Source organism: Pseudomonas sp. E45-MNA-CIBAN-0222 (genome assembly GCF_040310405.1).
GTDB classification, from domain to species: Bacteria; Pseudomonadota; Gammaproteobacteria; order Pseudomonadales; family Pseudomonadaceae; genus Stutzerimonas; species Stutzerimonas stutzeri_AC.
The window spans coordinates 515938-573608 of sequence record NZ_JBEOPU010000001.1 but is presented as its reverse complement, the minus strand read 5'-3'; the positions used below and the strand labels follow the sequence as shown (position 1 = coordinate 573608).

Genomic DNA, 57671 nt, shown 5'->3' with positions numbered 1-57671 from the left:
CGGGACAGGTGCTGAACGCCAAGATGAATCGCCATGGTCGCGCCGTGGCGGGCCAGGTCGTGCAGTTCTTCACCGGGGGGCATATCCGACTTGGTGGCGTAACGCGTCAGGATCAGCGTCTGGGAAACCTGCGGCAGCGTCAGTTCGACGTCCAGAAGCGCGGCGCAGGCGGCCGTCGCGGTGACGCCCGGAACGATCTGGAAGGCGATGCCAAGCCTCCGCAGGTGGCGGATCTGCTCACCGATGGCGCCATACAGAGACGGGTCGCCGGAATGCACCCGCGCTACGTCCTGACCCTTGGCATCGGCCTGCCGGATCAGCTCGATGATCTCGTCCAGATGCAGCTCGGCGGTGTTGATCACCTGCTCGGCGCCATGACCTTCGAGTACGGCGGCCGGGACCAGCGAGCCGGCGTAGAGGATGATCGGGCAACTGCGCACCAGACGCTGCCCTTTGACGGTGATCAGTTCCGGATCGCCCGGGCCGGCGCCGATGAAATAGACGGTCATGCAAACTCCAATCAGGAAAGGCGGGTGACGGCGATCGCGCACGTTGCGTTGGCGGAGCGCAGCTTTCCGCACAGCAACTTGGCTTTGCCGTCACTCAGGGATTCAGCCTGTGCCAGGGCGCTGGCCTCGGCGAGTCCGGCGCTGCCAGTCAGGCTCTTGCTGAGCGGCGAGGTCTCGCTGAGCGCCGCATCATACGGCGCGAGCTCTGCAGCTGACAGCAAGGCCAGGGGCAACTGCAGGTGCGCTGCCAGCTCGTGCAGGCCTGGCTCGTCCGTTTTGCGCTCACTGCTGGCAAGGCAGCTGAGCGCTGCGATCGCCAATCCATGCTCCCTCAATGCGCGATGCAGAAGCGCCTCGAGTTCGATCCGGCTGCAGCCCCTGCGGCACCCGAGGCCCGCGACGTACAACTGCGCACCCGACGCTGCAGAGGCATCGGGCGCGGACGAATCTTTGGCGGTTTGGAGGGGCATGGCGCTCAGTCGTAAGGACCGTAGCCGAACACGGTCAGGCATCAAGGGGGCGCAAGGACACCACGAAGCTTTTCCCGAGGTCAACCGTGGCGATTGACCCGCTCCAAGGCTCTGCGTAGCCTTCACGGGTCGAGGTTCTCTGGCGCTGCCAGAGCTAAGAGGGAACACGGAAAGCCGTGGCTGCCCCCGCAACTGTAAATGACTGACCCTTGGGTGCGCCGCGTAGCTGGCGCGCCAGCCACTGCAACTGACGCGGGAAGGCGAGGGTAATGGCAGGCGCGCCACGCGTTGCCCGGTCGTGAGCCAGGAGACCTGCCTCGCTACACATTGACAACCGGGCGGGGTGCTCCGGTGGTGCTTGTTGGCGCACGTCGCCAAGTAGTGTCCGCCTGCCTGCTCATCTATTTCTCGATGCTTGCAGGGCCACGATGAAAACCCTCTCCAAACTTCCCGTCACTATCGTTACCGGCTTTCTCGGCGCCGGCAAAACCACCTTGCTGCGCCACATGCTGGGCGATGCCGAAGGGCGTCGTATCGCCGTGATCGTCAACGAGTTCGGTGAGCTGGGCATCGATGGCGAAATTCTCAAGCAGTGCTCCATCGGCTGTAGCGAAGAGGAGGCCAACGGCCGCGTCTTCGAGCTGGCCAACGGCTGCCTCTGCTGCACGGTGCAGGAAGAGTTCTTCCCGGTGATGCGTGAACTGGTGGCGCGCCGTGGCGACCTTGACCATATCCTCATCGAAACCTCGGGCCTGGCGCTGCCCAAGCCGCTGGTGCAGGCCTTCAACTGGCCGGAAATCCGTAACGCCTGCACCGTGGATGCGGTGATCACCGTCGTCGACAGCCCGGCGGTGGCCGCCGGCACCTTTGCCGCATTTCCCGATCAGGTCGATGCCCAGCGCAAGCTCGATCCCAATCTCGATCACGAATCGCCTCTGCATGAGCTGTTCGCCGATCAGCTGGCCAGCGCCGATCTGGTCATCCTCAACAAGGCCGACCTGCTGTCGCCAGAGGCATTGGCAGCGGTCCGGGCCGAGGTGGCCGAGGAGCTGCCCGAGGGGGTCAAAGTCATCGAGGCGCACGGCGGCGAGCTGCCGCTGAACGTGCTGCTGGGCCTGGATTGCGAAACCGAACTGCACATCGAAGGGCGCAAGACCCATCACGATCAGGAAGACCATGAAGAGCACGATCACGAAGCCTTCGATTCTTTCTCGGTCGATTTGCCGGAGGCCGCTGACGACAGGCTGCTGCAGGCGTTGAAAGACGCGGTGGTCAAGCACGGCATCCTGCGCATCAAGGGCTTCGCTGCAATTCCAGGCAAGCCTATGCGCCTGCTGCTGCAAGGCGTGGGGCAGCGTTTCGACAAGCACTTCGACCGCCCCTGGCAGGCCGGTGAAGTGCGTACCACCCGGCTGGTCATCATCGGCCAGTCGCTTGACCCAGCAGCGATAGACGCCGAACTGAACGCGGCACTGGCGGGCTGACCGGCCGTGCATCTGCTGCGCACCCAGCCCGGCCAGCAATTGCCGGCCGACAGCATTGCCGACCTGGGCCAGACGCCTGGGGACATCGTCGTGCTGTGCACGGGTGATTCGCATCTGTCACTGCTGGCCGAGGTGGCCGGCCAGCTGCCTGAGGATTACCCCAGCCTGCGGCTGGCGAGCCCGGCCCAGTTGGGCAACAACGCGTCGATAGACTTCTATGTCGAGCAGGTCCTGCAGCACGCCAAGGTCATCCTGATTTCCGTTCACGGTGGCGTCAGTTACTGGCGCTACGGAATCGAACGGCTAGTGGAGCTGGGCCAGCGCGGCGCCAAGATCATCATGGTGCCGGGCGATGACAGCCCTGATCCTGAGTTGAGCGAGCTCGGCAACGTGCCGGCCGAGGATAGCCATCGGTTGTGGCAGTTCCTGCGCCAGGGTGGCATCGACAACGCGCGCCAGTTCTACCACTGCATCGCCAGTCGCTGGTTGGGCCGAAACTATGCCTGGCACGAACCCGAGGCGCTGGCGCGGGTGGCGATCTATCACCCCCATCAGTCATCCGCGTCCTTGGATGATTGGCAGCGCGACTGGCGAGCGGACGCACCGGTGGTTGGGCTGATCTTCTATCGCACGCAGGTTCAGGCGGCGAATACGGCCTTCATTGACACCTTCTGTGAGCGGCTGACGGCTCAGGGCCTTAACCCCCTGCCTATCGCCGTGGCCAGCCTGAAGGAGGCGGCTTGCCTCACGCAGGTCGAGGCCTGGCTGGAGCAGAGCGGCGCTGCGGTGATCATCAATACGACAGGCTTCGCCCAGTCCAGCCCGGACGCTCCAAACCTGCGGCCCTTCCGTCTGGACATCCCGGTGCTGCAAGCCATCTGCGCCCTGGATAACCACGAACAATGGCTGGCCAACGCTCAGGGCCTGGGGTCGCGAGACCTGGCGATGCATATCGTGCTGCCGGAGCTGGACGGCCGACTGATTACCCGGCCTATCAGTTTCAAGGGCCTGGCCTGGCGCAGCGAACGCAGCCAGAGCGACGTGATCTGCTACCAACCGCATCTGCCAGGCATGGACCATGTCGCCGAGCTTGCGCAGCGGTGGGCTTGCCTTGCGCGGTTACCTAACGGCGACAAGCGAGTCGCGCTCATCCTGGCCAACTATCCCACCCGTGACGGCCGCATCGGCAACGGGGTCGGGCTTGATACGCCGGCCGCTGCGCTGAACATCCTTCGCGCACTGCAGGCGCAGGGATACCCGGTGGCCGATCTGCCCGAGAGCGGCACGGCGCTGATCCATGAGCTACTCGGCGGCGTTACCAACGACCTCGATAACCTCGATTTGCGGCCCTGTGCCCAGAGCCTGACACTGCAGGAGTACCAGGCGTTCTTCGGTGGGCTACCAGTTGCCAACCAGCAGGCGGTGATCGATCGCTGGGGCACGCCCGAGCAGGACCCGATGTTTCGTTCTGGTCGGCTGATGATCGCCGGGCTGCGTTTCGGCTCGACCTTCGTTGGCATACAACCGGCGCGTGGTTATCAGCTCGACGCGGCCGCCATGTATCACGACCCCGATCTGGTACCGCCGCACGGCTACCTCGCGTTCTATGGCTGGCTGCGCATGCGCTACACCGCTGATGCGGTGATCCACGTCGGCAAGCACGGCAACCTCGAATGGTTGCCGGGCAAGAGCGTTGGGCTGTCCGACTGCTGCTGGCCGGACGTGGTGCTCGGCCCGCTGCCGAATATCTATCCCTTCATCGTCAACGATCCGGGCGAAGGGGCCCAGGCCAAGCGGCGTACCCAGGCGGTGATCATCGACCACCTGATGCCGCCACTCACGCGCGCCGAAAGTTATGGCCCGCTGCGTGACATCGAGCGCCTGGCCGACGAGTACTACGAAGCCAGTCAGCTCGACTTGCGGCGCGCGTCCGAGCTGCGCAGCGAGATCCTTGTGCTGGTGCGCGAGGCCAATCTGGACCGCGAGCTGGGGCTGCAACTGAGCGACGATCCCAACAGTTGGCTGCCGCAGCTCGATGCCTATCTCTGCGATCTGAAGGAATCCCAGATACGCGATGGTTTGCACGTGTTCGGCGAGTCTCCCAGCGGACAACTGCGGCGTGACACCCTGCTTGCGCTGCTGCGCATTCCCCGAGGCAACGGGATAGGGGCCAACGCCAGCCTGTTGCGGGCACTGGCCGATGATCTGGGATTGGATTTCGACCCCATCAACTGTGACATGGCTGCGCCCTGGCTGGGGCCGCGGCCCGAGGTGCTACAGCGTTGCGATGCCAGCCTCTGGCGCACCCATGGCGACACCCGGGAGCGGCTGGAGATGCTTGCGCTGGGGCTTATCGACGGCGAGTCGCAGGGCTTCGGACCGGCCAGCAGCGAAGTGATCGAGCAGCTGCGTGGGCAGGTCGCGCCAATGCTGGACAGTTGCGGCGAGGAAGAAATGGCGGGCCTGCTGGCGGCTTTGCAGGGCCGCTTCGTGCCGGCTGGCCCCAGCGGTGCGCCGAGCCGTGGTCGCCTCGATGTGCTGCCGACAGGCCGCAATTTTTTCACCGTCGACGTGCGCAACCTGCCCACGCCGACCGCCTGGCGCATTGGAGTGCAAGCCACCGAGCGCCTGCTCGAACGGCATATACAGGACCATGGCGACTACCTGCGGCAACTCGGACTGTCGATGTGGGGCACCGCGACCATGCGAACCGGCGGCGATGACATGGCGCAGGCCATGGCGTTGCTCGGCGTGCGGCCGGTCTGGCAGCCAGGGAGCGGCCGGCTGGAACGTTTTGAGATCGTGCCGCTGGAAGAACTGGGTCGGCCACGGGTGGACGTCACGTTGCGAGTGTCCGGCTTCTTCCGCGATGCCTTCGCCAACCTGATTCGCATCTTCGACGAAGCGGTGCAAGCGGTGGCCGATCTCGATGAGCCGGAGGACATGAATCCGCTGTCCGCGCGGGTCTGGCGTGAATCCCTCGAGCTTGAGGACGGCGGTCTGGACGAGGCACAAGCGCGGCGTCAGGCCGGTTGGCGCATCTTCGGGTCGATGCCCGGTGCCTACGGTGCGGGGGTGCAGAACGTCATCGAGGACAGCCGCTGGCAGAGCCGCGAGGACCTGGCCGAGGTCTACCTGAACTGGGGCGGCTATGCCTATGGCAAGGACGACGAAGGCGTGCCGGCGCGGGCGCGCTTCGCCGAGAGGCTGCAACAGGTACAGGCGGTGCTGCAGAATCAGGACAACCGCGAACACGACATTCTCGATTCCAACGACTACTACCAGTTTCAGGGCGGCATGCTGGCCGCCGCCGAAACCCTGCGCAGCAGATCGGTGGCGAGCTACCACGGCGACAACAGTCAGCCGGACAACCCGAAAATCCGCAGCCTGAAAGAAGAGTTGGGCAGGGTGGTGCGCTCCCGCGCGGCCAACCCCAAGTGGATCGCCGGCATGAAGCGGCACGGCTACAAGGGCGCCTTCGAACTGGCGGCCACGGTGGATTACCTGTTCGCCTTCGATGCCACCACCGGGCTGATCGATGATCACCAGTACGCGCTGCTGGCCGATGCCTATGCGCTGGACCGAGATACCCGGGAGTTCATCCAGCTACACAACCCCGAGGCCCTGCAGAACATCCTCGAACGCCTGCTGGAAGCCCAGCAACGTGGGCTCTGGGAGGAGCCCGGCGAGTATCAGGAAGCGCTGGAAAATCTGCTGATCGATAGCGAGGAGTCATGAGCGAGCGCCTTTCCTCCATCCCACCCTACGTACCGCTTTCTGCCTCTACGGATGCCTGCCATGCCCGATAGCCATTTCCCCCTCGCCGCCGTGGTCGGAGCCGATGACCTCAAGCTGGCCCTTTGTCTGGCAGCAATCGATCCCGCGATTGGCGGTGTGTTAATCGAAGGCCCTCGCGGCATGGCCAAATCGACCCTGGCGCGAGGGCTGGCGGACCTGCTGCCAAGCGGCCAGTTCGTCACCTTGCCGTTGGGTGCCAGTGAAGAACGCATCGTGGGCTCGTTGGATCTCGATGCAGCTCTGGGTGAAGGGCGCGCCGAGTTCTCGCCGGGCTTGTTGGCCAAGGCCGATGGCGGCGTGCTCTATGTCGACGAGGTCAACCTGCTGCCGGATCACCTGGTCGACCTGTTACTCGATGCGGCGGCCAGCGGCATCAACCATGTGGAGCGGGACGGCGTTTCCCATCGGCACCCATCGCGCTTCGTGCTCATCGGCACCATGAACAGCGAGGAGGGCGAACTGCGGCCGCAGTTGCTCGACCGTTTCGGCTTCAACGTTGCGCTGGACGCGCGGCCACAGCCTGCACAGCGGGCGGAAATCGTTCGCCGTCGGCTGAATTTCGATGCCGATCCGCAGCGCTTTCTGTCCTCTTGGTCGGAAGAGCAGGGGGCGCTGCGGGCGCGCTGCCAGCAAGCGCGCGCCCAGCTGAGCGATATTCCGTTGGACGAGGCAGCACTGGAGCAAATCAGTCAGCGTTGCTTTGCCGCCGAGGTCGATGGGTTGCGAGCTGATCTGGTCTGGTTGCGAGCTGCTCGCGCCCATGCGGCCTGGCGTGGCTCGGTACGCATCGAGGCCGAGGACATCGATGCGGTGGCCGATTTTGTTCTGCGTCATCGGCAGCAGCAGGCAACGCCGCCTTCACCGCCGCAGCAGCAGTCACCGCAGGCACAACCCAAGGAAGACGCCGGTACCTCCAGGGATGATCAGGGCGCTGGCGACTGGGGGCAGCTGCCGGCCCAGGTTCAACCTGTGGGTGCTCGGCGTGAACCGCCTCGCTGGTCAAAAAAGCCCTGAGCATCCGCCCACGCAGCGCCTCCGGCGCGGATGCACGAGCAGCACCGGGTAGCGTGAATGGAGGGCGGCACGGCGCCAGTCGCGGCGGCGTGTCTGGGCGGATCGACTGGGCCGCGACCTTTATGCTCAACGGCAGGCCGCAGCGCCGCGATGACCTCGTCATGAGGCCGCGCAGTCGGCGGGCGGGTGAAGTGTGGTTGGTGATCGTCGATGCCTCGGGCTCGACCCGTCGCCACGGTGCGCTGAGCAAGGCGAAAGGGCTGCTCGGCGAGGTGTTCGAGCAGGCCCGGCGGCAACGAGTGCGGCTGGCGCTTTTGCGGGCCAACGGCAAGCAAGCCGACTGGGTTTGGCCAGGTCACAAGGTGACCGGTGTGCAGCAACAATGGCTGGCTGATCTCGGCGCAGGTGGCGGCACGCCGCTATTGGATGCCTTGCAGCAGGCGGCAGCATGGCAGCGTCGTCGGCAGCAACTCAAGCCCGCCGAGCAGCATCGACTGCTGGTCCTCACGGACGGCCGCTTGCGTGAGTCGACAGCTCTGGAACCGAGTCTTTGCCCGGTCGTGCTGGTAGACATCGAGAGCGCCCCGATCCGCCTGGGCCGTGCACGGAAACTGGCCGAAGAACTGGGCGCGGAGTATCAGCACATCGACACGCTCGCGACCCTGAACAACCCTGTCTAAACGACCAACCTTTAGCGCAATGGAGCCAGAACCTGTGAAAACACTACTGATCATCGGCATTGGCGCAGGCGATCCCGATTTTCTGACGGTCCAGGCGATCAAGGCGTTGAACCGCGTCGACGTGTTTTTCCTGATGGACAAGGGCGCCTCGAAGGACTCGCTCATCCACCTGCGCAAGCACATCTGCGAGCGCTTCATCGACACGCCGGGGTATCGCTTCGTCGAGGCCGAATGCCCCGAGCGCGTGCGAGGTGTCGCCGACTACCGGGCCAGCGTTGTCGACCTCAATCAGGACAAGCAACGGGTGTTCGAGCAGATGGTCCACCATGAGCTGGCCGATGGTGAGGTGGGCGGCTTTCTGGTCTGGGGTGATCCTGCGCTGTATGACAGCACGCTGCGCATCGTCGAGGACATCGTGCAGGCGAGCCCGGAGCCCATCACCTACGAGGTGATCCCCGGCATCACCAGCCTGCAGGCGCTGGCGGCCCGGCACAAAGTCTGCTTCAACAGCATCGGTCAGGCCTTTCAGGTCATGCCGGCCCGGCGATTGGCCGAGGGCTTTCCTGACGGGCTGGATAGCGTACTGGTGATGCTCGATGCGCGGGATACCTACTGCCTGTTCGTCGATCAGGAGATGGACATCTATTGGGGCGCATACGTGGGCACCGCGGATGAGGTGCTGATTGCAGGAAAGGTCGGTGAGGTGGCGGAGCAGATCCGCGGCACCCGCGCCGAGTTGCGCGAGCGGCATGGTTGGATGATGGACAGCTACCTGTTGCGTCGCCGCAGCGCTGACGAAGACTGATCGTCAGCGCTGGCGTGGCCTGATCAGGCGGTCGCGAGGGTTTTGACGGTGGTGAACCGGCTGATCAGCGGGTTATCTGCAAAGCGTTTGAGCGTGCGGACAACCAGGCAGGTGAACAACGGCTCGAGCAGCACCAGCGGCAGGTAGGAAACGGCGAACATCGCCCAATTCTGCAGAGGCGTGGGTTCGTTACCCAGCGACAGCCAGAAGCCGACCATCAGCACCACGCCGCCGTAAAAGGCTGCGTCGAACTTGACCACTTCGGCCCAGCGAATCACGCGCCCGCCTTGGGCGAAGAAGTGCCGGCCGAGCAGGCCATGGGCGGCGATCAGCGGCAGGATCAGCGACAGCGAGTTGACCGCCAGGTGCACCAGATCGGACGGCTCGAACAGCAGCCCTTGCAGCAGCAGGCCAATAGCGAATCCGAACAGCGTCGGCACGAAGCCGAATATCACATAGACAGCCGACGCACCCACGAAATGCAGTTCCGAGGCGCCGACCGGCATGTGAAAGACCTCCATGAAGATGGAGAAGAACAACGCGGCGAGCAGGGTCTTGACCCAGATGTCGGGGCGCCACATCAGCTTGGGCAGGAACACGGCCAATGTTGAAACGGCTGCGGCGTTGGCAAAGACGATTTTTGCGGCGTTGAGTACGCCAGGTTCGATATGCATCGTTCTCCCTCCGAGGGATGCGGGTTGAAAGGCGCCGGGATCGGCACGCTGATGGCAGGTCTCCTGGCTCACGGGTCAATGTGCACCTGCGTCTTCCCAGCCGATCAGGCCAGTGACTTCATTTGCAGGTGAACTCGCCGTTCACAGTTGCGGGGGCAGCGCAGGAGTAGCCCGTGGGCGTACCTGCTTCCCTCTTGCCTCTGCCTTTGGGGCAGAACCATCAAGCGTCGCTAGGGTAGTGGGTTTATCGGCTTTCGGCACGTCTAAAACGAGGTTTCCGTTCAATCGGCAGGGTAACTTCTGGGGGTATAGACCCAGTCGCCACCGTCCGGCTTGGCAAACCGGCAGGTCTGCGACGAGCCGATGATGACCAGCGTGCGCATGTCCACCTGTTCGGGCGTGAGGTCGCCAAGCGTGGTGACAGTCAGGGCTTCGGCTGGGCGACCGATGTCGCGGCCAAGCACAACCAGTGTTTCCGGTTTGCGGTAATGGCGAAGTATTTCCAGCGCCCGCCCGAGCTGCCAGGGCCGCGCCTTGGAAATGGGATTGTAGAAGGCCATGACCAGATCGGCCGCAGCGGCGTGTTCCAGACGCTTCTCGATCAGCGTCCAGGGTTTGAGATTGTCCGATAGCGAGAGCATGCAGAAGTCGTGACCCAGCGGCGCGCCGGCTTTGGCGGCGGTGGCCAGCGCCGCCGATACGCCTGGCAGCACCTGCAGATCCACGGCGTGCCAGCGGGGGTCGCTTGATGCGTGCAGCGCTTCCAGTACCGCGGCGGCCATGGCAAACACACCGGGGTCGCCGGACGATATCACCACAACCCGGCGACCGCTGGCGGCCAGCTCGAAGGCATGGGCTGCACGCTGCAGCTCCTCGCGGTTGTCGCTGCTGTGGCTGACCTGGCCTGGCCTGAGCGGGCCGGCCATCTTTATGTATGTCTCGTAACCGAGCAGGTCTTGCGCCTCGTCCAGCGCTTGGCGCGCCGCAGGCACCATGAATTCGGGAGCGCCCGGTCCGAGGCCAATCACCGTCAGCGAGCCGCGGGGCTGACCGATCTGCTTGATGTCGATCGGCTCATCTGCGAGCAATAGCCGTGCGCGCTGGCTGCGACTGTGCTGCGCCGGCAATTGCGTGGTGTCGTCGCTGTAGCGGATCGGCAGGCCAAGCTGGCTGGCCACGTGTTGCAGCTCGGTGCTGGACATGAGGTGGAGCGGTGCGATCAGGCAGGCAAGGCTGTGCGGCGAAAAGCTGGATTCATCGATCAGCTGCTGAACTTCGGTATCCAGTTCCGGGCCAACGCGTTCGACATGAATCGCGATCAGCCTGGGGTGGATGCTCAACGTGCACGCATCGTCCTGCCGGAGCGGGCTGACGGACACCCGGTGTTGCGCTTGCGGGTCGAGCGGCAGGCTGAGTTCATCCAGCCAGGGCGCCGGACCTTCGACGCGCACCGGCGCGCCGGCCAGCAGGTCGCTGACGAATCGCTTGCCTTGTTCCAGATCCCCCAGCACATAACCGGACGGCGGGGAGAGCAGGCAAGCGCCGAAGCGCAGCTCGCCGCTGGTGGTGATGGCCGGGCTGACCTCCAGTGCGGCGCCGATCTCCCGGGCCATCCGATTTACGCCTGCCAGGCCGCCGAGCAAGGGCACCACTGCGCTGCCATCCTCACCAACCACCAGTACCGGGGGCTCGTTGTCCTTGTCGCCCAGTACTGGGGCCAGACTGCGGATCACAATCCCCGCCGCGCACAGCGCGATGATCGGCGTGTTGGCTCGATACAGATCGCGCAGATGCTCGCCAAAGTTATCGTACGGCCTGTCGGCTTCGACAGCGCGTCCGCTCAGCCCATAAACCTGTGCTCCTGGATAGACGCGCTGTATCCGTCTGGCGGTGTCGAGGGCAGAGGCGCCAAGTACGACGATGGCGGGTGCGGTAGTTGCGAGGCCGGGCATAGGGCATCCGAGAGTCGGGTGGGACAGGGGAATAATCGCAGCTTCAGCCGCGCCATTTCTCGCCGGGAACGAGGATCATCGAGAAGTAAGGAGATGACATCGGCTCCACCTCATCCAGCGGAACGATCTTCTGGTTGGCCATGGTGGCGCGTTCGACGTAGTGCGCGCGTTTCTCGAGTCCCAGCTCCTGCAGTACGCGGCGGACCTTTTCGAAGTTGCGCCCGAGCTTCATCACCACGGCCGCCTCTGCGTCACGCAGCCTTTGCTTGAGTTCCGCCTCCGGCAGCACGCCGGACAGCACGGACAGGCTCTGGTTGCGGTAAACCAAAGGCGTGCCGAGCACCGAGGTGCAGCCCAGCATCGAGCAGACGCCCGGCACGACCTCGACCGGGTAGTCCGCAGCCAGGCGGTCGTGCAGGTACATGTAGGAGCCGTAGAAGAACGGGTCGCCCTCGCATATCACGGCCACGTCTCGCCCGGCGTCGAGCTCAGCGGCAATCTGAACCGCGCAGGTGTCGTAGAAGTCGGCGATCACATCCTCGTAGGAGAGCGGCGGCGCGAGCTTTTCGGTGGTAACTGGATAAACCAGCGGCATGCGCTGCTGCTGGTCGGTCAAGTGCTGCTCGATGATGCCGAAGGCGTTGCCGCCGTGGCCCTTGCTGGCTTTCGCCTTGGCCACGAAATAGCCGACAACCGCCGCGCTTTGCAGCAGGCGCAGGGCCTTCAGGGTGATCAGTTCCGGATCACCCGGGCCTACACCCAGCCCGATCAGCCTCCCTTTGCCGTCCATCATTCCACCTCCGTGGCGAGGGCGTTGACCGCAGCCACCGCCATCGCACTGCCGCCGCGCCGGCCGCGAACCACTACATAGGGTACGCCGCGGCTGTCCGCTGCCAGCGCGTCCTTGGATTCCGCCGCGCCGATGAAGCCGACCGGCATGCCGATGATGAGCGCAGGTTTTGGCGCGCCGGCATCGAGCATTTCCAGCAGGTAGAACAGCGCGGTCGGCGCGTTGCCGATCACCACCACGCTGCCCTCCATATGCTCACGCCAGTGCTCCAGCGCTGCCGCAGAGCGTGTATTGCCGAGCGCCTGCGCCAGGTCCGGCACGCCATCGTCATGGAGGGTGCATATGACCCGGTTGTTCTTCGGCAAGCGTGGCCGGGTGATGCCTTCGGCCACCATCCGTGCATCGCAGAGGATCGGCGCGCCGGCGTGCAGGGCGGCACGGCCGGCCGCCCCGGCGCCTGGAGAAAAGGCGAGCTCACTGACGATGTCCACCATTCCGCAGGCGTGGATCACCCGTACGGCGAGCTTTTCCATGTCAGGCGGAATCGCGCTGAGATCGGCTTCTGCACGAATGGTGGCGAAGGAGCGCCGGTAGATCTCCTGACCGTCGCGGATGTAATCAAGCATGGATGCGTCCCGTTGCGTGGTGCTGGGCGAGCCAGGCGCCCGCTTGGTCGATGTTCATGGGGGGTGCCAGTGGTTGGCCGAAACCGGCCACATTCGCGGCGCGCTCGTAGAGCTGATAGAGGCCGTCACCGACTGCAAGCAGTGTGAACGGCGCGACATGCGCAGCCGCACAGGATCGCGAGCAGCCGCTGAGGTGAACCTGAGGGTGCGCGTCGTGTTGTTGCAGGCAGGCCGCCAACGCCAGAGCGTCGTGCTTGGTGTCGGCCAGCCCGCGCGCGCAGCCGGCAGAACCGGTGCAGGCAATCAGGTTGGGCAGGGGAGCGGCTCTGTTGGTGAGCAGCCCGACTTGCGTGAGGGCTGCGAGTACGTTGTCCGCCTCGTGGATCTGCACATTTGGAATCAGTAGACCCTGCCAGGGCGTAAGCCGCAGGCTGCCATCTGCATGCCGCTGCGCCAGTTCGGCAACGGCGCCAAGTTGTTCGGCGCTGATCCGCCCTAGCGGCGCGCTGGCCGCGACCATCGCGAGCTCTGCCTGGCGTTGCGCGATGATGCCAATCGGCGGGGCAGCGGCAGGGATTTGGCGTTGGCATTCAACCGCTACGGGTGAAATTGCGAATGGCAGGCGCGCCTGAACCCGTCGCACCAGTTCATCGGCCGGGATGCATTCGAGCAGCTGACGCATGCGGCTCTGCTCAGGGACGGCGCACTCCAGAAAGGTCAGCAGGATCGCTTCGACCAGCTGTACGGCGTTCGCAGCGGCAACCATGCCCAGCGGTTTGTCGGTCGGGCAGCCGGCCAGGCCGAATATCAACTGCGGGGCGCCGGGGAGGGCGCGTAACCAGAGGTCGTGAGGGTGTTCGAGCATGCATAGGCTCTCACCACCATCGAGCTGGATGGCGAACTTGGCGGACAGGACGTGCAGCGCGGAATTGTTTTGCAAGAGCGCCAGGAGTGCGTCGGCCAGTGGCCGGGTATCCATGTGCTGCTGAGGGTCCAGGCCGGCCGCGGGGCTGAGCATGAGATTGCGCACATCGTCGGCATCGAGCACCGACGGGCCGAGGTTCGCTTCCAGCAATGAGCGGATCAGCTCTTGCTCGGATTCGGCACGTACACCACGGATCTGCAGATTGCTGCGGTTGGTCAGCTCGAGCACGCCGCTCGCAAAGCGCTGCGCCGCCTCGGCGATCGCGCGCGCCTGACTCGCGGCCAGAGCGCCGCCAGGCAACTTGACTCGGCAGATGCCGCCGTCCAGCGCTTGCACGATGCGCAGCAGGCCAGGGCAAGCGCTTGGGCGAGGAAAGGGCAGTTCAGTCATGGGAGGCATGGTCGCGCACGGTGCACCTGTAACCAAAAGACGCGGCGACCAGACCGGGAGAGTTCGTTGAACTCAGTTGGCATCGGTACACCCCGCCCGATGTTGGCACTCGCGACCAGCGTCGTCGGCAGGTCTCCTGGCTGACAGGTCTTCATCGTCCGCGGCCTTCCCGGTTTCCCAGTGGCGTGTGTGCGGAGGATTCGCTGTTTACAGTTGCGGGGGCAGCTCGGTCACGATCATCAGATCGCTCCGTATTCCCTCTTAGGCCCGTGGCGTGGTCGCGGCGGGCACCGACGAAGGCGCTATTATGCCCGCTTTGCCGGACGACGCGACAGCCAAGCCTGTCCCGACGAAGGCTTGGCATTGTGATGGAGAGGCGGGATGACGCCCTGGTTGACGGTGGTGGGGATCGGCGAAGACGGCTGGGCCGGGCTCGGCGAAGCGGCTCGGCAGGCTCTCGGTGAGGCAACACGCATCATCGGCGGTGATCGGCAGCTGGCGCTGTTGCCCGATCACTTGCAGGGCCTGGGAGAGTGCTGGCCGAAGCCGTTCAGCCTGGAACCGGTGCTTTCAAGTCGCGGCTCGCCTTTATGCGTGCTGGCAAGTGGAGACCCCATGTTCTATGGCATTGGCGCCACGCTCGCGCGGCAGTTGGATGCACAGGAGATGCGGGTGTTCTCAGCGCCGTCGTCAGTCTCGTTGGGCGCGGCACGTCTTGGCTGGGCGCTGCAGGAAACGGAGGTGGTATCCCTGGTTGCCAGACCGCTCGCGGCACTGAGCGCCAAAATATCTCCTGGTGTGCGGCTGCTGATCCTCAGCAACGACGGAACCAGCCCCACTCAGGTGGCGCAATTGTTGACGAGCCGGGGCTTTGGTGCGAGCCGTCTGACCGCGCTTGAGCATCTGGGCGGCGCCAGGGAACGGCGGCTGGATTCCCTTGCAGCGGACTGGTCATTCGATGTGATTGCCGATCTGAATCTGTTGGCTGTTGAATGCGTAGCGGACTCGAATGCCCAGCGCCTGCCGCTCACACCCGGTCTTGCCGATCAGCTCTATAGACACGACGGCCAACTGACCAAGCGGGACGTCCGCGCGCTGACCTTGGCTCGGCTCGCACCCATGCCCGGCGAACTGCTGTGGGACGTCGGCGCCGGTTGCGGTTCCATTGGCATCGAATGGATGCGTGCGCATGCCAGTTGCCGGACGATCGCGGTGGAGGCCGATGCCGGGCGTCAGGCCCATATCGAACACAACCGCGACGCGCTGGGCGTTCCAGCATTGCGTCTGGTGGCAGGCCGGGCGCCTGAGGCACTGGCAGGCCTCCCCGAGCCGGACGCGATCTTCATTGGCGGCGGCGTTACGGTTCCGGGTGTCATGGAGCAATGCTGGGCCAGCCTTAAACCGGGCGGGCGGTTGCTGGCCAATGCGGTGACCTTGCAGAGCGAGGCGCTGCTGATGAGCTGGCGTGAACGCATCGGCGGCGAGCTGACGAGGATATCCGTGGCGCATGCGCAGCCGCTGGGCGGTTTCGATACCTGGCGTGGAGCGTTGCCGATCACGCTGTTGCAGGTCGAGAAGCCGCGATGACCCGCATCCTCCTGCTCGGCGGCACGGGCGATGCCTTGCGTCTTGCTCGCGGCCTTGGCTCCTCGCATGTTTACAGTCTGGCCGGTCTGGGACGCGTGCCCGGCGACCTCCAGTGCCAGGTCCGCGTAGGCGGTTTTGGCGGTGCGCAGGGGCTGGCTGCCTTCATCGCGGCGGAACGTATCGAGCTGCTGGTCGATGCCACGCACCCCTACGCGGCGCAGATCAGCGCCAATGCAGCAATCGCGGCGGAACAGGCGGGAATTCCATGCTGGGCGTTACGCCGCCCGGCCTGGCAAGCAGGCGAGGGGGACAATTGGCACGAGGTGAACGACTGGGCTGAGCTGATCGGCGCCCTGGGCGATTTCCAGCGACCGTTTTTCACGCTCGGCCGCGAGCCGCTGGCGCACCTGCACGAAATTCCTGAACACCAACACTGGACAGTTCGTTGCCTGGACGCACAGGCATCGGCTGACCGAGCCGAAATTATCGGCGACCGCGGTCCGTTCGACCTTGAGGCCGAGCGGCAGCTGTTCGACCGGCTGAATTGCGATGTGCTCGTCAGCAAGAACAGCGGCGGCGACTCCACCGAACCCAAACTGCAGGTGGCTCGTGAGCGGGGCCTGCCGGTCCTGCTCCTGCGTCGCCCGTTGCTACCGGCGGTGAGCCGGGAATTCGCACGCCGTGATGAACTGTTTTCGGCGCTCAAAACCGTCGGCGTCGATTCCAGCGCCTGATCGCTCGCCTTCGCCCGTCGCTGCTATGCTGCGCGCCGCTAAGGAGAGAGCCAATGACTACCGCTGATTCACCCTACGCCCGCGTCTTGTTCGTCGGTCCCGACCTGTCTGAAGGCTCGTTCGCCGAAGTATTCCGTGCACGTCTGGCTGCTTTGCGCGACGAACAAGCGCTGCGGGACGTGATCGATACAGGCTCAGGCTACGAACCGCTGTGGAATGCGGTCAGTGAAAGCGGTCGGCCACTCTTGGTGATCGACCTCGAGCCGCAATCGAGCAGCGCTCATCTTGACTGGCTGCGTAGCGAACTCGTGCAGCTCGAAGGCGCTGAGCAAATCTTCGTGGCCAGTGCAATTGGCACCGCCGAGGCGCTGCCCGTCGAAGCGGCCTGCGCCTTGATCGACCGACCGGAGTTGCACCTGCCGTGCACCGACGTCGCACCGCTTCCGGATGTGCACGCCTGGTCGAAGATTCCCCTGCATGAGCACCGCGTGCTGCTATGCAATGGCCCGCGCTGCACACGTCGCGGTGCCTTGCCGCTGTGGAAGGGGCTAAGGGAAAAGCTCAAGGCCGCCGGCAAGCTCGAATGCGCCGGTGGCGTCCACATCACCCGGACGCAGTGCCAGTTCCCCTGCGATCAGGGCCCGACGCTGAGCGTCTATCCGGCCGGCAAGTGGTACCGGGTTCGCAACGAGGCGGAGGTGACACGGTTGGTCGACGAGTTGTTCGTCGCCGGGCGCGAGGTGCCCGAAATGCTGATGCCGGGCCAATGAACCTGTAGGGGCAGCCTGGCGTTAGTCCAGGCTTTCACGCGCACGCCAACTGCTTACCAGATTCTTGATCGCCAACCCGTTGGTTCAAGCGCATATACGAATCGTTCCATTGACACTCGCTTGCTAAACCTACAGCATTGTTACGATATAACATCGGTGTTTGAGTTTTAGCATGAATAACGCAAGTGCAGTATTGAGGTGGGTGGGTGCCGGAACGGCGCTGATGTTGGTTGGCGTACCGCTGGCAGGGGCACAGGAAGCGGCGGTACTGGACTCCGTCACCATCACGGCAGATCAGGAACGCGCCGATGGACCGGTTCAGGGCTACCGCGCCAAACGCACGCGCAGCGCGACGAAAACCGACACACCCATCGAGGAAATACCCCAGTCGATCAGCGTCGTTCCAGCATCCGTGCTGCAGGATCTGGACAGCCCGCGCGTTGAGAAGGCGCTGGACTTCGCCGGCGGTGTCGCCAGGCAGAACGACTTCGGTGGCCTGACCATGTACGAGTACAGCGTGCGCGGGCTGACCACCGGAGAGTTCTACAAGGACGGTTTCAGCGTCAACCGCGGCTTCATGAACCCACCGGACGCTTCCAATATCGAGCGGGTCGAAGTGCTCAAGGGGCCTTCGGCCAGCCTTTACGGACGCGGTGATCCGGGCGGCACGATCAATATCGTCAGCAAGCGCCCGCAGCTGGACAGCTTTGCCCGTCTCGATCTCAGCGCCGGTCGCTGGGATCGCTATCGCACTGCGCTGGACGTGAACACGCCGCTCGATGAAGACGGCAACATGCTCTATCGCATGAACATCGCCATCGAAGATGGCAATAGCTTCCGCGATCATCGCGAGGCTGAGCGCCAGTTCGTCGCGCCGTCCTTCAGCTGGGAGCTGAGCCCTGATACGCGGCTGCTGGTGCAGGCAGAGGTGGTGCGCAACCGCCAGACCTTCGATCGCGGCGTGGTCGCGCCCGGTGGCGACCTGGGCAAGGTGTCCCGCTCAGCGTTCTATGGCGAACCCTCGGATGGGCCGATCAGCAACGACAACGAAACGCTGCAGGCCGAACTCGAACACGACCTCAACGAAGTCTGGACGCTGCGCCTGGCCAGCCACTACAAGCAGGGCCGGATGGATGGCTACGCGACCGAAGCGGCAGCGGTCGCAGCAGACGGCCGCACGCTGACACGCAACCTGCGCTATCGCGACTACGACTGGCAGGACGCGATCACCCAACTGGAGCTGCGCGGGCGTTTCGATACCGGCTCGATCGAGCATCAGCTGTTGATCGGCACCGAGTACGAGCGTTACGCCCTGAGCGAGTTCATGCTGCGCTCCAACAACCTGCGCACCATCGATCTCTACAACCCGGTCTACGGTGCGCCACGTCCGGCATTCAACCCGGCGCGTACGGTTGACCGTAACGAGCTGGTGCATAGCCGGGCGCTGAATCTGCAGGATCAGATGCGCTTTACCGACAAGCTCTTCGGGGTCATCGGCGCCCGCTATGACCACTACGAGCAACGTCTGGACAATGAGGTTGCTGGCCGGCGCACCGAGCAGACTCATGAAAAGGTCACGCCGCGTGTCGGTGTGCTCTATCAGCTGATACCGGAGGTCGGGCTGTTCGCCAACGCCTCGCAGTCGTTCAAGCCGAACAATGGCGCGGACTTCAGCGGCGGAACTTTCGACCCGGAAGAGGGCGTGGGTTATGAGGCTGGGGTCAAGCTCGACCTGTTCGACGGCCGTTTGGGGCTCACCGCCGCAGCGTTCCATCTGACCAAGGAAAACGTGCTGGCCAGCGATCCGGCGAACAGCGGCTTTCAGATCGCCGCCGGTGAGGTGCGCAGCCGCGGGATTGACCTGCAGCTGGCAGGACAGCTGACCGACGCGATTCGCGTGATCGGTGGCTATGCCTATGTGGATGCCGAGGTGACCCGCGACAACACCCTGGCCAGCGGCAGCCGGCTGCTCAACGTGCCACGCCATAGCGGCAGCCTGCTGACCACCTACGAATTCGTCGATGGCGATCTCAGTGGGCTCTCCCTTGGCGGCGCGGTGAACTACGTGGGTGATCGGGCAGGGCAGGCCGATAGCGACTTCGAGTTGCCGTCGTACACCACCGTGGATCTGCTGGCGCGCTACAAGGCGACGCAAAAGCTGACCCTCGGCGTGAACCTGAACAACGCCTTCGACCGGACCTACTACGAGCGCTCCTACAGCAACGTCTGGGTCATGCCGGGTGAGCCGCGCAACCTGAGTGTTAGCCTGTCCGTGGAACTCTGAGCCTGTACTCAGCGGGCGCTGTCGCCCGCTGATCTCGTTGTCCTACAGCCAACCTTTCTCCTTGTAATAACGCTCGGCGCCCTCGTGCAGTGGCGCAGTCAGTCCGACGCGAATCATGTCTTCGGCTTTGAGATCGGCAAAGGCCGGATGCAGGCGCTTGAACCGGTCGAGGTTGTCGAACACCGACTTGACCAGCTGGTAGACGACCTCCGGGTCGGTCTTGCTGGTGGTCGCCAGCACGGCCTTGCCGCCGATCGACGGAATGGCGCCGTCCACGCCCGGATAGAGCCCGGCGGGAATTTCCACTGCGCTGTAGTAATCGGCCTTGGCTAGCAGGTTGTCGATCTCGGCGCCCTGCACGGGAATGATCCTGGCCTTCACATTGGTCAAGGCTTCCTGGATCGCACCGCTCGGATGGCCGACCACATAGGTGATGGCGTCCAGGTTGTTGTCACCCAGGGCGGAAGCCATTTCCGCCGGTTTGAGTTCCGCGGCCAGGGCGAAGCTGGCGTTCGTCCAGCCCTTGGCCTGCATGACCTCCTCGAAAGTGTCGCGACTGCCCGAGCCGGGCACGCCGATGTTTACCCGCTTGCCTTCGAGTCCGGCCAGATCGGTGATGCCGCTGTCGTTGCGAACGACCACGGTGAGAATCTCCGACTGCAATGAGAACACGGCGCGCAGTTCGACGGCGCCTTCCTTGTCGAAGGGCGCCAGGCCCTGCAGCGCCTTGTGCTGATGGTCGGACTGGATGAAGCCGAAGTCGTACTCGCCTTTGTGCAACGACACGATGTTGGTCACGCTGCCCGCGGTCGAGGGTGCGTTGCATTTGATGGCGGGCTTCACCTCGGCACGATTGAGGAAGCGGCACACCGACTGGCCGGCGGTGTAATACACGCCGGTCTGCCCTCCGGTGCCGATGGTGACGAAGCGCTCCTGCGCCAGCACGCTGGTGCTCGCCAAGGCGCTGGCGAGCACGCCGGCCAGGGTGATGCCGAACAGGCCGTTACGGATCTGATGGTTCATTGCGGTTCCCTCTTTTGTTCGTATTTTGGGTAGTTGCACTGCGGTGTCGGCGGCGCAGGAACGATAGACCGCTGTGGTCAGGCGCGCGCAGCGATCACCATGATCTCGACCAGCACCTCGGGGGAGGCCAGGCGCGCCTGTACCGTCGCCCGTGCCGGTGCGCAGCCTGCTGGCAGCCAGTCGCTCCAGACCTCGTTCATGGCGGCGAAGTCGGCGTCGATGTCCTTCAGCCAGATCTGCGCGCTGAGCAGGTTTTCGCGACTGGAGCCGGCGGCGGCCAGCAGCCGGTCGATCTTCGCCAGCACCTCGCGGCTCTGTCCTGCGGCATCCAGGCTGCGGTCGTCCGGCACCTGGCCGGCGAGGAACACAAGGTCTGCATGAACGACTGCGGCGGACATTCGCGGATTGCTCTCGATGCGTTGAACGGGCATATCGGTTTCCTCTTTGAGTGGTCAGGCGGGCAGGCTCAAGCCGTCCAGGGAGACAGCGGGTGGTGATCCGCCGATTACGCTGGCGAGCAGGTCGGCGCTGCCACAGGCCAGGGTGAAGCCGAGGCTGCCGTGGCCGACGTTGAGCCAGAGATTGTCGAATCCGCTGCGGCCGATCAGCGGCGTACCTTGGGGCGTCGCCGGGCGCAGGCCTGCCCATTGCCGCGCGCGTTGGTAGTCGCCGGCACCGGGGAAGGTCGCACTAGCCAGACGTTGCAGGGTGGCGATGCGCTGCTGGTCTAGCCCGGCATCCCAGCCAGCGATATCCACCATCGCCGCGACGCGCAGCTGGTCATCGAGGCGGGCGTAGACGACCTTGTTGTCGTAGTCGGTGACGTTGGTTTGCGGCACGCGGTCCTGGTCGGCCAGCGCAACGGTCAGGCTGTAGCCCTTGAGCGGGTAGATCGGCAGGTCGATACCCAGTGGCCGAAGCAGCCCGACGCTGCCGGTGCCGGCCGCCACTACCAGATGGTCGATGGCGACTTCATCGCGCCCGAGCATGACCGCGCGGACGCGCTTGCCTTCGGTGCGCAATGCGCTTACCGATTGGCCGGTATGCAGATGAAACGCAGGCGATGCCCGCAGTCGCCGCAGCAGTTCGGTGCAGAACAGATGGCAGTCGGCAACCTCGTCGCCGGGCGAATAGATGCCGCCGTGCAGCGATGACGCCAACGGCGTCAGCGCCGGCTCGACGTCGACGCATTGCGCGGCGTCCAGCAGCCGCTGCCCTGATTCGTCGTCGATGGCCGCTGCGCCCTTGTGCAGGCTGTGTTGATCGCGATAGATCACCAGTTTGCCGTTGGCGCGCCAGGCGAAGCCGTCCAGCTGGTCCTGCTCGCGCCAGCTGCGCAGGATCTGCTGGCTGTGCAGGGCGAGCCGCAGCAAGTGAGCCGCGTTGCGCTGGTTGACCGAACGCCGGCACGCTAGCAGGAACTGCAGGCACCAGCGCCACTGATGCAGGCTCGCCTGCGGTCGGAAACGCAACGGGGCATCGGCTCCGCGCAGCATCCAGCCAATCGCCTGCAGCGGCACGCCGGCATCGGCCAGCGGCGAAACGTAGCGATAGCTGAGCTGCCCGCCATTGGCGAAGCTGGTCTCCAGGGCGACATCGTCGCGCCCCTCGATCAGCTCGACACTGTGCCCCTGGCGCACCAGTGAATAGGCGGTGGCAAGTCCGATAACGCCTGCGCCGATGACTGCTACCCGCATGCAACTGCTCCTCCGACTCGATCAGCGCAGCCTAGGTCGCGTGCAAGCGAGGCGGCCAATGAAAGGATGGAGCGTTCCCATAACCTGCGGTTATGCTCGATTGACTGAAGGGGGGACATGCATGCGGCTGCGTCATATCGAACTGTTCCAGGCGATCCTGCAAACCGGCAGCCTGACGGCCGCGGCCGAGCTGCTGCATATCTCCCAGCCGGCGGCGAGCAAGATTCTCAAGCATGCCGAGCAGCAACTGGGCTTTGCGCTGTTCGACCGGGTGCGCGGCAAGCTGCAGCCCACTGCCGAGGCGCGGGTGCTGCAGCAGCAGACCGAACGCCTGGCCATCGACCTGCAGAATCTGCGGCGGCTTGCAGACAGCCTCGGCCGGGGCGAGGAGTGCGCGTTGCGCCTGATCTGCACGCCGGCGCTGGCTCAGGCGCTGCTGCCACAGGCGTTGCGCACCTGGCGCGAGCGATTTCCACGTACGGTCTGTCAGCTCGCGACGCAGCACACGGCGGAAATCGTCGAAGCGCTGTTGCTGCGTGAAGCCGATCTCGGGCTGACGTCACAGGCGGTGGAGCATCCAGGACTGAGCAGCCGGCTATTGTCCGAGGGACGCATGCACGTGATCGCGCCGCCTGGCTGGTGGCAGCCGGATGAACTGCACCGCCCGCTGCGCCTGCAGGCCTTGGCGGGTAAAGCGCTGATCGGCATCGACGCCCGCGATGCACTGGGCAGCCTGTTGCGCGGGCACATCGAGGAGCTCGATCCGCCGCCGCGCGTCGTTACCTGGGTGCAGACCTATCAGCTGGCGCGGCAGCTGGTGTCTGCGGGGCAGGGCGTGGCGCTGGTCGATCCGTTCACCGCGCTGGCGGCCACTGGCGGCGAGGTGCAGACCCGTCTGCTCGAGCCGGCCATCAGCGTGCCGGTCTATGCGTTGACCCGTGTTCACGAGCAACTGTTGCCGGCGCAGGCGATGCTGCTGGAGCAGCTCGACGCCCAGGCCGAGCGACTGCTGCAGGATGGGCACAACTGAGCGGTCGCGCGCTACCATGGCGGCTTTTGCGCCGGACGATCATGCACGTCGACTCGCCCCTTGAACGTTATCAGCAGGCCATTACGCAAGACGGTTTCGTGCCCGATGCGGCTCAACAGCGCGCCGTTGCACGGCTTCAGGCCTGTCATGAGGCGCTTGTTTCAGGTGCGGACCTGCCTCTCGGCGTCTACCTATGGGGACCGGTCGGGCGTGGCAAGACCTGGCTGATGGATCTGTTTCACGCAAGCCTGACGGTTACTTCGCGGCGGCAGCATTTCCACCATTTCATGCGCTGGGTGCATATCCGGCTGTTCCAGCTCAACGGCATGGCCGATCCGTTGCAGGCCCTGGCCAGAGAACTTTCACAAGAGATTCGCGTGCTCTGCTTCGACGAGCTGTTCGTCGGTGACATCGGTGACGCAATCATCCTGGGACGCCTGTTCCAGGTGCTCTTCGAGCACGGCGTGGTGATCGTCGCTACCTCCAACCAGCCGCCAGAGCAGCTGTACGCCGACGGCTTCAATCGTGAGCGTTTTCTGCCGGCCATCGATGCCATTGTGCAACACATGCATGTGGTGGATGTGGATGGTGGCGCCGATCACCGCCTGCGTCCCGGCGCTGCGCTGCAGCGCTACTGGATCGCCCCGTTCGACGGCGCCACTGCGTTAGCCGCGACGTTCGAGGCGCTGGCCGATGGAGCGGTCAGCACCGAGCCATTGGCGCTCAGCCGCCGCCAGCTCGACGTCGTGCGGCGTAGCGAATCGGTGCTCTGGTGCCGCTTCGCCGATCTGTGCGAACAGCCGTTCTCGGCGTTGGACTTCATCGAGCTGTGCGACCGTTTCACGGCGATCCTCATTGGTGACGTGCCCGAGCTCGGCGGCACGCAGCGCGATGGGCGCATTGCCCGTGGCACCGAGGATGGAGCCGCGCGGGTGGTGGCGGGTGATCGCCAGTTGCCCAGGCTCGCCGCGCGGGATGATGCCGTGCGCCGCTTCATCGCGCTGGTGGACGAGTGCTACGACCGGCGGATTCCGCTCTATATCGAAGCCGACGTGGCACTGGACGAGCTGTATACCGAGGGCTATCTGGCATTCCCGTTCCGCCGCACGCTAAGTCGCCTGCGCGAGATGCAGCTGCAACGCTTTGGCTAAGCGCCAGCTCAGTCGCGGTAGAACACCTGCACCAGGTGGTAGCCGAACTGGCTCTTTATCGGGCCGTGCACGTCGCGCAGCGGCTTCTTGAAAATCACCTGATCGATGCTGCGCACCATCTGCCCAGGCCGCACTTCACCGAGGTCGCCACACTTCTTGCCGGACGGGCAGGTCGAGTACTTGCGCGCCAGCACGTCAAATGCTTCGCCATTGGCGATGCGCTTTTTCAGCTGCGCAGCTTCGGCCTCGGTCTTGACCAGAATGTGGCGGCACATGGCTTTGGGCATGCTCGTGTCCTCGATTGCACAGGGGCGCGATTGTAGTCGTGCCGCCGCGAAAGTCGACCGCAATGCCGTGCCAAAACAGCCGTTTCGTGACCGTATGGTCGACGAGCGGTAGTTCTATCGTGATGTGTGATAGCGCTAACATCCAGCCAAACAAGCAAAACAATGGATTCCTCGCATGCCTTCAGTGCATACCTCAAAGGCTTCCGCGCTTCCGGTTCTGGTCGTCATGGGCGTCAGCGGTTCCGGCAAGACGGACACCAGCCACGCCGTCGCCGATGCGCTCGGCCTGCCGCATATCGAAGCGGACAACTTTCATCCGGCAGAGAACGTGGCGCGCATGCGTGCCGGCACGCCGCTGTCCGACGCCGATCGCGTGGAGTGGCTGCACGCGCTGATCGCCGAAATGCAACGCACCCTGGCGGCGGGCCGCGGCTTCGTGCTGGCTTGCTCGGCGCTCAAGCGCAGCTACCGGGAGTTGCTGCGCAGCGCGGTCCCGGAGCTGCGTTTCGCCCATCTGGCCATCGATTACGAAACCGCCATACAGCGAGTCGGTGGCAGGGCGGGGCATTTCATGCCGATTTCCCTGGTCGACAGCCAATTCGCCACCCTCGAATCACCCGAGGGCGAACCCGGTGTATTGACCGTGGATGCCAGCCAGCCCCGCGAAGTCGTTCTGCGCCAGATCGTCGATTGGATGCAGGGCGCCGGTCTGGATGAGCTGATCGAAACCCGGGTCGATCTTTCTTCGCGTCCGTTTGATAGCGCTACCACGGCGCCGCCTTTGACCAACGAGCCGATCTACAGCGGCACGGTCGCGCAACACTTCGACCGTCTGACCGACTGGCTGATGGCCGCGCTGATGGCCTTCATGGTCATCGTGGTGTTCTCCAGCGTGGTGCTGCGTTACGCCTTCGGCACTGGTTGGACCGGCGCTGAGGAGCTGTCGCGGCTGGCGTTCGTCTGGCTGGTGTTTGTCGGCGTCGCTTCGAGCATGCGCCGCGGCGAGCTGATGAGTTTCTCCATGCTGCGCGACCGTTTCCCGCGGCTGTTCCGCCGCGTCGTCGACTCCGTCAGCTGGCTGCTGGTGGCAGCTGCGAGCTGCCTGGCGGCCTGGGGTGGCTGGAACCAGATGCAGTTCGGCTGGACCATCAACAGCCCGGTAGTCGGTTATCCGCTGGGCCTGGCGATGTTGCCCGTGGCCGCCAGCATGGTCGCGCTGGCGGTACTGGCGCTGGTGCAGCTGGTCAATGTCTGGCGGCGCGATCAGCCATCGGCCACCGCCGCTGCGAATGTCACCGCGGACTGAAGCGACGCCGCATTCAGAACAATACGGGCACTGCCCAACCGAGGACCTTGTATGACCGTCGTCGTCTTCCTTTCATCGCTGCTGGGCTTCATGACCCTTGGCATGCCCATCGCCTTCGCGCTGCTGCTCACGGGCTCGGTGCTGATGTGGTACCTGGATTTCTGGGACGTGCAGCTGCTGGCTCAGAATCTTCAGGCCGGCGCTGACAGCTTCCCGCTGCTGGCGGTGCCGTTCTTCATCCTGGCCGGCGAACTGATGAATGCCGGCGGCATCTCGCGGCGCATCATCGCCATGGCGCAGGCCTATTTCGGCCACAAGCGTGGCGGCCTGGGTTACGTGGCGATTGCCGCTTCGGTGCTGCTGGCCAGCATGTCCGGCTCGGCATTGGCCGATACCGCCGCGCTGGCGACGCTGCTGCTGCCAATGATGCGTGAGCGCGGCTACCCGTTGAGTTCCTCATCGGGCCTGGTAGCGGCGGGCGGGATCATCGCGCCGATCATTCCGCCGTCGATGCCGTTCGTGATCTACGGCGTGGTCACTGGCACTTCGATCAGCCAGCTGTTTCTCGCCGGCATGGTGCCGGGGCTGATCATGGGCATGGGCCTGATCGTGGCCTGGACGCTGATCGCCCGGCGGATCGACGAACCGAAGCAGGAAAAGGCCAGCACTGCAGAGCGCCGCCGCGTGCTGGTCGACGGTGCTGCCGCGCTGATGCTGCCGGTGATCATCGTCGGCGGGCTGCGTGGCGGTCTGTTCACCCCGACCGAAGCGGCGGTGGTCGCCGCCGTCTACGCCCTGGCCGTTTCGACCCTGCTGTATCGCGAGCTGAACTGGGCCGGACTGGTTGAGGTGCTGACCCGTGCCAGCCGCACCACGGCTTCGGTGATGTTCCTCTGCGCCGCCGCAACCGTGTCGGCGTACATGATCACCTTGGCGCAGCTGCCCGACGAGATCGCGGCGATGCTCGGCCCGCTGGCGCAGGACCCGAAACTGCTGATGGTCGCCATCATGCTGCTGATGATCGCCGTCGGCATGGTGCTGGACCTGACGCCGACCATCCTGATCCTCGGCCCGGTGCTGGCGCCGATCGCGATCAAGGCCGGCATCGACCCGGTGTACTTCGGCGTGATGTTCGTGCTGATCGGCTCCATCGGACTTATCACACCGCCGGTGGGCACCGTGCTCAACGTGGTCGGCGGCATCGGCCGACTGCGCATGGAAACCCTGGTGCGTGGCGTCATGCCGTTCTTCCTTATATATCTGGTGATCGTCGGGTTGCTTATCGCCGTGCCCTCGATCATCACCGTACCCCTGGCCTGGCTGCGGTAACGCCGGTCGTGCAACCAAGCGCTCAACAACCCAACGTCCAACAACAAGAAGGTAACGCGACATGAAACGACTTCTCATCAGCACCCTGGCCGCCGCCGTGCTCGGCAGCACACTCAGCCTCGGTTACGCGCAGGCGGCGGACGACATCCGCCCACGCATGATCCGCTTCGGTTACGGCCTCAACGAAGACAGCAACCAGGGCAGGGCGGCCAAGCTGCTGGCTGAGCAAGTGGCCAAGGCCTCCGGCGGCAAGCTGAAGGTGCGCACCTTCGCCTCCGCCAGCCTCGGTTCGGACGACCAGATGCAGAACGCGCTGATCGGCGGCGCGCAGGAGATGATGGTCGGCTCGACCGCGACGCTGGTCGGCATCAGCAAGGAGATGGCGGTGTGGGATACGCCGTTCCTGTTTACCGATCCGCGCCAGGCCGATCAGGTACTGGACGGCCCCGTGGGCCGGCAGGTGATGGACAAGCTCGAGGAGAAAGGCCTGGTTGGGCTGGTGTACTGGGAAAATGGGTTTCGCAACGTGACCAATAGCGCCCGGCCGATCGAAAAGTACGAAGACTTCAACGGAATCAAGCTGCGCGTGATGCCCAATCCGGTGTTCATCGACACCTTCAAGCGCATGGGCGCCAACGCGGTGCCGCTGCCGTTCTCCGAGCTGTTCACCGCACTGGAAACCAAGGCAGTCGATGGCCAGGAAAACCCGTTCAACACCATCCTCTCGTCCAAGTTCTATGAGGTGCAGAAGTATCTGAGCGTGACCAATCACGTATACAGCCCCTGGATCGTCACGGTTTCCAAGCGCTGGTGGGATGGGCTGTCCGCGACCGAGCAGGACATCCTCATGAAAGCCGCGGAAAAGGCGCGCGATGCCGAGCGTGAAGACACCCGCCGCGAGGCCAGCCAGGCATTGGCGACGTTGAAAGAGCGTGGCATGCAGATCAATGAGGTGAGCGTGGACGAGATCCAGCGCATGCGCGAGAGGGCGCAGCCGGCGATCCAGACGGTGATCGACGCGGTCGGCCAGGAGCTGTTCGACCAGGTGCAGGCCGAAGTGGAGAAAGCGTCCCAGTAGGGCGCTGCCTTCCATACCGCTGATAGAATTCGCCGCCTTCAGATGCTGGATTGATCATGACCACACGCCGTCGCCGCTCTGCCGAGCGGATAACCCTCTCGGATGTCGCACGTAGCGCCGGCTGCTCGCTGATGTCGGCATCCCGCGCGCTGTCGCAACCTGATCTCGTTTCCGATGCATTGCGTGAGCGTGTCGAGCAGGCGGTAAAGGCGCTCGGCTACGTGCCGCATCCCGCGGCGCGCAGCCTGGCCAGTTCGCGTTCCAATCTGGTGGCGGTGATCATCCCCTCGCTGTCCAACGCGGTGTTCGTCGACACCGTCGAGGCCATCCAGCGCGTGCTGATGCCGGCGGGCTACGAAATGATGATCGGCGTCAGCCACTATCGCCCCGAAGAGGACGAGCGATTGCTGCGCGCCTATCTGGCCCATCAGCCGGCTGGCCTGCTGATCACCGGGTTCGAGCGCAGCGATGCCGCGCGTGCAGTGCTGGCCAACTACACCGCACCGATGGTTACGCTGATGGAGCTGAGCGAGCGGCCGGACGACTACTGCGTAGGCTTCTCGCAACTGGAAGCCGGCGTGGCCATGACCCGCACCTTGCTCGAGCGCGGCTACCGTCACGTCGCCTTCGCCGCGGCGCAGCTCGACCCTCGGACCCTGCAACGCGCCGAAGGCTACCGTCAGGCCATGCGCCAGGCGGGTCGCTATGAGCCAACTCTGGAGCTGCTGACACCGCAGCTGTCGTCCATTGGGCTTGGCGCGGAGCTGCTGGATCGGCTGCTGGCGCAGCACTCGCAGATCGACGCAGTGTTCTTCAACAACGACGACCTGGCCCTCGGGGCGCTGTTTCGCGCCCATCAGCTGGGACTCGAAGTGCCGGGGCGGCTGGCAATCGCCGGTTTCAACGACCTGCCGGCGGCGGCCTGGATGCATCCGGCGCTGAGCACGGTGCGCACCCGGCGTGGCGAGATCGGCGAGCTGGCGGCGCAGATGCTGCTGAGCCTGATGCGAGGTCAGCAGCCTGCCGAGCGTTGTATCGACGTGGGTTTCGAAGTGGTGATGCGCGACAGCGCCTGAGGCGGGCTTTCACCCGCCAGCGCGTCAAAGATCCTGCTGCGCGGTGACCTGCTGGGCGATCTCGATCATCTGCTCGCGCATCCAGCGGTTGGCCGGGTCCTGATCGGTGCTTTCATGCCAATAGATGTGGGTTTCCAGCGGCATGATGTCCACCGGCAGATCGACCTGATGCAGGTTGTGGCGCCGGGCGAAACGCTCGGGAACGGTCACCGCCATGTCGGTCTGGTCGATCACCTGGGTCGCCATCAGGTAGTGCTGTGAGCGCAGGGCGATCTTGCGCTGCAGACCCATCTTGCCCAGTGCCAGATCCACCAGACCGAGCCCGCTGCGGCGGCTGGAAATATGGATGTGCGACAGCGACAGGTACTGCTCCAGGGTCAGCTTGTCCTTGGCTAGCGGGTGGCCGCGGCGCATGGCGCAGATGTAGCGATCTTCCAGCAGCTTGACGTGACGCACCTGTGGATCGGTGTTGAGCGGCGCATCCATGGCGAAGTCCAGGCGGCCAGCGGCCAGTTCCTTGGTGGTTTCGCGGCGCTTGGCCAGCATGCTCTCGATCTTCACGTTCGGTGCAAGGCGACGTAGGCGCTGGAACAGCGGCGGCAGCATCACCGCCTCGGTGAGGTCAGTCATGCTGATGCGGAAGGTCTTGTTCGCCTGCGCCGGGCTGAAGGTCCGGCTTTCCTGCACCGAAACCCGTAACAGCTGCAGCGCATTACGCACCGGGCCGATGATGTTCTGCGCCATCGGCGTCGGCACCATGCCCTGCGCGGTGCGCACGAACAGCGGATCGTTGAAGGTTTCGCGCAGGCGGGCGAGGGCGTTGGAAACCGCGGGCTGGGTGATGCCGACGATCTGCCCGGCGCGTGTCAGGTTCGCTTCGGTGTAGATGGCGTCGAAGACGATGAATAGATTCAGATCGACCTTGTTCAGGTTCATTGTTGTGCTCTCCGGCGTGTATCGGAATTCGCCGATCATATATCGGTGATGAATGTTTATACACGAGGAAAATAGCTTAGATAAATCACCAGGCGTCCTCTAGCATTCAAAACTACAAAACATTACCTGCCAGAAGGTTGTCGCCCATGAATTTCGCCTACTCCCCGAAGGTTCAAGAGCTGAGAGAGCGCGTGCAAGCGTTCATGGATGCTCACGTCTATCCCGCCGAAAAGGTGTTCCACCAGCAGGTCGCCGAGGGTGATCGCTGGCAGCCGACCGCCATTGTCGAGGAGCTCAAGGCCAAGGCCAAGGCAGAGGGGCTGTGGAACCTGTTTCTGCCGGAATCGGAACTGGGCGCCGGCCTGACGAACACCGAATACGCGCCGCTGGCCGAAATCATGGGTAGCTCGGGCCTCGGCCCGGAAGCGTTCAACTGCTCGGCGCCGGATACCGGCAACATGGAAGTGCTGGTGCGCTACGGCAGCGAGGCGCAGAAGCGCGAGTGGCTGGAACCGCTGCTGCGCGGCGAAATCCGTTCGGCCTTCGGCATGACCGAGCCGGGCGTGGCGTCGTCCGACGCCACCAACATGGAAGCCCGCGCGGTGCGCGAGGGCGACGAGTGGGTCATCAACGGCCGCAAGTGGTGGACGTCGGGTGCCTGCGATCCGCGCTGCAAAATCATGATTTTCATGGGCCTGACCAACCCGGACGCGCCGCGCCATGCCCAGCACTCGATGATCCTGGTGCCGATGGATACCCCCGGCGTCAAGGTGCTGCGCCCGCTGCCGGTGTTCGGCTACGACGACGCGCCGCACGGCCACGCGGAAGTGTTGCTGGAAAACGTGCGGGTACCGTACGAGAACGTCATCCTCGGTGAAGGCCGCGGCTTCGAGATCGCCCAGGGTCGTCTTGGCCCAGGCCGCATCCACCACTGCATGCGCTCTATCGGCGTTGCTGAACGTGCACTGAAGCTGATGTGCGAACGCGCCGTCAGCCGCACCGCCTTCGGCAAGCCGCTGGCCCGGCTGGGTGCCAACTTCGATTACATCGCCGAGTGCCGCATCGAGATCAACATGGCGCGCCTGCTGACGCTGAACGCGGCATACATGATGGACACCGTAGGCAACAAGATCGCCGCCAGCGAGATCGCCCAGATCAAGGTGGTCGCACCCAACGTGGCGCTGAAGGTCATCGATCGCGCCATCCAGATTCACGGCGGCGCTGGTGTTTCCGAGGACTTCCCGCTGGCGCATTGGTGGGCGATGCAGCGCACGCTGCGCCTGGCCGATGGCCCGGACGAGGTGCATCGGGTGGCCATTGCTCGTCACGAGCTGGGCAAGTACGTGCCGCGCGAGGCGCTGCGCAGCCGCTGAGGCGTCGTCCCAGGCGCGCAGGACCAAAGGCAAAGCCACACGCCGTGGCTTTGCCTTTTTTTATGAGCTATTTGCCTGCCAATCGAGCGCTGCGCCTCAGGAGGCGACCGGCGTCAGGTCCGGTGGCGTCTGCTGACCGTAGATGCTGGCCACCAGTTGTCGATAGCGCCGATAGGCCTGCTCGTAGGCCAGAACCGCGGCGGTGTCAGGCGCGACCGCCGTGGTCTCGTCAAGGCTGACACAGCGCTGGCACAGCTCGGCGAGGCTCGCCGCGGGATCACGCTGCCTGGCATGGCACCACGCTGCCTGGATCGCGCTACCCAGTGCCGCGGCTTCGCTATGGCGGGTACAGACCACCGGCGTCGCCATCATGTCGGCGACGATCTGCCGCCACAACGGATTCTTCGCGCCGCCACCGATGAGCTGAATCCGCTCGCTGCGAATACCGCTTTCGCGCAGCAGGTCCAGCCCGTAGCGCAGACCGAAGGTCACGCCTTCGAGCACCGCGCGGCAGAGGTTGGCGCGGCTCATATTGTCGGCTGTCAGGCCGTGCAGGCTGGCGCTGGCCTGGGGCAGGGCGGGGACGCGCTCGCCGTTGAGAAACGGCAGCATCGTGACGCCTTCGCAGCCGATCGGCGCCTGCGCCACCAGCGCGTTGAACGCCTCCAGATCCAGCTCCAGCAGGCCGCGCATCGCCGCGTTGGCATTGGTCAGGTTCATGGTGCAGATCAGCGGCAGCCAGCCCCCGCTGGACGAGCAGAAGGTGGCCACCGCCGGCTGTGGGCTGATACGGGGTTCGCCGGAAAAGGCGTAGAGCGTGCCGGATGTGCCCAGGCTCATGGTGATCGCGCCGGGGCGGATGTTGTCGGTGCCGATTGCGCCCATCATGTTGTCACCACCGCCGCTCGCCACGATGGCCTGGGAGTTCAGGCCCAGCCGGACGGCAAGTTCGGGGCGTAGCCGGCCGACCGGCTGATGGGGTTCGATCAGCTCCGGCAGCGCCGCCTCCAGGCGGCCGCTGGGGTCGACATGCCGCAGGATCTCGGGTGCCCATTGCCGCGCGCGCACGTCGAAATAGCCGGTGCCGGAGGCATCGCCGTATTCGCTCGCGCACCGTCCGGTCAGCCAGTAGTTGAGGTAGTCGTGGGGCGGCAGGATATGGGCGATGCGTGCGAACAGCGCGGGGTGCTGCTCCTTCATCCACAGCAGCTTGGAAACCGTGTAGCCCGGCGCGATGACGATACCGAGGCGCTGCAGCGAACCCTGTTCACCGCCTAGCCAGTCGAGCAGGCGCTGATTCTCCGTAGTCGACTCCGTGTCGCACCAGAGCTTGGCCGGGCGCAACACGCGGCCCGCGGCATCGAGCGTAACCAAGCCATGCTGCTGCCCGGACACACCAATGCCCAGCACGGCATCGCCGTCGACTCCGGCCTCGGCCAGTGCCGCGGCGGTAGCACTGGCGAAGGCGGCGGTCCACTGCTCGGTGTCCTGCTCGCGTCGGCCATTGGGCCCGCTGATCAAATCGTGGCCGGCCGAGCCCTGGCCGAGCACGCGCTCGTTATTGGCGTCGAGCAACAGCGCCTTGGTGCCCTGGGTGCCACAATCGATTCCGAGAAACATGCCGGGTCCCTCACTGCGTCAGCAACAGATCAAGGGTGCCGCTGACCCCCAGCGTGCGCAGCCGCAGCAGGTTGCGCTCGAAGGCTTCGCGGAAGGCGAGCGAACGCGGAATCTGCGTGCCGAAGATCTCCTCGCGGTCGAGCAGGCGTTCGGCGAGGCCGTCGTCCTCCGCGACAAGGGATTGGCAGAAGTCCGCGCGCGGATCGGGGATGCGGTACGGCACGCCGTTTTCATCTACTCCCCGCAGATACAGCGCCCAGGCGGCGACCACCAGGGCGGCCCGGTCCAGGGCGGCGTTATCGGCGATCAGGCGGTTGATGGTCGGCACGGTGAACTTGGGAAACTTCGAGGAGCCGTCGGAGCAGACGCGCTCCAGCTGATCAGCGATGGCGCAATTGGAGAATCGCTCGATCAGGGTTCGTTTGTACTGCGTGAGGTCGATCCCCGGCACGGGAGCCAGCTGTGGCGTGACGTCCTCGTCCATGTAGCGGCGGATGTACTCGACGAACAGCGGATCGGCCATGGTTTCGTGGACGAAGCGATACCCGCGCAGAAAGCCCAGGTACGTCAACGCGAGGTGGCTGCCATTGAGCAGCTTGATCTTCATCTCCTCGTAGGGCGAAACGTCGTCGGTGAACTGCACGCCGACCTTTTCCCAGGCCGGCCGGCCGGCGACGAAGCGGTCTTCCAGTACCCATTGCACGAAGGGTTCGCAGACTACCGGCCAGGCGTCATCGAGGCCGTGCTGATGCTTTAGGTCCTGGCGATGCGCCGTGCTGGTCATGGGCGTGATGCGGTCGACCATGGCGTTGGGGAAGCTGACGTTGCGCTCGATCCAGCGGGCCAGGTCGGGGTCGACCAGGCCGGCGAAGGCCAGCGTGGCCTTGCGGGTCACGTCGCCGTTGTGGGGGAGGTTGTCGCAGGACATCACCGTGAAGGGTCCGACGCCGTCGCCGCGGCGCTTGGCCAGCGCCGCGCAGAGCAGGCCGAACACGCTGACCGGGCTGCGCGGGTGCTGCAGGTCATGTTGAATCTGGGGCAGTTGCGCATTGAACTGGCCGGTGCTGTCGTCCAGGCAATAGCCGCCCTCGGTGATGGTCAGCGAGACGATGCGAATCGCCGGATCGGCCAGGCGGGCAACCACCGCCTCGGAACCATCCTCGTCCACCAGCAGCATGCCGCGAATGCTGCCGATCAGCCGGACCTCGGTGTCAGGCCGGTCGTCGAGCTCGACCAGGGTGTAGAGATAGTCCTGCGCGGCCAGCGCGTCGCGCATGGAGCGTTCCTCGGCGCGCGTGCCGATGCCGCAGATGCCCCATTCCAGCCCCTCGCCGGTGTTCATGAGGGCATCGGTATATGCTGCCTGGTGAGCGCGATGAAATCCGCCAACCCCTATGTGCGCGATGCCGGCCGTAACCTCGTCTATCGCGTAGGCCGGGCGTGAAATGTGGGCCGGCAGCTGTGGCAGATTCTGTTGCTTCAACTTCATGTCAGGCCTCGCTGGGCTAAGTTTCGAAAAGCCTACGGCGTCATCGCCGCCGTAGGCAGCAGCAATTCGCCGGGATTGAATCGTGACGGGTTACCCGTCAAGCGGCCTGTTGCAGAGATTGGCCGACGGCCAGCCCATCGCCGTCGAACAGGTGGCAATGCGCGGCATCGAGAGTCAGCTTCAGTGATTCGCCATAACGAGGCGTGAAATCGCCGCGGATGCGCATGGTCAACGGCTCGTTCGCCTGAGTGATGACATGGCAGTAAGTGTCGCTGCCCAGTCGTTCGCTGACGTCTGCTTTAACCTCAAGCTGACAGTTGCCATCGGTGCTGCGGTTGAGATGCTCGGGGCGGATACCCAGGGTGACGACGTCCCCCACTGCGAGTGATGGGCCGCTGCGCGGCAGATACAGCCGGCAGCCTGCATCCAGTTCCACTTCGCATCCAGTGGCGTCGACCTGGCTGATGCGGCCCTTCAAGAAGCCCATCTTTGGCGTGCCGAGGAAGCCCGCGACGAACAGGTTGGCAGGGTTGTGGTAGAGCTCCATCGGCGAGCCGACCTGCTCGATGCGCCCACCGTTGAGCACCACCACTTTGTCAGCCAGCGTCATGGCCTCAACCTGATCATGGGTCACGTAGATCATCGTCGCCTGCAGCTCCTGGTGCAGGCGCGACAGCTCCAGACGCATCTGCACGCGCAGCGCGGCATCGAGGTTGGACAGCGGCTCGTCGAACAGGAAGACCTTGGGGTTACGCACGATAGCGCGGCCAATGGCGACACGCTGGCGCTGGCCGCCGGACAGTTGTCGCGGCTTGCGTTCGAGCAGCGGTTCCAGCTCCAGGGTGCGGGCGGCTGCCTCGATCTTGCGCGCTACTTCCTGTTTGTCCGCGCCGGCGAGATCCAGGGCGAAGGACATGTTCTTGCGCACCGTCATGTGCGGATAGAGCGCGTAGGTCTGGAAAACCATGGCCAGGTCGCGTTTGGCCGGGCTGACATCGGTGATGTCGCGCCCGTCCAGTTCGATCCGCCCGCTGCTGACCTCCTCGAGCCCGGCGATCAGGCGCAGCAGAGTGGACTTGCCACAGCCGGAGGGGCCGACGAAGACGACGAATTCGCGGTCGCGGATGTCCAGGTCGATGCCCTTGATGATCTCGTTGCCGTCGAAGCCTTTCTTCAGGTTGTGGATCTTCAGGTCTGCCATGTTCGAATCCTCTATTGTTCTTCTCAGCTCAGCGGCGTTATTTCACGGCGCCGAACGACAGGCCGCGGACTAGCTGCTTCTGGCTGATCCAGCCGAATATCAGAATGGGGGCGCAGGCGAGGGTGGAAACGGCCGAAAGCTTGGCCCAGAACAGCCCCTCAGGGCTGGAGTAGGACGCGATCAAGGCGGTCAGCGGGGCAGCATTGGAGGACGTCAGGTTCAGCGACCAGAAGGCCTCGTTCCAGCACAAGATCAGCGACAGCAGCATGGTCGAGGCCAGCCCGCCCTTGCTGATCGGCAGCAGCACGCGAACCATTTCCTGCATCAGCGTGGCACCGTCCATACGCGCCGCTTCGAGGATGTCGCGCGGGATGTCCTTGAAGTAGGTGTAGATCATCCACACCAGAATCGGCAGGTTGATCAGCGTGTAGATGATGATCAGCACTGCGCGGCTGTCCAGCATGCCGAACTGTTTGGCCAGCAGGTAGATCGGCACCAGTACGCCCACCGGCGGCAGCATCTTGGTCGAGAGCATCCACAACAGCGTGCCCTTGGTGCGCTTGGTCTCGTAGAAGGCCATCGAGTAGGCCGCAGGTATCGCAATCAACATGCCTAGGGCAGTGGCGCCGAAGGAGATGGTCACCGAGTTCCATGCGTACTTGAAGTAGCCGCTGCGGTCCTGAATCTGCAGGTAGTTCTCCAGCGTCGGCGTGAAGATGAACTGCGGCGGTGTGGCGAAGGCGTCGATCTCGGTCTTCAGGCTGGTCAGCAGCATCCAGAAGATCGGGAAGAACAGCAGCAGCGCCACGGCCCAGGCGAACAGCCCGACTACCAGGGTATTGAGGCGGCGACTTTGTTTGAGCGTCAGCATCGGTCTGTCCTCAGTATTTTTCGGTGAGATTCTTGCCGAGCATCCGCACCAGGATGATCGCCGCGATGTTGGCGATGACTACCGCGATCAAGCCGCCGGCCGATGCCATGCCGACGTCGAATTGAAGCAGTGCCTGGGTGTAGATCAGGTACGCAAGGTTGGTTGACGCATAGCCGGGACCACCGCTGGTGGTGGTGAAGATCTCGGCGAAGACAGAGAGCAAAAAGATGGTTTCAATCATCACTACTACGGCGATCGGGCGGGCCAGATGTGGCAGGGTGAGGTGCCAGAAGATCGCGATGGGGCCAGCGCCATCCAGGCGGGCGGCTTCTTTCTGCTCCTGATCGAGGGACTGCATGGCCGTCATCAGGATCAGTATCGCGAAGGGCAACCATTGCCATGACACGATGATCACGATCGAGGCGAGTGGATGCTGGGCCAGCCAGTCCACCGGCTGCGCCCCGAAGAACTTCCAGACGGCCGCGAGAATTCCCGAGACGGGGTGGTAGATCAGGTTCTTCCAGACCAGCGCGCTGACGGTCGGCATGATGAAGAACGGCGAGATCAGAAGCACGCGTACAATCCCGCGCCCAGCGAAGTCAGCCGCCTCCAGCAGCGCGGAGATCAATACCCCGAGCACGACGCTGATCAGCAACACGCTGCCCACCAGGATCAGTGTGTTGGTCATGCCCGGTATGAAACCGGCATCGGTCAGGAAGTAGTGGAAATTCTCCAGTCCGACGAAATCGTTGTCGCCGGGATAGAGCAGGTTGTAGCGAATCACCGAGAAGTAGACGGTCATCGACAACGGAACCAGCATCCACAGCAGCAACAGCGCAACGGACGGGCTGACGAGGAACCAGCTGGGGCCAAAGCGGCGCGGCTTTCGCTCGCTCGGCTCGCTTGCCGTGTCGGTGACAGACGCCTTGGGCAAGGCTGTGGATGAGGTGGCCATGGGTGTGCTCCGGCTGAAAGAAGGCCATGAGGGCTCGGGCGAGCCCTTTCCGGTGTTCACCTTCGATTAGGAAGGGACGATGCCTGCTTGGGGCGCTTACTTGGGATAGCCGGCGCGCTTCATCTCGCGCGTGGTCGACTGCTGCACAGCGGTCAGCATCTGCTCGACTGGCATCTGTCCGGTAAGCGCCGCGGAGAACATCTTGCCGACCTGAGTGCCGATAGCCTGGAATTCCGGAATGGTCACCAGCTGGATGCCCACGTAGGGCACGGGTTTAGCGGAAGGCGAGGCGGGATTGGCCTGCTTCAGCGATTCCAGTGTGATTTTGGCAAAGGGTGCAGCGGCCATGTACTCGTCGCTGTAGGTGGACTCACGAGTACCCGGTGGCACGTTGGTAACGCCATCTGTTTCGGCAACGAGCTTGGCGTAGTCCTTCGATGTTGCCCAGGCAGTGAAGAGCTTGGCGGCTTCTTTCTGCTGCGAGCTAGTAGGGATCGCCAGTGCCCAAGAGTACAACCAGGCCGAGCCTTTATCGGTCTCTTCCTGCGGAGCGAAGGTGAAGCCCACTTTGTCGGCGACCTTGCTTTGCGATGTATCGGTGACGAACGAGCCCGCTACCGTTGCGTCGACCCACATGGCGCACTTGCCGCTGTTGAACAGGGCCAGGTTCTCGTTGAAGCCGTTACTGGAAGCGCCGGGCGGGCCGTACTTGCTCAGCAGATCCACATAGAAGTTGGCGGCCTTGGTCCACTCCGGGCCATCGAACTCGGGTTGCCACTTCTCATCGAACCAGCGTGCGCCGAATGAGTTGGCGACTGTGGTCACCAGTGCCATGTTCTCACCCCAGCCGGCCTTGCCGCGCAGGCACATGCCGTACTGGTCTTCGCCGGGCTTGTGCAGCTTTTCGGCGAACCCGGCCATTTGCGTCCAGGTGGGATGTTCGGGCATGTCCAGACCGGCCTGCTCGAACAGGTCAGTGCGGTAGTAGGTCATCGAGCTTTCGGCGTAGAACGGCAGGGCGTACAGCGTCCCGTCTACCGACAGGCCTTCGCGTACTGAAGGAAATACGTCGTCCAGATCGTAGCCTTCTGGCAGATCCTTCATCGGCGCCAGCCAGCCCTTGTCGCCCCAAAGTGAGGCTTCATACATGCCGATGGTGAGTACGTCGAACTGGCCGCCCTGGGTGGCGATGTCGGTGGTCAGGCGTTGACGCAGAACGTTCTCTTCGAGCACCACCCAGTTGAGCTTGATGTCGGGATTCTGCTGTTCGAAGGTCTTGGAGAGGCGCTGCATGCGGATCATGTCCGCGTTGTTGACGGTGGCGACGGTGAGGGTTTCGGCAGCCTGGGCCAGCGCAATCGTGGCCATGCAGGCGGAACCGAGCAGCAAGTTGATTGCTTTCATTCGTGGACTCCTCTTCCAGATCAGGGGCCTGGAAGCACTTATTGTTTTTGTTGTTACCCGCGTACTGCGCTACGAGCGTCTGGCAGGCATTACAACGCCGGCAGTGGCCGCGCGACAAAGCCGTGACTGCACTCGCTTCGATACTTTTTTGCACTCGGTTGACCGAGGTGGACTGCCGGCAGCGGCACCGTCCGGACTTGTTGTAGAGGCTCAAGAACGAGGCTTTGCCACGATCATAAAGACGCGAGTGGGGCAGCGGGCGAGGAAGAGGGCGCTAGACCTGCCCGGCCGTAAGCGTATCAGCTGGCCAGGTTCTGCTCGGTCAGGCGTTGTTCGATCAGGCGGCGATAGCACGACGGGGTCATGCCCTTGAGCTGCTGGAAGCGGCGATTGAAATTGGACAGGTTGTTGAAACCCGATTCGAAACAGACATCCGTGACCGGCTTGTCCTGATCGAGCAGCAGTTCGCAGGATTTGCTGATGCGCAGGCTATTGACGAACTCGACGTAGCAGCGCCCGGTGGCGCGCTTGAAGAAGCGCGAGAAGTAGGTGGGCTTCATGCCGAGATGGCTGGCGACTTCCTCCAGGGGCAGTTCGCGCATGTAGTGTTCGAAGATGTAGTTGACCGCCATGTTGGTCCGGTCGGCCTGCTGCTCGTCGCTCAACTGTGCCGAGGTGGCGCCGGAGAGCAGCTGGTAGTCGTCGCACTTGGCAAGCAGCTCGAGCATGATCAGGAAATAGCCGAGGCGGGTGGCGCCGCGGCTGTCGGCGATCTGCTGCATCAGTTGGCGTGCCTGGGCGATGGTCTGCGGGCAGCGAAACTCGATGCCGTAGCGCGAGCGTTCAAGCATCGGCGTGAAGGTCCGTAGCTCGGAGAAGACAGCGTGGCCCGCCTCAAGCATCTCGTCCGTGAAGTTGACCAGCATGTCGCGTTTGGCGACGACCTCGCCGTCCTCGACCTGACTGATCCAGTTGTGCGGCAGGTGCGGGCCGGTGAGAAACAGGCTGTCCGGTCCGAAATTGCCCACGTAGTCGCCGACGAAGACCTTGCCGGAGCTGGCGACGATCAGATGCAGTTCGTATTCCTTGTGGTTGTGCCAGCGCACCAGCGGGCAGGGGAAACCATGTTCGCGATAGATCAGCGAGTTGCCGTGGTGGTCGTCCATCAGCTCGTAGGACGGGTCGGTAATCTTCAACGCTCTCATGCAGGGTCCGTTGTCGTGAAAGGCCACGAAGGGTTATAGCCGCTGAGGGCGCAATGGCCAAACCGGTCAGGCAATTTCGTATCGGTAGGGCAGGTCCGGACCACGCCGGGAACAGATGATGGCGGCGGCGCTGCTGGCGAAGGCGAGCATGGCCTGCAGTTGCGCAGGTCCCATTTGCGCAAGCCCGTGCGGCGAGTCCAGCTGCTGTTCGGTCAGGTAGGCGAGCAATGCGGCCTGGAAGGTGTCGCCGGCACCCACGGTGTCACGCACCGTTACCGCCTGCGCTGCCACTTGCAGCTGGCCGTGCTTGCGGCTGAAGAGCTGCGCGCCGTCGGCACCGCGGGTAAGCACCACCAGCTCGACGTGATGGTCCAGCCAGCGCTGGGCGATACTCGCTGGCGCAATGCCCGGATAGAGCAGGGCCAGGTCCTCGTCGCTGACCTTGATCAGATGTGCACGTTCGGCGAACGCCTCGACCCGCTCGCGCCAACGTTCGAGGCTGGGTTCGACGTTGAGGCGAATGTTCGGATCGAGTGAAATCAGGCGCTGGGCATGCTCGCGATGCAGCAAGGCCAGCAGCGTATCGGCAATCGGCGGCGTCACCAGCGAATATGAACCGAAATGGATGCCGCGAATGCCAGCAGGCAGCGGCTGCAGCTGTTCGGTATGCAACAGGCGATCGGCACAGCCTTCGCCGCGAAAGCTGTAGACCGGACTGCCATCGGCGCCGATGGCGACCATTGCCAGCGTGGTCGGCGCATCGAAGATGGCGAGATGCTCGGTGGCAACGCCTTCTTCCTGCAGCAGCTCTAGCAGGAGCTGACCGAAATGATCGCGGGAGAGCCCACCGAGCAGCGCGGCCCGCGCGCCCAACCGGGCCAGCCCGACGGCAACGTTGAACGGCGAGCCACCTGCGACGGCTTCCAGGTTCAGGCGACTGCGGCTGTCGGTCGAGGCCGCGAACACATCGAAAAGCGCTTCACCACAGACGAGGTACATGGACGATTCCTGCTGCCAGAAATCGCCCGAGCTTAAACCCGACGCCTGTACCGGGACAGTACGCCCGCGGCTGGCGGACGATACGATCTTGCACTCATTAATACACCCAGACTTCCACGCGGCGGTTCTTCACCCGGCCACTTCCCGCGTCGTTAGATGCAACTGGAAGCTCAGCCCCCATTCCATTGATTTCCTTTAGGAATACTCCGCGCTTGTTCAGCTCGCGACGGACCGTCATCGCGCGCAGCTTGGAGAGCAGTGCCGCGCGCGCCGGATCGCCCGTTGCGTCTCCGAAGCCCACCAGCGCGGCGCTATCGGTCAGCTTGCCGTTGTCGCGCAGATAATCGGCGACCCGTTCAAGGTCGCGCTGGGCCTTGTTGTCCAGCTGAGCGCTGCCTTCCTCGAAGCGAAAGTTGACCGTCAGGCGCTGGGCTTCGCTCGCCAGTTGCTGATAGAAGGCGGGCATGTCGGCGAGTGCGATTTGCCGAATCGCCTCGACATGTTGGGCGACGTAGCCGGATCGCTCGACAATGCTCTGCCCGGCCTTGCTATGGATGAACTCGATGTAGGCCGCGGTCCAGGGCGACTGCCGGCGCGGATGGGCATAGAGGAACAGCCGGCGCGACAGCGGATAGTCCTCGGTCGCGACCAGGGCGCGGGAGGGCAGCATCGGCTGCGAGGCACCATCGGCGATGGCCAGCGCCTTGGCCTTGCCCAGTGAGGCCAGGCCGGTGAAGCCGACGGCGCCTGCATCCAGGGTGACCGCGCGGGACAGTTCGTCGTTGGATTCATAGCGGCGGGCGTCGCTCAAGAGCGGCTTGCCCTGGCGCGCCAATACCAGCTCGTTGAAGGTGTCGTAGGTACCGGAACGGTCATCGCGCGCATGCAGCCGCACCGGCAGGTCCTGTCCGCCGAGCTCGCGCCAGTTGCGGATTTCGCCGGCAAACAGCCTGGCCAGTTGCGTGGTGGTCAACGAATCGATGGGGTTGCCCGGGTGCACGATGATGGCCAGACCATCAATGGCAATGACCTGTTCCGCCTTGCCGCTGCGCATGTCGCCCAGATCAGCCAGTTCGGCGCGCTCGCTGGTTTTGATCGGCCTGGAGGCTGCTGCGAGATCACCCTGACCATTCTTCAACCCAGCGAAGCCTGTGCCGGTTCCGTGCGCGGCCACCGTGGCATACACCTGCTTGCCCTGAGGCGTGCGCGCACTGATGCGTTGTTCATTCTCCACCTCGGTCGGGTGGATGCTCACCTCCTGATAGCCTTCAGCTTCGAACAGCCCGGCGATGAGCATGGGGGCGAGCTTGGCGCCCACGGTGTTGGAGCCGTGAATGCGCAGCACGGCCGATCCGTCCGCCGGAATTGGCGGGGCCGCAAGAACACTGTTCGATACGCCGCCCAACGCGAGCAATAGCAGGGGCAACGCCCGATTCCGATACCGTCCAACTGAACGTAATGCCATCTTGCGACCTCCTTGTAGAAGGTCGCGAGATTAAGACGATTCGGTTACCGAAAAATGACAGTGCGTACGGTGCCGCTGGCACATGCTCAATGCTGTCAGCGCAGCTCGATCCATACCGGGCAGTGGTCGGAAGGCTTCTCCATTGCGCGGATGTCGTAGTCGACGCCGCAGCCGGTCACGCGCTGGTGTAGCGCAGCGGTAGTCAGGATGTAGTCAATCCGCAGCCCGCGGCGCGGGTCGTCCTCGAAGCCGCGGCTGCGATAGTCGAACCAGCTGAAGCGGTCGACGACTTCCGGGTTTAGGGTACGGAAGCTGTCCTGCAGGCCCCAGCCTTTGAGGCGTTCCAGCCACTCGCGCTCCTCCGGCAGGAAGCTGCACTTGCCGGTACGCAGCCAGCGTTTGGCGTTCACTTCGCCAATGCCGATGTCGCAGTCCTGCGGGGAAATGTTGAAGTCGCCCATCACCGCCAACAACTCGTCGGGGCTGAACTGCTGTTCGAGCAGAGCCTGCAGGTCGGCATAGAACTTGGTCTTCGCCGGAAACTTCACCGGATGGTCACGGCTTTCCCCCTGGGGGAAGTAGCCGTTCATGACGGTCACCTGTTGGCCGTTGGTATCGGCGAAGCGACCCCAGATGAAGCGCTTCTGAGATTCCTCGCTGTCACCAGGGAAGCCTTTGTGTATCTCCAACGGTGCCTGGCGCGAGAGGAGGGCAACGCCATAGTGGCCCTTCTGCCCGTGGTAGTGAACGTGATAGCCGAGCGCCTCAACGTCTGCCAGCGGGAACTGCTCGTCAGAAACCTTGGTTTCCTGCAGGCCGATGACGTCCGGCTGGTGCTTTTCGATGATGGCAGAAAGTTGATGAGGTCTTGCGCGTAATCCATTGATATTGAAAGAGACTATTTTCATGAATTTCCGTAAGGTCGGTGTTGGTCTCAAAGGCGGCGAGCGTAGTGCGCTGAGTCGGTGTGCAAGGCTGCCGTGGGCTGAAAGCAGTGATTCTAGAGGTGTGGCGCTGTAGGCACCAACCGTCAGGAGCAGCCGAATGCGCCCCTCCATGCCAGGCAGGCGCATGCATCATTGGGTTACTAACTGGTCGCAGGCTGGTGGTCTGGCGGCGTGGCAAGCCGTGCCAAGCGCTGCTAAGTTGCAATCATCCTTCAGAGAAACCGAGAGTTACCATGCCGATGTCCGCCGAGGTTCGCATGCTCGATAGCGGTTACGACCGCGAAACCCGTTCGCTGCTGTATCACGCTTACCGTCACGAGCCGACCTTCGCTTATTTGTTCGAAGCGGACCGGCCCGGTTACCAGCAGCGGGTGCGTGCGACGGTGCGGGAGCTAGTAAACCAGCATTTCCTCCAGCAGCAGCCAGGGCTTGGTTTGCTCGTGGAAGATCGGCTGATTGCTGTTGCGCTGATCGCACCCCCACAGCGTCGGCTGGACGTCACCGAGAGCTGGGCCTGGCGGGCACGAATGCTGCTGACCGCGGGGTTCCGCTGCACGCGTCGCTATTTGGATTATCACGCCGCGGTGCTGGCCTGCCTGCCGGCAGGGGCTGTGCATCTGCTGCCGCTACTCGGCGTGCATCCGCAATTCCAGAGGCAGCAGTATGGCGAGCAACTGTTGCAGGCGGTACATGAATGGTGCGCCGAAGATGAAACATCCCAAGGCCTGGTAATCGACACCGGCAACCCGCGCTACTTGAACTTCTACCAGCGGCAAGGCTACGAAGAGATCGGTCAGATCGCCGTCGGGCCGGTGGTGGAGCACATCTTTTTCCACCCGGCGCCAACGCGGATGGAAGCCGCGCGTTAGGTGCGGCCGAATTTTATCCGGGCAGGCCAGTCTGACTGGTCTGAAGCCACGCGATATCAGCCGATGCCCGTCCCCCCGCAAGTTCCCTTTACGCCCTGCCTAGCCCGCCTGTGCGGGCCTGCCAGCAAGCCCGTGCTAGCATTGCGCGCCATGTGCAAATCGAACCGAATCGGCCCGCTGGTAGCCGCAATCCTGATGTTGAGCAGCATTGATGCCAGCGCCGCTGAGCTCGACGTTCGTATCGAGCCACAGAACCGGGCGTTGCGCGAAAACATCGAGAACTACATCGGCGATCTGGGTGATCGCGACGCCAGCGAGCTACTGCGCTATAGCCGCGTAGCGCAAAGCCAGGCGGAGAAAGCGCTGCAAGCGCTGGGCTACTACCGCAGTCGGATTCGAACCGATGTGCGCGAAGGCGATGAGCCCACTCTGGTGCTGCGCGTGCAAACCGGTGAGCCGGTGCGCCTGCGCAATATCACTGTGCGTCTTGATGGGCCGGCAGCGGAGTTCTCCGGCTTTCGCGTCGCGCAGCGCACGTTACGCCAGGGCGATGTGCTCAATCACGGTCGTTACGAGGATGTGAAGCAGCAGTTCCTCAACCAGGCGTCGCGCTTCGGCTATTTCGACGGTCGTTTCACCCGTCAGCGGCTTGCGGTAGACCCCCGAGAGAACACCGCTGATATCGAGCTGGTTTTCGACAGCGGGCCACGCTACCGCCTGGGGGATGTGCGATTCGAAGGCGATTCGCCGTTCGATGACGACCTGCTCAGGCGCATGGTGCCATTCGATGCCGATACCCCCTACGACTCCGAACTGATCGCCGAGCTTAGTCAGGCGCTGCAGTCGAGCGGCTATTTCGAAGGTGTGCGTGTGGACGCCAACCCCACCAGCGCCAGCGAGCAGCGCATTCCAGTCGCCGTCGCGCTTACTACACGTAAACCGCGCACATTCGGCCTCGGCTTGGGCTATTCCACTGATGTCGGCCCGCGCATACGGATGAACTGGACGCGTCACTGGGTCAACCCACAGGGCCACAGCTACGGTGCCGAAACCGAACTGTCGGCACCGCGGCAGAACGTAGGCTTCTGGTACGACATTCCCCTTGATCCACCTCTGACCGACAAGCTGCGCTTCGTAGGTGGTTACCAATACGAGGAAATTGCTGGCACCGACAGCCTCAGTCGCCTGCTCAAGGTGGGCCCGGAATGGCACAGTCGGTTGCCCAGCGGCTGGTTACGTGTGCTCTCGCTGAAATGGCAGCACGAGGAATATCGTCTGGGCGATGACTCCGGTACCAGCACCTTGTTGATGCCGGGTGTCGCCTATAGCTACCTGCGCAGCGATAACCGCATCGACCCAAGCCACGGCTACCGCTTGCAGTTCGAGGTTGCTGGGGCCAAGACGGGTGTGCTGTCCGATGCGGATCTGATTCACGCCAACGTGCTGCTGCGCGGTCTGACCACATTGGGCCAGCGGCATCGCTTTCTCGGCCGTGTACAGCTGGGCGGCAACTGGACCGACGAATACGTCAACGTGCCGCCCTCATTGCGCTATTTCGCCGGTGGTGACCAGAGCGTGCGCGGCTACGACTACCAGAGCTTGTCACCGACCAATTCAGACGGCGACAAGATCGGTGGTCGCTACCAGTTCGCCGTCAGCGCTGAATATCAGTATTCGATCGCCGAGAAATGGCGGGTGGCGACATTCGTCGATCAGGGCAACGCCTTCAATTCTCTGGAAATTCCCACTCTTAAAAGCGCCGTTGGCGTTGGTGTGCGCTGGGTGTCGCCAGTTGGGCCCATTCGCGTCGATGTCGCCCATCCGCTGGACAGCGAAGGCGGCGTAAGGCTGCATTTCTCCATGGGGCCTGAGCTGTGATGCGGCTATTGCGTGGGGTGGGTTGGACGCTGCTTGCGCTGGTATTGCTGCTGGCCATCGCTGTCGGCGTCTTACTCGGCACCGCCAGTGGCAGTCGTTGGCTACTAGCGCAGGTGCCGGGGCTGACGGTCGAAGCCTTCGACGGCAGGCTAGGCCAACGTTGGCAAGCCGATCGGCTGCTATGGGAGCAGGGCGGTAACCGTGTCGAGGTGCAACAGCCGCGTCTTGCCTGGGCGCCGGGCTGCCTGCTCAAACGCACCTTGTGTATCGACGAGCTGATAGCCGGGGATATCGTTCTCAATTTTCCCCCAACCGAACCGGCCCCCGACGCTGAACCCTTCACCCTGCCGGATCTCGACCTGCCATTGGCGCTGCAAGTCGAGCGGATCGACATCGGTCGGGTAACGCTCAATGGCAGTGAGCAGCTGCGGCGCCTGCATTTGCAGGCGAATTGGCGTGCGGATGGCCTGGATATTCAGCAGCTCGAGGTGCGCCGGGATGATCTGGATCTCTCCTTGAATGGCCGGCTGCTGCCCAGTGGTGCCTGGCCGCTGAAACTGGAAGGGCAGGCCGCGTTGCAGTCGCCGAACGAGCAGCCTTGGGCGCTGATGATTGCCGTCGACGGTGATCTGCGCGAACAGCTGCAGGTGCAGGTGGAAAGTCAGGGCTATCTGGACGGCACCCTTAGCGGCCAACTGCGTGCGCTGGACGAGCACCTGCCGGCTACCATCAAACTGAATGCCCACGGTTTCAAGGCGTTGCCTGATCTGCCGGAAACCTTGCGTCTGAATGATCTGCAGTTGACCGCGACCGGCAACATGGATGATGGCTACCGCGTGCTCGGCACAACCCTGCTGCCGGGGGAGGGCGGTGTGGTCCGCGTGGCGCTCGAGGGAGTGGTCGGCCCGAGTGGAGCACAGATTGCCATGCTCGAACTGGACGCCGGACAGCAACGCGATGTGCGGCTTAGCGGCGATGTCGATTGGCAGGATGGTCTGGAAGCCAACGCCGACCTGCTCTGGCGCGATTTTCCCTGGCGGCGGCTGTACCCGGATATTGACGAGCCACCGGTGGCGTTGCGCGAACTCAAGGCGCAAATTCAGTACGACGACGGCAATTATCTCGGCAACTTCCAATCCGCCATGACGGGACCGGCGGGTGACTTCACGCTGAACAGCCCGGTCAGCGGTAACCTTGAATCAGTCCACCTGCCACAGCTGGAACTGCGCGCCGGGCAGGGCAGCGCAGTGGGTTCGGTCAGCATCGGGTTCGCCGAAGGTCTTGATTGGAAAGCCGATCTGGCGCTAAGCGATCTCGACCCGGCGTACTGGCTGGCTGAGCTGCCGGGAAACCTTGGTGGTTCCCTGCAAAGCCAGGGCGCTCTGCGTGATGAGCGCCTGCAGGCCGAGGCGAGCCTCGATATCAGCGGGCGCCTGCGCGGCCAGAACACCAGCCTGCAGTTGCAGGCCAGTGGGGAGGGCGAGCGTTGGACCCTGCCGATCGTAGACCTGCGCATGGGGGATAACCGTGTGCACGGCAGCGGCATCTGGGCGCAAACGCTGGAAGGGCAGCTGCAGCTCGAGTTGAGCCGCCTGGCGCAGCTTTGGCCGGATCTTCGTGGGCAGCTGAATGGCGAGGTGGCGCTGAGCGGGACCGCTGCGGCACCGAGCGCGCAGGTGGAACTCAGCGGGCGCAATCTTGCGTACCAGGACAATCACCTGCGGCGCCTCAGCCTTCAGGGCCAGCTTTCCGACGGCGAGCGTGGTCGCCTGGCGCTGAACGCCGAGCGCATTCGCGCAGGCGACACCGATCTCGGCGCTTTACAGGTCAATGCCGAAGGCACGGCGGAAAAACACCAGGCAGACCTGCAACTGCAGGGCCCGTTGCTCGATCTGGCACTGGCATTCGATGGCGGGCTGCGTGGCGAGGACTGGGTCGGGCGACTGACGCGTGGCGAGCTAAGCGCCGAGCAGCAGAACTGGGCCTTGCAACGCCCGGCAACGCTGCAGCGCTTCGCCGATGGGCGCCTGGATCTGGGTGCACATTGCTGGCTCTCGGGGCCCGCCACCCTTTGCGCAGAAGATCAGCGCCTGATGCCGGACCCACGGATTCGCTACCGCCTGCGCGACTTTGCGTTGCAGTCCCTGGCCGAATATCTGCCCGAGGACCTCCGTTGGCAGGGTGAGCTCAATGCGGATATCGAACTGGACCTACCCGCCAGCGGCCCTAACGGCCGAATTCAGGTCGATGCCGGACCCGGTGTGCTGCGCATCCGTGATGCGGATGAGTGGCATGACTTCCCGTACCAGACCCTTGTACTCAACAGTCGTCTGCTGCCTGAGCGGATCGACAATGAATTGCGCTTCCAGGGCGGCGAGCTGGGTGAACTTGAGGTTCAGCTGCAGATCGATCCACGGCCGGAGGCGAAGCCCATCAATGGTGAGTTTCGCCTGAGTGGCTTCGACCTGGCGGTGGCGCGGCCTTTCGTGCCGATGGCCGAGCGGCTGCGCGGGCAGCTCAATGGTAGCGGTCAGCTGGCCGGCAGCCTGCAGCAGCCGACGCTCAATGGCCAGCTATTGCTCACCGGCGGCGAAATAGCCGGCAGTGAACTGCCCACGGCGTTCGAGGATCTGCGAGTTCGCGTGTTGATCGAGGGCGAACGGCTGAACATCGATGGCGACTGGCGGGCTGGCGAGCAAGGGCGCGGCAGCCTGAGCGGCGCGCTGGACTGGCAGGATGAACTTGACCTTGACCTCGCCATCAAGGGCAGTCGTTTGCCGGTAGTCGTCGAGCCGTACGCTGATCTGGAGGTCGAGCCAGACCTGCGCATCGTGCTGAGCGGGCAGGAACTGGCAGTAAGCGGTCGTATCGAAGTGCCCCGAGGTGCAATTACCGTGCGAGAGCTGCCGCCGGCGACCGTGAGGATTTCCGAAGATACGGTAATCGTTGGACGCGAAGCCGAAGAGCCGGCCACGCCGCTGGCGGTGAAGATGGACATCGACGTAGAGGTGGGTCAGGACCGCCTGCGTTTCTCCGGCTTCGGTCTGACTGCCGATCTTGCCGGTTATCTGCACATTGGAGACAACCTGGACGCACGCGGCGAGCTGCAGCTGAAGAACGGCCGTTATCGCGCCTATGGTCAGCGGCTGACCATTCGACGTGCCGAACTGTTGTTCACCGGCATGATCAGTCAGCCGTTCCTGAATATCGAAGCGATCCGTCGAATCGACGCAGAAAACGTGGTCGCCGGTCTACGCATCACCGGCAGCGCGGAGCAGCCACGCATCGACGTGTTCTCCGAGCCGGCAATGAGCCAGGAGCAGGCACTGGCCTACCTGGTGTTGGGCCGAGCGCTGGGTGCCGATACCGGGGATAGCAATCTGTTAGCGCAGGCAGCGCTGGGGCTCGGTTTGGCTGGCAGCTCGTCGATCACTGGTGGCCTGGCTCAACGCCTGGGCATTCAGGACTTCCAGCTGGACACCGAAGGCACCGGCGCGGGAACCAGCGTCGTGGCCACCGGACGCCTGACCGAGCGACTGGCGCTGCGTTATGGGGTAGGGGTGTTTGAGCCGTCCAACACCATCGCCCTGCGCTATCAGCTGACGCGGCGGATCTTCCTCGAAGCCGCCAGTGGTCTGGCAAGCTCGCTCGATGTGTTCTATCGCCGGGATTTCTGATCGATTGCAGCGCCGCACTCTGCTGGCGCTTGCACGCGATGGCCGCTTACCCTCAACCTGCGGTCGTCCGCAACGGCACCGTCACGGCTTGCACCAATTCGCATCAGTCGCCCCTGGCAGGCGCACCATAGTGGGCTACGCTGATTTCGCTTTCAGTGTCATTTGTTAGGCGTTGGGCGCGAGTTATCGGCGGCTTGACCGATCGGCCCGGTTTTCAGGTCGATTCGGTCATCGAATCTGGCGCGATTGCCCCAAGCCCAATGCACGAATGCAGTGGTAGCATCCACGCTTCCGACCGTCGCGGTCATAACCGCGCAACGCTCTAGCACGAGTCTTGCAATGCGCCTGCCGCCTCAGCGCTTACAAGCTCCAGAGGCGGATCGGAATCGTCGTTACCTGGCCGCTGAAAAACCACCGCCACAAGCGTCATGTTTTTCAACGGCTCCACGGTAGCGCGACCCTAACGCGAGGGAACTCGCCTATAAGAAATAAGGTGCTCGAATGGAATTTCTGAATAACCTCGTCAATAGCATCAACGGCCTCGTCTGGGGCCCACCCATGCTGGTGCTGATTCTCGGTACTGGCCTGGTGCTGATGATCATGCTCAAGTTCATGCCGCTGACCCGTATCGGCACCGGTTTCGCCCTGATGTGGCGCGGGCGTACCAAAGGTGACGAAGCGACCGGTGAAATCAGCCCGTTCCAGGCGCTGATGACCTCTCTGGCGGCAACCGTAGGTACCGGCAACATCGCCGGTGTGGCCACTGCGATATTCCTTGGCGGGCCGGGTGCGTTGTTCTGGATGTGGTGCACCGCGCTGGTCGGTATGGCCACCAAGTATTGCGAAGTCGTACTTGCGGTTCACTACCGTGAAAAGGACGACCGTGGTGAGCATGTCGGCGGTCCGATGTATGCGATCAAGAACGGCCTGGGCAAGAAGTGGCTCTGGCTTGGTACCGCGTTTTCCATCTTTGGCGGCCTGGCCGGCTTCGGGATCGGCAACATGGTCCAGGTCAACAGCATGGCGCACGCGCTGGAAACCACATTCTCGGTGCCACTGTGGGCAACCGGTCTGATCACCATGGTGGCCGTGGGTCTGGTGATTCTCGGCGGCATTCGCCGCATCGGTGTGGTGGCCGCGTCGCTGGTGCCGTTCATGTGCCTGGCTTATCTGATCGCTGCGTTGGTAGTGCTGGTGGTGAATGCTTCGGCCATTCCGGCTGCGTTCGATCTGATCTTCACTCACGCTTTCTCGCCGATTGCCGCCACCGGTGGTTTCGCTGGCGCTGCCGTGATCGCTGCGATTCGTTTTGGTGTCGCCCGCGGAATTTTCTCCAACGAAGCGGGCCTCGGTACTGCCGGTATCGCTCAGGCCGCAGGTACCACCACTAGCTCGGTCCGTTCGGGCATGATCGGCATGCTGGGTACGTTCATCGATACCATCATCGTCTGCTCGGTAACCGGTCTGGCCATCATCTGTACCGGCGTGTGGACCAGTGGCGAGAGCGGGGCGGCGCTTTCAGCTGCGGCTTTCGAATCGGCCATGCCGGGTGTTGGCGGCATCATCCTCACTATCGCGCTGGTGGTCTTCGCCTTCACCACCATCCTTGGCTGGAGCTATTTCGGCGAAAAGTGCTGGGAGTTCCTGGTTGGCACTCGGGCCATCTGGCCATTCCGTGTGATCTGGGTGTTGGCAGTGCCCTTCGGAGCGATTGCCCAACTCGACTTCGCCTGGTTGCTGGCTGATACGCTGAACGGCCTGATGGCTATCCCCAACCTGATCTCGCTGCTGTTGCTGAGTCCGGTGGTGGTCAAACTCACCAAGGAATATTTCGCACGTAGCTGATGTCCGATGTCAGTCGTTGAACGCAATGGCGATTCATCGTCTGCTCGAACATCACCCAGGGCCGTGGATTCGTTGGGTTCACGGCCTTTTTTCTGCCCTTTTATATGAGGAACGACGTAAATGCCCGAAATCACCCTGAAAGGCGCGCCGGTTCAAGTGGCTGGCGATTTTCCGCAAGTCGGTCAACAGGCCAAGGCGTTCAGTCTGGTCGGCGCTGATCTTGCCGATGTCGAGCTGACGGCCTTTGCCGGAAAGCGAAAGATCCTCAACATTTTCCCGAGCGTTGATACGCCCACCTGCGCCACGTCGGTGCGCAAGTTCAATGCGCAGGCCAGTGCTTTGGCAAACACCGTGGTGCTCTGCATTTCTGCGGATCTGCCGTTCGCCCAAAAGCGTTTCTGCGGCTCCGAAGGGCTGGAGAATGTGGTCAACCTGTCCACCATGCGCGGCGCCGAGTTCCTTGTGAACTACGGTGTGGCCATCGCCAGCGGACCTCTAACTGGCGTGGCTGCACGTGCAGTCATCGTGCTGGACGAGCACGATCGAGTTTTGCATAGCGAACTGGTTAGTGAGATCGGTAGCGAGCCGAATTACGAGGCTGCTATCGCTTCGCTTGGCTGATTGCCCGGTCTTTTAGCTCAAAGCGGCGAGCCTTTTATAAAGCGCTCGCCGTTCTGTTTTCTGGCGGCGGAATAATAACGGCGGCCTGCAAACCGCTTGTCGTCGTCAATTAGCATATTCATCGGCTGGCAACTAATTTCTCTCACGTCACCTGTTCCAGGATTCACGGGTGTGGAGAAGTCTGCAAAAGTGGCAAATAGGCAGCTTTTCAAAAATCTTTTCGCACAGCCGCTGTCATAGCGCTGATGCCCATTGAATGGATTCAGTTATGCCTACCTCAGATATCAAAAGAATCGGTGTATCCGGAACTGGAATGATCGCCCGTGGCTTTGTTCGGCTGATCAAACAAAATTACCCGGACATGGTGATTTCACGTGTTTTAACGCGTCGCCCGCTGTCTTCGATGGCGGACTTTCCACTGGCAGACGTGCTCACTAATTCCCTGGACGAGCTCATCGACCATTCAGACCTTATCGTCGAATGCAGCGGTGACGTATTCCATGGAACGTCAGTTATCGAGCGAGCCTTCCAAGCCGGATTGCAGGTGGTGACGGTCAACGCCGAGCTGCAGGTAACTACAGGCTCTTATCTGGCTGGTAAGGGCTTCCTCACTGAGGCTGAGGGCGACCAGCCCGGCTCCCTTGCTGCGTTGCGTGAAGACGCGCTGCAGATGGGATTCGAGCCGCTGGTCTACGGCAATATGAAGGGTTACCTGAACCATGATCCTTCCCCCGAGGACATGATCTATTGGTCCAACCGCCAGGGGATCAGTGTCGATCAGACGACTTCCTTTACCGACGGCACCAAGGTGCAGATCGAACAGGTGATCATCGGCAATGGACTGGGCGCCACCATCACCCGTCAGGGGATGGAAGGACTGGCCTCTACCAACCTGGACGACAGCGCCAGCCTGCTAGGAATGATGGCCGAGCGAGCAGGGCAGCCGATCGTCGACTACGTCATCCCTTCCGGTTACCCAGCCGGCGGCGTATTTCTGGTAGGGAAACACGACGAGGATCAGGCGCGCGCCATCGAATACTTCAAGCTGGGACGTGGGCCGTTCTACACGCTGGTGCGCCCGTTCCACCTCTGCTCGCTGGAGGTTGGCAAAACCGTACGTCGCGTGCTTAACGGCGGCGGCGTGCTGCTCAATAACTCGACCGAGCCGACCTTGGGTGTCGCCGCCATCGCCAAACGTGCGATGAAGCCCGGCGAGCTGATCGAGCGTGGCATTGGTGGTTTCCAGTTCCGTGGCGAAGCCATCAAGCTGGCCGAGCATCCAGATCACGTGCCGATCGGGCTGCTACGCAAGACCGCACTCAAACGTGCTGTCGAGCCGGGTCAGATCATCACGTTCGACGATATCGACATCCTGCCGAGTCGCGCACTGGATATCGTAATGGAGCAGCGAAGGCCCCGTCTGATCGAGGTTGAGCGCAGTTCGACAGGCTGGACTGCACCGAGCATTCAAACAATGGGGATGCTTGCGTTCGGAGGCTGATCATTACCGCAACAAAAAGGCCGCTGTCGTATGTCAGCGGCCTTTTTGTTTGTGCTTGATCGGGGTGAGGGCGGCGACAAGGCATCGCCGCCGTGGCATCAGACGTTACGCATTGACCAATAGCTCGGCCGGAAGAGGTCGCGCTCACCAAGCAGCCCAACCCCGGCAGCGAAGGCGGCCAGAACCAGCGCGATATACAGGCACAATTCGATAAGACCATGGGGCTGCGGAACAAAGTGCAGGCCAACAACCAGAACGCTGGCGGTGACGGTCCAGCGCAGCAAAACCCGCAGGCCCAGCGCTGCAGGTGCAGATCGATGCACGTAGAGTCCCATGAACAACGCTTGTAGCAAAGCACCAGCGGAAAAAGCCAGCGCGAGCCCTTCAGCACCGTAAGGGCGGTACAGCAAGGCGTCGAGGCCAATGGTCATTGATGAACTGATCAACGTGATTATGAAGAACAGTCGTCCTTGTTGTTGGGCCAATAGAGCGCGACCCCAGAGCAGCGCCAATCCCATAGCTGGCAAACCCAATCCATAGAGTGCAACTAGAGGCGCTGTTGCACTTGTCTGTTCTGCGCCGAATTCCCCGCGCTCCAGCAGTACCGTCACCACTGTTTCTGGGAAGGAACTGAGCACAACGGCGGCCGGAACCAGGAACAGCAGCGTGGCGAGCAGTCCCTTGCGGATGGTTGCGGCAAAGGCTTCGTGGTCATTGTCATGCCAGCTGGATGCGAATTTCGGGAAAAGCACAGCCAGAATCGACAGTGCATAGAGCGTCAACGGAATGGTTACGATGCGGTAGGAGAACGACAGCATGGTGATGGTGCCGTCCTCCAGATAGGAAGCGAAGATGCGCTCGGCAAGGATGCACGCTTGCTGCGCGCCCGCAGCGAGCAATACCGGGGCCAGTGCCTTACCGAAGTCGCCGCCGCGACCTTTACCCGCTGCCTTGCTGCAGCCACTCAGGTACCCGAGGCGGCGGTGCTGCAGCACGATGAGCATCAGTTGCGGCAGGAGCATGCCTGCGAAGATAACGATGCCCTGAGGCCCGAATATCAGAATGCCGATGATCGCTCCTGCGTTGAGCAGGACAGTGCGGGTCATTGGCAATATGAAAATACCGTCCATGTTCAGCAGCGAGCTTTGGCAATAAATCACTGCCTGCACTGCAATCAGCATAGCCCCGGCACAGAAAACCAATTGTCCGGCATCTAGCTGGGCGGCACTCCACCCCGGAGCGAGCAGGCTGAGAATCCAGTAGTTGGCGACGATGATAATTAGAGCGACCGCTACTCCGGCGAGGCTGATGCGCCAGTACAGCCAGCGAGCCACTGCTCTGAATACCTCATCGGATTGGCTGCGCAGTTTTTGCAGGTACGGAATCATCGCGTCGCGCAGCGCCAGCCCGAGAAAATTCTCAAAGAACATCGGCAGGATCAGGGCAACGAAAATCAGGTCAGCGTCCCAACTGATTCCGAATTCCCGCGCGATGAAGATATCGCGCAAAAAGCCGAGAAGAAAACTGGCTATGGTGAGTGCCAGGATGACCAGTGAAGTGTTCATTCCTTGATCCTTTGCGGCCATCCATAGGTGGCCGGTTAACGACACGACAACGTCCAATGCGACGTGCTGCAGGTGAGGGCCTGGTCACTAGCGTTGGCGTACAAGCTAAAGGCCAGTAAGTCGAACGGTAGATAGACTGGGCATTAATGCCTTGGTTCCAAACTCGAATCAGCTCCTTGAGCCCGATCAAATGTGTCGATAAGTAAAAATGCCGTAAAGGCACTTTGCGAGCGGTTCGCGACTGCTTATGGTTCACGCTCCTTTTCAAGCGAACCCGCGTTCATGTCCGAGGCTCATCCTAGTTCTGCTCGTTCCAGCCTTCGTTGGCTGCTGCTCATTCTTGCCGCTGTCGCCATCGGGCTGCTGGTCTGGTGGTTGTGGCCCTCGCCGCAGGAAACGCCCCAGCGCCCCGGTGGCCGCCCGGGCTTCGGTGCCTTTGGCGGGCCGGTTCCCGTACGGGTGGCAAAGGTCGAAAAGGGCGAGTTCGAGGTGTACAACAAGGCGCTCGGTAGCGTAGTCCCGCTGAACACTGTCAATCTGCGCAGCCGTGTAGGTGGAGAGCTGGTCGAACTGCGTTTCGAGGAGGGGCAGCGCGTCAAGAAGGGGGATCTGCTGGCGGTGATCGACCCGCGCCCGTACAAGGTCGCGCTGCAGCAGGCAGAGGGCACCTTGCAGCAAAACCGCGCACAGCTGAAGAACGCACAAGTGGACTTCGAGCGCTACCGCGGACTGTATGCTGACGACAGCATCGCCAAGCAGATGCTGGATACCCAGGAAGCGCTGGTCAGCCAATATCAGGGCACGCTGGCAGCCAACCAGGCTGCGGTCAATGAGGCACGTCTGAACCTCGAGTTCACCCAGATACGCTCACCCATCGACGGTCGTGTAGGCCTGCGTCAACTCGATGCGGGCAATCTGGTGGCAGCTAATGACACCGATCCGTTGGTTGTGATCACTCAAACTCAGCCGATGTCGATCAGCTTTACCTTGCCCGAGGGCGAGCTGCTGCCGGTGCTTACGCGCTATCGCCAGGGTGACAAGCTTGCGGTGCAGGTCTGGGATCGTGGCGAAAAAGTGCTGTTTGGCGAAGGTGTGCTTGAGAGCATCGACAACCAGATCGACGCCACTACTGGAACGCTGCGGCTCAAGGCCCGTTTCGACAACGAGGCCGAGTTGCTGATGCCGAACCAGTTCGTCAACGTTCGCTTGCGTGTTGAAACGCTGCCAGACGCCGTGCTGATTCCATCGGCGGCGCTGCAGTTCGGCTCGCGCGGCACCTTCGCCTATGTCGTTGGCGACGATAGCAAGGTGCAGCTGCGCCTGCTCAAGGCTGGACCCAGCAATGGCGAAATCACTGTAGTGCTTGAGGGCCTGCAAGTCGGCGAGCGGGTCGTCATGGAAGGTACAGACCGCCTGCGCGACGGTGCAGAGGTCGAGGTAGTGGACAGTCAACGCATGGCTGAGCAGGCCGCAGAGAACCCGGTGCTTGGAGGCGGCGAGGCCGCGGAGCGCGAAACGCGATGAACATCTCCCGGTTGTTCATCCTGCGGCCGGTGGCGACCACGCTGAGCATGGTCGCCATCCTGCTGGCAGGCCTGATCGCCTACAAGCTGCTCCCTGTGGCGGCACTGCCGCAGGTGGACTACCCGACCATCCGCGTGATGACGCTTTATCCGGGCGCCAGCCCGGAGGTGATGACCAGCGCGGTTACCGCGCCTCTGGAGCGGCAGTTCGGGCAAATGCCGGGCCTTGCCCAGATGTCGTCGACCAGTTCCGGTGGC

At 63.3% G+C, this 57671-nt stretch carries 48 protein-coding genes and 3 riboswitches (2 of these 51 only partly in view); of the genes, 24 read left to right on the top strand and 24 right to left on the bottom strand.

Annotated features, from left to right (window positions below; genetic code table 11):
- Window positions 1-509 carry the 5' portion of a precorrin-4 C(11)-methyltransferase gene (cobM, locus tag AAEZ08_RS02540; protein WP_500123652.1) on the bottom strand. 247 nt of this gene lie to the left of the window's left edge, so 509 of the gene's 756 nt are visible here — the first part of the coding sequence; the start codon lies at window positions 507-509; its stop codon lies off the left edge, out of view.
- Between the two features lie 11 nt (window positions 510-520).
- Entirely contained in the window at window positions 521-979 is a 459-nt protein-coding gene (locus AAEZ08_RS02535) for a cobalamin biosynthesis protein (protein WP_415846233.1), read from the bottom strand.
- Window positions 980-1094: 115 nt separating this feature from the next.
- A riboswitch (cobalamin riboswitch) is annotated at window positions 1095-1313 on the top strand.
- A gap of 94 nt (window positions 1314-1407) precedes the next feature.
- On the opposite strand from AAEZ08_RS02535, the gene cobW reads away from it, so the two are divergent.
- Genes cobW through cobF form a run of 5 tightly spaced genes read left to right on the top strand, consistent with a single transcriptional unit; the run spans window position 1408 to window position 8760 of the window.
- The gene (cobW, locus tag AAEZ08_RS02530; RefSeq protein WP_500123651.1) at window positions 1408-2463 is read left to right on the top strand and encodes a cobalamin biosynthesis protein CobW; all 1056 of its coding nucleotides are present in this window, start codon (window positions 1408-1410) and stop codon (window positions 2461-2463) included.
- A 6-nt stretch (window positions 2464-2469) separates the two neighbouring features.
- Window positions 2470-6201, top strand: coding sequence for a cobaltochelatase subunit CobN (gene cobN / locus AAEZ08_RS02525; protein WP_500123650.1), 3732 nt, complete (start codon window positions 2470-2472; stop codon window positions 6199-6201).
- 60 nt (window positions 6202-6261) lie between these two features.
- Entirely contained in the window at window positions 6262-7275 is a 1014-nt protein-coding gene (locus tag AAEZ08_RS02520; RefSeq protein WP_500123649.1) for a magnesium chelatase ATPase subunit I, read from the top strand.
- The gene (locus tag AAEZ08_RS02515) at window positions 7257-7955 is read left to right on the top strand and encodes a vWA domain-containing protein (RefSeq protein WP_500123689.1); all 699 of its coding nucleotides are present in this window, start codon (window positions 7257-7259) and stop codon (window positions 7953-7955) included. The genes AAEZ08_RS02520 and AAEZ08_RS02515 overlap by 19 nt, the downstream gene beginning before the upstream one ends.
- A 34-nt stretch (window positions 7956-7989) precedes the next feature.
- Complete coding sequence (gene cobF, locus AAEZ08_RS02510) at window positions 7990-8760, top strand: precorrin-6A synthase (deacetylating) (RefSeq protein WP_500123648.1); 771 nt, start codon at window positions 7990-7992, stop codon at window positions 8758-8760.
- 23 nt (window positions 8761-8783) lie between these two features.
- Here the strand turns inward: cobF and AAEZ08_RS02505 are convergent, their stop codons facing one another.
- The 5 genes from AAEZ08_RS02505 to cobG all read right to left on the bottom strand — a co-directional run bounded on the left by AAEZ08_RS02505 (window position 8784) and on the right by cobG (window position 14126).
- Window positions 8784-9434 carry an energy-coupling factor ABC transporter permease gene (locus AAEZ08_RS02505; protein ID WP_042927056.1) on the bottom strand — a complete coding sequence of 217 codons (651 nt, stop codon included), beginning with the start codon at window positions 9432-9434 and terminating at the stop codon, window positions 8784-8786.
- Window positions 9435-9470: 36 nt separating this feature from the next.
- Window positions 9471-9671, bottom strand: a riboswitch (cobalamin riboswitch).
- Window positions 9672-9715: 44 nt separating this feature from the next.
- Complete coding sequence (gene cobJ, locus AAEZ08_RS02500) at window positions 9716-11386, bottom strand: precorrin-3B C(17)-methyltransferase (RefSeq protein WP_500123647.1); 1671 nt, start codon at window positions 11384-11386, stop codon at window positions 9716-9718.
- Window positions 11387-11429: 43 nt separating this feature from the next.
- Complete coding sequence (locus AAEZ08_RS02495; protein ID WP_036991894.1) at window positions 11430-12179, bottom strand: precorrin-2 C(20)-methyltransferase; 750 nt, start codon at window positions 12177-12179, stop codon at window positions 11430-11432.
- The gene (locus tag AAEZ08_RS02490; RefSeq protein WP_255830760.1) at window positions 12176-12802 is read right to left on the bottom strand and encodes a precorrin-8X methylmutase; all 627 of its coding nucleotides are present in this window, start codon (window positions 12800-12802) and stop codon (window positions 12176-12178) included. The genes AAEZ08_RS02495 and AAEZ08_RS02490 overlap by 4 nt, the downstream gene beginning before the upstream one ends.
- Window positions 12795-14126, bottom strand: coding sequence for a precorrin-3B synthase (gene cobG / locus AAEZ08_RS02485; protein ID WP_500123646.1), 1332 nt, complete (start codon window positions 14124-14126; stop codon window positions 12795-12797). The genes AAEZ08_RS02490 and cobG overlap by 8 nt, the downstream gene beginning before the upstream one ends.
- A gap of 100 nt (window positions 14127-14226) precedes the next feature.
- Window positions 14227-14427: riboswitch (cobalamin riboswitch) on the bottom strand.
- Between the two features lie 71 nt (window positions 14428-14498).
- Here cobG and cbiE point away from each other — a divergent pair.
- From cbiE to AAEZ08_RS02465, 4 genes are all read left to right on the top strand, one after another.
- Window positions 14499-15704, top strand: a complete 1206-nt coding sequence (gene cbiE / locus AAEZ08_RS02480) for a precorrin-6y C5,15-methyltransferase (decarboxylating) subunit CbiE (RefSeq protein WP_500123645.1) — start codon at window positions 14499-14501, stop codon at window positions 15702-15704.
- The gene (locus AAEZ08_RS02475) at window positions 15701-16438 is read left to right on the top strand and encodes a cobalt-precorrin-6A reductase (RefSeq protein WP_500123644.1); all 738 of its coding nucleotides are present in this window, start codon (window positions 15701-15703) and stop codon (window positions 16436-16438) included. The genes cbiE and AAEZ08_RS02475 overlap by 4 nt, the downstream gene beginning before the upstream one ends.
- Window positions 16439-16491: 53 nt before the next feature.
- A complete protein-coding gene (locus AAEZ08_RS02470) occupies window positions 16492-17208 on the top strand; it encodes a (2Fe-2S) ferredoxin domain-containing protein (protein WP_003284472.1) in 717 nt (238 codons plus the stop codon).
- A gap of 172 nt (window positions 17209-17380) precedes the next feature.
- A complete protein-coding gene (locus tag AAEZ08_RS02465; protein ID WP_500123643.1) occupies window positions 17381-19492 on the top strand; it encodes a TonB-dependent siderophore receptor in 2112 nt (703 codons plus the stop codon).
- 42 nt (window positions 19493-19534) lie between these two features.
- Here AAEZ08_RS02465 and AAEZ08_RS02460 read toward each other — a convergent pair whose 3' ends face one another.
- The 3 genes from AAEZ08_RS02460 to AAEZ08_RS02450 form a co-directional block, all read right to left on the bottom strand.
- A complete protein-coding gene (locus tag AAEZ08_RS02460; RefSeq protein ID WP_500123642.1) occupies window positions 19535-20515 on the bottom strand; it encodes a TAXI family TRAP transporter solute-binding subunit in 981 nt (326 codons plus the stop codon).
- A gap of 77 nt (window positions 20516-20592) precedes the next feature.
- Window positions 20593-20946: a RidA family protein gene (locus AAEZ08_RS02455; RefSeq protein ID WP_014820160.1), complete on the bottom strand. Its 354-nt coding sequence runs from the start codon at window positions 20944-20946 to the stop codon at window positions 20593-20595.
- 21 nt (window positions 20947-20967) lie between these two features.
- Window positions 20968-22212: a D-amino acid dehydrogenase gene (locus tag AAEZ08_RS02450; protein WP_500123641.1), complete on the bottom strand. Its 1245-nt coding sequence runs from the start codon at window positions 22210-22212 to the stop codon at window positions 20968-20970.
- A 121-nt stretch (window positions 22213-22333) separates the two neighbouring features.
- Here AAEZ08_RS02450 and AAEZ08_RS02445 point away from each other — a divergent pair, with 121 nt between their 5' ends.
- Window positions 22334-23242, top strand: a complete 909-nt coding sequence (locus AAEZ08_RS02445; RefSeq protein ID WP_500123640.1) for a LysR family transcriptional regulator — start codon at window positions 22334-22336, stop codon at window positions 23240-23242.
- 41 nt (window positions 23243-23283) lie between these two features.
- Entirely contained in the window at window positions 23284-24393 is a 1110-nt protein-coding gene (gene zapE / locus AAEZ08_RS02440; protein WP_500123639.1) for a cell division protein ZapE, read from the top strand.
- Window positions 24394-24401: 8 nt separating this feature from the next.
- Here zapE and AAEZ08_RS02435 read toward each other — a convergent pair whose 3' ends face one another.
- Window positions 24402-24680 (bottom strand): peptidylprolyl isomerase, encoded by a 279-nt coding sequence (locus tag AAEZ08_RS02435; RefSeq protein ID WP_500123638.1) that lies wholly within the window; start codon window positions 24678-24680, stop codon window positions 24402-24404.
- Between the two features lie 175 nt (window positions 24681-24855).
- Between AAEZ08_RS02435 and AAEZ08_RS02430 the strand changes: the two genes are divergently transcribed.
- From AAEZ08_RS02430 to gntR, 4 genes are all read left to right on the top strand, one after another.
- Window positions 24856-25986 (top strand): gluconokinase, GntK/IdnK-type, encoded by a 1131-nt coding sequence (locus AAEZ08_RS02430; protein ID WP_500123637.1) that lies wholly within the window; start codon window positions 24856-24858, stop codon window positions 25984-25986.
- Window positions 25987-26037: 51 nt separating this feature from the next.
- The gene (locus AAEZ08_RS02425; protein WP_226686650.1) at window positions 26038-27315 is read left to right on the top strand and encodes a TRAP transporter large permease; all 1278 of its coding nucleotides are present in this window, start codon (window positions 26038-26040) and stop codon (window positions 27313-27315) included.
- Window positions 27316-27376: 61 nt separating this feature from the next.
- On the top strand, window positions 27377-28393 hold the full coding sequence (locus AAEZ08_RS02420) for a TRAP transporter substrate-binding protein (protein WP_500123636.1): 1017 nt from the start codon (window positions 27377-27379) through the stop codon (window positions 28391-28393).
- Window positions 28394-28449: 56 nt separating this feature from the next.
- Entirely contained in the window at window positions 28450-29469 is a 1020-nt protein-coding gene (gene gntR, locus AAEZ08_RS02415) for an HTH-type transcriptional regulator GntR (RefSeq protein ID WP_500123635.1), read from the top strand.
- Window positions 29470-29493: 24 nt separating this feature from the next.
- Here the strand turns inward: gntR and AAEZ08_RS02410 are convergent, their stop codons facing one another.
- Window positions 29494-30405, bottom strand: a complete 912-nt coding sequence (locus AAEZ08_RS02410; protein WP_011913327.1) for a LysR family transcriptional regulator — start codon at window positions 30403-30405, stop codon at window positions 29494-29496.
- A 146-nt stretch (window positions 30406-30551) separates the two neighbouring features.
- Here AAEZ08_RS02410 and AAEZ08_RS02405 point away from each other — a divergent pair, with 146 nt between their 5' ends.
- Entirely contained in the window at window positions 30552-31778 is a 1227-nt protein-coding gene (locus tag AAEZ08_RS02405; RefSeq protein WP_015276946.1) for an acyl-CoA dehydrogenase, read from the top strand.
- A gap of 96 nt (window positions 31779-31874) precedes the next feature.
- On the opposite strand, the gene xylB is transcribed toward AAEZ08_RS02405, so the two are convergent.
- From xylB to xthA, 10 genes are all read right to left on the bottom strand, one after another.
- A complete protein-coding gene (gene xylB, locus AAEZ08_RS02400; protein ID WP_500123634.1) occupies window positions 31875-33398 on the bottom strand; it encodes a xylulokinase in 1524 nt (507 codons plus the stop codon).
- 10 nt (window positions 33399-33408) lie between these two features.
- Entirely contained in the window at window positions 33409-34887 is a 1479-nt protein-coding gene (locus tag AAEZ08_RS02395) for a mannitol dehydrogenase family protein (RefSeq protein WP_500123633.1), read from the bottom strand.
- A 97-nt stretch (window positions 34888-34984) separates the two neighbouring features.
- On the bottom strand, window positions 34985-36088 hold the full coding sequence (locus tag AAEZ08_RS02390; RefSeq protein WP_500123632.1) for an ABC transporter ATP-binding protein: 1104 nt from the start codon (window positions 36086-36088) through the stop codon (window positions 34985-34987).
- A gap of 37 nt (window positions 36089-36125) precedes the next feature.
- The gene (locus AAEZ08_RS02385; RefSeq protein WP_228208877.1) at window positions 36126-36959 is read right to left on the bottom strand and encodes a carbohydrate ABC transporter permease; all 834 of its coding nucleotides are present in this window, start codon (window positions 36957-36959) and stop codon (window positions 36126-36128) included.
- Between the two features lie 10 nt (window positions 36960-36969).
- The gene (locus AAEZ08_RS02380) at window positions 36970-37779 is read right to left on the bottom strand and encodes a carbohydrate ABC transporter permease (protein WP_500123688.1); all 810 of its coding nucleotides are present in this window, start codon (window positions 37777-37779) and stop codon (window positions 36970-36972) included.
- Between the two features lie 231 nt (window positions 37780-38010).
- The gene (locus tag AAEZ08_RS02375; RefSeq protein WP_500123631.1) at window positions 38011-39318 is read right to left on the bottom strand and encodes an ABC transporter substrate-binding protein; all 1308 of its coding nucleotides are present in this window, start codon (window positions 39316-39318) and stop codon (window positions 38011-38013) included.
- Between the two features lie 299 nt (window positions 39319-39617).
- Complete coding sequence (locus tag AAEZ08_RS02370) at window positions 39618-40523, bottom strand: AraC family transcriptional regulator (RefSeq protein ID WP_500123630.1); 906 nt, start codon at window positions 40521-40523, stop codon at window positions 39618-39620.
- A 66-nt stretch (window positions 40524-40589) separates the two neighbouring features.
- The gene (locus AAEZ08_RS02365; protein ID WP_500123629.1) at window positions 40590-41522 is read right to left on the bottom strand and encodes a carbohydrate kinase family protein; all 933 of its coding nucleotides are present in this window, start codon (window positions 41520-41522) and stop codon (window positions 40590-40592) included.
- A 97-nt stretch (window positions 41523-41619) separates the two neighbouring features.
- A complete protein-coding gene (locus AAEZ08_RS02360; RefSeq protein ID WP_500123628.1) occupies window positions 41620-42987 on the bottom strand; it encodes a substrate-binding domain-containing protein in 1368 nt (455 codons plus the stop codon).
- Window positions 42988-43082: 95 nt separating this feature from the next.
- Window positions 43083-43895 carry an exodeoxyribonuclease III gene (gene xthA / locus AAEZ08_RS02355; RefSeq protein ID WP_058065828.1) on the bottom strand — a complete coding sequence of 271 codons (813 nt, stop codon included), beginning with the start codon at window positions 43893-43895 and terminating at the stop codon, window positions 43083-43085.
- A 272-nt stretch (window positions 43896-44167) separates the two neighbouring features.
- Here xthA and AAEZ08_RS02350 point away from each other — a divergent pair, with 272 nt between their 5' ends.
- From AAEZ08_RS02350 to tpx, 5 genes are all read left to right on the top strand, one after another.
- The gene (locus AAEZ08_RS02350) at window positions 44168-44803 is read left to right on the top strand and encodes a GNAT family N-acetyltransferase (protein ID WP_003285065.1); all 636 of its coding nucleotides are present in this window, start codon (window positions 44168-44170) and stop codon (window positions 44801-44803) included.
- Between the two features lie 195 nt (window positions 44804-44998).
- Window positions 44999-46681, top strand: a complete 1683-nt coding sequence (locus AAEZ08_RS02345) for an autotransporter assembly complex protein TamA (protein WP_482696255.1) — start codon at window positions 44999-45001, stop codon at window positions 46679-46681.
- Complete coding sequence (locus AAEZ08_RS02340) at window positions 46681-50358, top strand: translocation/assembly module TamB domain-containing protein (RefSeq protein WP_500123627.1); 3678 nt, start codon at window positions 46681-46683, stop codon at window positions 50356-50358. The genes AAEZ08_RS02345 and AAEZ08_RS02340 overlap by 1 nt, the downstream gene beginning before the upstream one ends.
- A gap of 501 nt (window positions 50359-50859) precedes the next feature.
- A complete protein-coding gene (locus AAEZ08_RS02335) occupies window positions 50860-52203 on the top strand; it encodes an alanine/glycine:cation symporter family protein (RefSeq protein WP_058065831.1) in 1344 nt (447 codons plus the stop codon).
- A 120-nt stretch (window positions 52204-52323) separates the two neighbouring features.
- The gene (gene tpx, locus AAEZ08_RS02330; RefSeq protein WP_500123626.1) at window positions 52324-52824 is read left to right on the top strand and encodes a thiol peroxidase; all 501 of its coding nucleotides are present in this window, start codon (window positions 52324-52326) and stop codon (window positions 52822-52824) included.
- Window positions 52825-52841: 17 nt separating this feature from the next.
- Here the strand turns inward: tpx and AAEZ08_RS02325 are convergent, their stop codons facing one another.
- Complete coding sequence (locus tag AAEZ08_RS02325) at window positions 52842-52970, bottom strand: hypothetical protein (protein ID WP_256433007.1); 129 nt, start codon at window positions 52968-52970, stop codon at window positions 52842-52844.
- Between the two features lie 167 nt (window positions 52971-53137).
- Here AAEZ08_RS02325 and AAEZ08_RS02320 point away from each other — a divergent pair, with 167 nt between their 5' ends.
- Window positions 53138-54325, top strand: coding sequence for an NAD(P)-dependent oxidoreductase (locus AAEZ08_RS02320; protein WP_500123687.1), 1188 nt, complete (start codon window positions 53138-53140; stop codon window positions 54323-54325).
- A 98-nt stretch (window positions 54326-54423) separates the two neighbouring features.
- Here the strand turns inward: AAEZ08_RS02320 and murJ are convergent, their stop codons facing one another.
- On the bottom strand, window positions 54424-55890 hold the full coding sequence (murJ, locus tag AAEZ08_RS02315; RefSeq protein WP_003285056.1) for a murein biosynthesis integral membrane protein MurJ: 1467 nt from the start codon (window positions 55888-55890) through the stop codon (window positions 54424-54426).
- A 282-nt stretch (window positions 55891-56172) separates the two neighbouring features.
- Between murJ and AAEZ08_RS02310 the strand changes: the two genes are divergently transcribed.
- Window positions 56173-57414, top strand: a complete 1242-nt coding sequence (locus AAEZ08_RS02310) for an MdtA/MuxA family multidrug efflux RND transporter periplasmic adaptor subunit (protein WP_003285051.1) — start codon at window positions 56173-56175, stop codon at window positions 57412-57414.
- On the top strand, window positions 57411-57671 hold the beginning of the coding sequence (locus AAEZ08_RS02305) for an MdtB/MuxB family multidrug efflux RND transporter permease subunit (protein WP_003285049.1). Its footprint extends 2820 nt past the window's final position; the window shows 261 of its 3081 coding nt (coding positions 1-261); its start codon is at window positions 57411-57413; its stop codon lies off the right edge, out of view. The genes AAEZ08_RS02310 and AAEZ08_RS02305 overlap by 4 nt, the downstream gene beginning before the upstream one ends.

Bases quoted from the DNA above. Each gene is read 5' to 3' on its own strand.
- AAEZ08_RS02460 (WP_500123642.1), bottom strand. From the start codon at position 20,515: ATGAACCATCAGATCCGTAACGGCCTGTTCGGCATCACCCTGGCCGGC.
- AAEZ08_RS02340 (WP_500123627.1), top strand. From the start codon at position 46,681: ATGCGGCTATTGCGTGGGGTGGGTTGGACGCTGCTTGCGCTGGTATTG.
- AAEZ08_RS02335 (WP_058065831.1), top strand. From the start codon at position 50,860: ATGGAATTTCTGAATAACCTCGTCAATAGCATCAACGGCCTCGTCTGG.
- AAEZ08_RS02430 (WP_500123637.1), top strand. From the start codon at position 24,856: ATGCCTTCAGTGCATACCTCAAAGGCTTCCGCGCTTCCGGTTCTGGTC.
- AAEZ08_RS02450 (WP_500123641.1), bottom strand. From the start codon at position 22,212: ATGCGGGTAGCAGTCATCGGCGCAGGCGTTATCGGACTTGCCACCGCC.
- AAEZ08_RS02360 (WP_500123628.1), bottom strand. From the start codon at position 42,987: ATGGCATTACGTTCAGTTGGACGGTATCGGAATCGGGCGTTGCCCCTG.
- AAEZ08_RS02350 (WP_003285065.1), top strand. From the start codon at position 44,168: ATGCCGATGTCCGCCGAGGTTCGCATGCTCGATAGCGGTTACGACCGC.
- AAEZ08_RS02490 (WP_255830760.1), bottom strand. From the start codon at position 12,802: ATGCTTGATTACATCCGCGACGGTCAGGAGATCTACCGGCGCTCCTTC.
- AAEZ08_RS02345 (WP_482696255.1), top strand. From the start codon at position 44,999: ATGTTGAGCAGCATTGATGCCAGCGCCGCTGAGCTCGACGTTCGTATC.
- xylB (WP_500123634.1), bottom strand. From the start codon at position 33,398: ATGTTTCTCGGAATCGATTGTGGCACCCAGGGCACCAAGGCGCTGTTG.
- AAEZ08_RS02395 (WP_500123633.1), bottom strand. From the start codon at position 34,887: ATGAAGTTGAAGCAACAGAATCTGCCACAGCTGCCGGCCCACATTTCA.
- AAEZ08_RS02445 (WP_500123640.1), top strand. From the start codon at position 22,334: ATGCGGCTGCGTCATATCGAACTGTTCCAGGCGATCCTGCAAACCGGC.
- AAEZ08_RS02375 (WP_500123631.1), bottom strand. From the start codon at position 39,318: ATGAAAGCAATCAACTTGCTGCTCGGTTCCGCCTGCATGGCCACGATT.
- AAEZ08_RS02365 (WP_500123629.1), bottom strand. From the start codon at position 41,522: ATGTACCTCGTCTGTGGTGAAGCGCTTTTCGATGTGTTCGCGGCCTCG.
- AAEZ08_RS02535 (WP_415846233.1), bottom strand. From the start codon at position 979: ATGCCCCTCCAAACCGCCAAAGATTCGTCCGCGCCCGATGCCTCTGCA.
- cobG (WP_500123646.1), bottom strand. From the start codon at position 14,126: ATGCCTCCCATGACTGAACTGCCCTTTCCTCGCCCAAGCGCTTGCCCT.
- xthA (WP_058065828.1), bottom strand. From the start codon at position 43,895: ATGAAAATAGTCTCTTTCAATATCAATGGATTACGCGCAAGACCTCAT.
- cobJ (WP_500123647.1), bottom strand. From the start codon at position 11,386: ATGCCCGGCCTCGCAACTACCGCACCCGCCATCGTCGTACTTGGCGCC.
- tpx (WP_500123626.1), top strand. From the start codon at position 52,324: ATGCCCGAAATCACCCTGAAAGGCGCGCCGGTTCAAGTGGCTGGCGAT.
- AAEZ08_RS02470 (WP_003284472.1), top strand. From the start codon at position 16,492: ATGACTACCGCTGATTCACCCTACGCCCGCGTCTTGTTCGTCGGTCCC.
- AAEZ08_RS02320 (WP_500123687.1), top strand. From the start codon at position 53,138: ATGATCGCCCGTGGCTTTGTTCGGCTGATCAAACAAAATTACCCGGAC.
- AAEZ08_RS02475 (WP_500123644.1), top strand. From the start codon at position 15,701: ATGACCCGCATCCTCCTGCTCGGCGGCACGGGCGATGCCTTGCGTCTT.
- cobW (WP_500123651.1), top strand. From the start codon at position 1,408: ATGAAAACCCTCTCCAAACTTCCCGTCACTATCGTTACCGGCTTTCTC.
- cbiE (WP_500123645.1), top strand. From the start codon at position 14,499: ATGACGCCCTGGTTGACGGTGGTGGGGATCGGCGAAGACGGCTGGGCC.
- AAEZ08_RS02410 (WP_011913327.1), bottom strand. From the start codon at position 30,405: ATGAACCTGAACAAGGTCGATCTGAATCTATTCATCGTCTTCGACGCC.
- AAEZ08_RS02420 (WP_500123636.1), top strand. From the start codon at position 27,377: ATGAAACGACTTCTCATCAGCACCCTGGCCGCCGCCGTGCTCGGCAGC.
- zapE (WP_500123639.1), top strand. From the start codon at position 23,284: ATGCACGTCGACTCGCCCCTTGAACGTTATCAGCAGGCCATTACGCAA.
- AAEZ08_RS02380 (WP_500123688.1), bottom strand. From the start codon at position 37,779: ATGCTGGTTCCGTTGTCGATGACCGTCTACTTCTCGGTGATTCGCTAC.
- AAEZ08_RS02390 (WP_500123632.1), bottom strand. From the start codon at position 36,088: ATGGCAGACCTGAAGATCCACAACCTGAAGAAAGGCTTCGACGGCAAC.
- AAEZ08_RS02520 (WP_500123649.1), top strand. From the start codon at position 6,262: ATGCCCGATAGCCATTTCCCCCTCGCCGCCGTGGTCGGAGCCGATGAC.
- AAEZ08_RS02425 (WP_226686650.1), top strand. From the start codon at position 26,038: ATGACCGTCGTCGTCTTCCTTTCATCGCTGCTGGGCTTCATGACCCTT.
- murJ (WP_003285056.1), bottom strand. From the start codon at position 55,890: ATGAACACTTCACTGGTCATCCTGGCACTCACCATAGCCAGTTTTCTT.
- AAEZ08_RS02385 (WP_228208877.1), bottom strand. From the start codon at position 36,959: ATGCTGACGCTCAAACAAAGTCGCCGCCTCAATACCCTGGTAGTCGGG.
- AAEZ08_RS02435 (WP_500123638.1), bottom strand. From the start codon at position 24,680: ATGCCCAAAGCCATGTGCCGCCACATTCTGGTCAAGACCGAGGCCGAA.
- AAEZ08_RS02405 (WP_015276946.1), top strand. From the start codon at position 30,552: ATGAATTTCGCCTACTCCCCGAAGGTTCAAGAGCTGAGAGAGCGCGTG.
- AAEZ08_RS02310 (WP_003285051.1), top strand. From the start codon at position 56,173: ATGTCCGAGGCTCATCCTAGTTCTGCTCGTTCCAGCCTTCGTTGGCTG.
- AAEZ08_RS02495 (WP_036991894.1), bottom strand. From the start codon at position 12,179: ATGATGGACGGCAAAGGGAGGCTGATCGGGCTGGGTGTAGGCCCGGGT.
- AAEZ08_RS02505 (WP_042927056.1), bottom strand. From the start codon at position 9,434: ATGCATATCGAACCTGGCGTACTCAACGCCGCAAAAATCGTCTTTGCC.
- AAEZ08_RS02465 (WP_500123643.1), top strand. From the start codon at position 17,381: ATGAATAACGCAAGTGCAGTATTGAGGTGGGTGGGTGCCGGAACGGCG.
- AAEZ08_RS02455 (WP_014820160.1), bottom strand. From the start codon at position 20,946: ATGCCCGTTCAACGCATCGAGAGCAATCCGCGAATGTCCGCCGCAGTC.
- AAEZ08_RS02370 (WP_500123630.1), bottom strand. From the start codon at position 40,523: ATGAGAGCGTTGAAGATTACCGACCCGTCCTACGAGCTGATGGACGAC.
- gntR (WP_500123635.1), top strand. From the start codon at position 28,450: ATGACCACACGCCGTCGCCGCTCTGCCGAGCGGATAACCCTCTCGGAT.